The sequence below is a fragment of the Janthinobacterium paucivorans genome, from assembly GCF_051380805.1.
GTDB classification, from domain to species: domain Bacteria; phylum Pseudomonadota; class Gammaproteobacteria; order Burkholderiales; family Burkholderiaceae_D; genus Janthinobacterium; species Janthinobacterium lividum_D.
Map to the genome: position 1 here is coordinate 126368 of NZ_JBNYXR010000001.1, position 56568 is coordinate 182935.

At 61.6% G+C, this 56568-nt stretch carries 48 protein-coding genes and 2 tRNA genes (2 of these 50 only partly in view); 18 read left to right on the plus strand and 32 right to left on the minus strand.

Annotated features, from left to right (window positions below; translation table 11 throughout):
• Positions 1-281, plus strand: partial view of a S41 family peptidase gene (locus ACQ4V8_RS00540; RefSeq protein WP_436570730.1) — the 3' end only. The gene continues 3031 nt to the left of window position 1, outside the view; only the last 281 of its 3312 coding nucleotides appear in the window; the start codon falls outside the window, past its left edge; it ends in the stop codon at positions 279-281.
• A gap of 79 nt (positions 282-360) precedes the next feature.
• Here the strand turns inward: ACQ4V8_RS00540 and ACQ4V8_RS00545 are convergent, their stop codons facing one another.
• Genes ACQ4V8_RS00545 through ACQ4V8_RS00555 form a run of 3 tightly spaced genes read right to left on the minus strand, consistent with a single transcriptional unit; the run spans position 361 to position 2482 of the window.
• Positions 361-1083, minus strand: coding sequence for an arginyltransferase (locus ACQ4V8_RS00545; RefSeq protein ID WP_436570731.1), 723 nt, complete (start codon positions 1081-1083; stop codon positions 361-363).
• A 60-nt stretch (positions 1084-1143) separates the two neighbouring features.
• Positions 1144-1860: a leucyl/phenylalanyl-tRNA--protein transferase gene (gene aat / locus ACQ4V8_RS00550; RefSeq protein WP_070346396.1), complete on the minus strand. Its 717-nt coding sequence runs from the start codon at positions 1858-1860 to the stop codon at positions 1144-1146.
• Positions 1861-1891: 31 nt separating this feature from the next.
• A complete protein-coding gene (locus ACQ4V8_RS00555; protein ID WP_010400884.1) occupies positions 1892-2482 on the minus strand; it encodes an NUDIX hydrolase in 591 nt (196 codons plus the stop codon).
• A 220-nt stretch (positions 2483-2702) separates the two neighbouring features.
• Here ACQ4V8_RS00555 and ACQ4V8_RS00560 point away from each other — a divergent pair.
• A tRNA-Met gene (locus ACQ4V8_RS00560) sits at positions 2703-2779 on the plus strand.
• A 150-nt stretch (positions 2780-2929) separates the two neighbouring features.
• A tRNA-Met gene (locus ACQ4V8_RS00565) sits at positions 2930-3006 on the plus strand.
• A 168-nt stretch (positions 3007-3174) separates the two neighbouring features.
• Here the strand turns inward: ACQ4V8_RS00565 and ACQ4V8_RS00570 are convergent.
• The 7 genes from ACQ4V8_RS00570 to ACQ4V8_RS00600 form a co-directional block, all read right to left on the minus strand.
• Positions 3175-5484 carry a xanthine dehydrogenase family protein molybdopterin-binding subunit gene (locus ACQ4V8_RS00570; protein WP_436570732.1) on the minus strand — a complete coding sequence of 770 codons (2310 nt, stop codon included), beginning with the start codon at positions 5482-5484 and terminating at the stop codon, positions 3175-3177.
• Positions 5481-5957, minus strand: a complete 477-nt coding sequence (locus ACQ4V8_RS00575; RefSeq protein ID WP_010400882.1) for a (2Fe-2S)-binding protein — start codon at positions 5955-5957, stop codon at positions 5481-5483. The genes ACQ4V8_RS00570 and ACQ4V8_RS00575 overlap by 4 nt, the downstream gene beginning before the upstream one ends.
• Before the next feature lie 195 nt (positions 5958-6152).
• On the minus strand, positions 6153-6953 hold the full coding sequence (locus ACQ4V8_RS00580) for an anti-sigma factor family protein (RefSeq protein WP_010400881.1): 801 nt from the start codon (positions 6951-6953) through the stop codon (positions 6153-6155).
• A complete protein-coding gene (locus ACQ4V8_RS00585; protein ID WP_070346398.1) occupies positions 6950-7477 on the minus strand; it encodes an RNA polymerase sigma factor in 528 nt (175 codons plus the stop codon). The genes ACQ4V8_RS00580 and ACQ4V8_RS00585 overlap by 4 nt, the downstream gene beginning before the upstream one ends.
• A 21-nt stretch (positions 7478-7498) precedes the next feature.
• Entirely contained in the window at positions 7499-7876 is a 378-nt protein-coding gene (locus tag ACQ4V8_RS00590; protein ID WP_010400876.1) for a COG4315 family predicted lipoprotein, read from the minus strand.
• 57 nt (positions 7877-7933) lie between these two features.
• Positions 7934-8851, minus strand: coding sequence for a DNA-3-methyladenine glycosylase family protein (locus ACQ4V8_RS00595; RefSeq protein WP_070346400.1), 918 nt, complete (start codon positions 8849-8851; stop codon positions 7934-7936).
• Positions 8852-8919: 68 nt separating this feature from the next.
• The gene (locus ACQ4V8_RS00600) at positions 8920-9927 is read right to left on the minus strand and encodes an XdhC family protein (protein WP_010400872.1); all 1008 of its coding nucleotides are present in this window, start codon (positions 9925-9927) and stop codon (positions 8920-8922) included.
• A 100-nt stretch (positions 9928-10027) separates the two neighbouring features.
• Between ACQ4V8_RS00600 and ACQ4V8_RS00605 the strand changes: the two genes are divergently transcribed.
• Positions 10028-10168: a hypothetical protein gene (locus tag ACQ4V8_RS00605; RefSeq protein ID WP_193365541.1), complete on the plus strand. Its 141-nt coding sequence runs from the start codon at positions 10028-10030 to the stop codon at positions 10166-10168.
• Between the two features lie 128 nt (positions 10169-10296).
• Here the strand turns inward: ACQ4V8_RS00605 and ACQ4V8_RS00610 are convergent, their stop codons facing one another.
• From ACQ4V8_RS00610 to ACQ4V8_RS00675, 14 genes are all read right to left on the minus strand, one after another.
• Positions 10297-11394, minus strand: a complete 1098-nt coding sequence (locus ACQ4V8_RS00610) for a M48 family metallopeptidase (protein WP_070346402.1) — start codon at positions 11392-11394, stop codon at positions 10297-10299.
• Between the two features lie 10 nt (positions 11395-11404).
• On the minus strand, positions 11405-11854 hold the full coding sequence (dut, locus tag ACQ4V8_RS00615) for a dUTP diphosphatase (protein ID WP_436570733.1): 450 nt from the start codon (positions 11852-11854) through the stop codon (positions 11405-11407).
• Between the two features lie 37 nt (positions 11855-11891).
• On the minus strand, positions 11892-13112 hold the full coding sequence (gene coaBC / locus ACQ4V8_RS00620) for a bifunctional phosphopantothenoylcysteine decarboxylase/phosphopantothenate--cysteine ligase CoaBC (RefSeq protein WP_010400869.1): 1221 nt from the start codon (positions 13110-13112) through the stop codon (positions 11892-11894).
• A gap of 17 nt (positions 13113-13129) precedes the next feature.
• Complete coding sequence (gene lspA / locus ACQ4V8_RS00625) at positions 13130-13639, minus strand: signal peptidase II (protein ID WP_010400868.1); 510 nt, start codon at positions 13637-13639, stop codon at positions 13130-13132.
• A gap of 93 nt (positions 13640-13732) precedes the next feature.
• Complete coding sequence (gene ileS / locus ACQ4V8_RS00630; RefSeq protein ID WP_010400866.1) at positions 13733-16633, minus strand: isoleucine--tRNA ligase; 2901 nt, start codon at positions 16631-16633, stop codon at positions 13733-13735.
• Between the two features lie 81 nt (positions 16634-16714).
• Entirely contained in the window at positions 16715-17686 is a 972-nt protein-coding gene (locus tag ACQ4V8_RS00635; protein WP_010400863.1) for a bifunctional riboflavin kinase/FAD synthetase, read from the minus strand.
• A 242-nt stretch (positions 17687-17928) separates the two neighbouring features.
• On the minus strand, positions 17929-19140 hold the full coding sequence (locus ACQ4V8_RS00640; protein WP_010400862.1) for a tetratricopeptide repeat protein: 1212 nt from the start codon (positions 19138-19140) through the stop codon (positions 17929-17931).
• A gap of 78 nt (positions 19141-19218) precedes the next feature.
• A complete protein-coding gene (locus tag ACQ4V8_RS00645; protein ID WP_029496612.1) occupies positions 19219-19650 on the minus strand; it encodes an ExbD/TolR family protein in 432 nt (143 codons plus the stop codon).
• Positions 19651-19755: 105 nt separating this feature from the next.
• Positions 19756-20184, minus strand: coding sequence for an ExbD/TolR family protein (locus tag ACQ4V8_RS00650; RefSeq protein WP_010400857.1), 429 nt, complete (start codon positions 20182-20184; stop codon positions 19756-19758).
• 5 nt (positions 20185-20189) lie between these two features.
• A complete protein-coding gene (locus ACQ4V8_RS00655; RefSeq protein WP_082260986.1) occupies positions 20190-21104 on the minus strand; it encodes a MotA/TolQ/ExbB proton channel family protein in 915 nt (304 codons plus the stop codon).
• A gap of 86 nt (positions 21105-21190) precedes the next feature.
• Positions 21191-21847 carry an energy transducer TonB gene (locus ACQ4V8_RS00660; RefSeq protein ID WP_010400854.1) on the minus strand — a complete coding sequence of 219 codons (657 nt, stop codon included), beginning with the start codon at positions 21845-21847 and terminating at the stop codon, positions 21191-21193.
• A 537-nt stretch (positions 21848-22384) separates the two neighbouring features.
• Positions 22385-23986, minus strand: coding sequence for a SpoVR family protein (locus ACQ4V8_RS00665; RefSeq protein ID WP_436570862.1), 1602 nt, complete (start codon positions 23984-23986; stop codon positions 22385-22387).
• Positions 23986-25254 carry a YeaH/YhbH family protein gene (locus ACQ4V8_RS00670; protein WP_010400850.1) on the minus strand — a complete coding sequence of 423 codons (1269 nt, stop codon included), beginning with the start codon at positions 25252-25254 and terminating at the stop codon, positions 23986-23988. Before ACQ4V8_RS00670 ends, ACQ4V8_RS00665 begins: the two co-directional genes overlap by 1 nt.
• 72 nt (positions 25255-25326) lie before the next feature.
• Positions 25327-27249, minus strand: a complete 1923-nt coding sequence (locus tag ACQ4V8_RS00675; protein ID WP_070346404.1) for a PrkA family serine protein kinase — start codon at positions 27247-27249, stop codon at positions 25327-25329.
• A 577-nt stretch (positions 27250-27826) separates the two neighbouring features.
• Between ACQ4V8_RS00675 and ACQ4V8_RS00680 the strand changes: the two genes are divergently transcribed.
• Positions 27827-28858 (plus strand): adenosine deaminase, encoded by a 1032-nt coding sequence (locus tag ACQ4V8_RS00680; RefSeq protein ID WP_029496611.1) that lies wholly within the window; start codon positions 27827-27829, stop codon positions 28856-28858.
• Positions 28859-28887: 29 nt separating this feature from the next.
• The gene (locus ACQ4V8_RS00685) at positions 28888-31437 is read left to right on the plus strand and encodes an ABC transporter permease (protein ID WP_436570734.1); all 2550 of its coding nucleotides are present in this window, start codon (positions 28888-28890) and stop codon (positions 31435-31437) included.
• Here the strand turns inward: ACQ4V8_RS00685 and ACQ4V8_RS00690 are convergent.
• Both ACQ4V8_RS00690 and ACQ4V8_RS00695 read right to left on the minus strand, forming a co-directional pair.
• Complete coding sequence (locus ACQ4V8_RS00690) at positions 31434-32441, minus strand: response regulator (RefSeq protein ID WP_010400844.1); 1008 nt, start codon at positions 32439-32441, stop codon at positions 31434-31436. The two genes, ACQ4V8_RS00685 and ACQ4V8_RS00690, sit on opposite strands and share 4 nt — an antisense overlap.
• A gap of 3 nt (positions 32442-32444) precedes the next feature.
• On the minus strand, positions 32445-33758 hold the full coding sequence (locus ACQ4V8_RS00695; protein WP_010400841.1) for a sensor histidine kinase: 1314 nt from the start codon (positions 33756-33758) through the stop codon (positions 32445-32447).
• A gap of 152 nt (positions 33759-33910) precedes the next feature.
• Here ACQ4V8_RS00695 and cqsA point away from each other — a divergent pair, with 152 nt between their 5' ends.
• From cqsA to ACQ4V8_RS00710, 3 genes are read left to right on the plus strand one after another with little or no spacing between them, the layout of a single operon-like run.
• Positions 33911-35158 carry an alpha-hydroxyketone-type quorum-sensing autoinducer synthase gene (gene cqsA / locus ACQ4V8_RS00700; protein WP_436570735.1) on the plus strand — a complete coding sequence of 416 codons (1248 nt, stop codon included), beginning with the start codon at positions 33911-33913 and terminating at the stop codon, positions 35156-35158.
• Between the two features lie 53 nt (positions 35159-35211).
• Positions 35212-35607 (plus strand): group II truncated hemoglobin, encoded by a 396-nt coding sequence (locus tag ACQ4V8_RS00705; RefSeq protein ID WP_010400839.1) that lies wholly within the window; start codon positions 35212-35214, stop codon positions 35605-35607.
• Between the two features lie 5 nt (positions 35608-35612).
• The gene (locus tag ACQ4V8_RS00710; protein WP_010400837.1) at positions 35613-36980 is read left to right on the plus strand and encodes a DNA recombination protein RmuC; all 1368 of its coding nucleotides are present in this window, start codon (positions 35613-35615) and stop codon (positions 36978-36980) included.
• 27 nt (positions 36981-37007) lie between these two features.
• On the opposite strand, the gene ACQ4V8_RS00715 is transcribed toward ACQ4V8_RS00710, so the two are convergent.
• From ACQ4V8_RS00715 to ACQ4V8_RS00735, 5 genes are all read right to left on the minus strand, one after another.
• Positions 37008-37799 carry a hypothetical protein gene (locus ACQ4V8_RS00715; RefSeq protein WP_010400835.1) on the minus strand — a complete coding sequence of 264 codons (792 nt, stop codon included), beginning with the start codon at positions 37797-37799 and terminating at the stop codon, positions 37008-37010.
• Between the two features lie 145 nt (positions 37800-37944).
• Positions 37945-39792, minus strand: coding sequence for a molybdopterin molybdotransferase MoeA (gene moeA / locus ACQ4V8_RS00720; protein WP_029496610.1), 1848 nt, complete (start codon positions 39790-39792; stop codon positions 37945-37947).
• Between the two features lie 62 nt (positions 39793-39854).
• Positions 39855-40976, minus strand: coding sequence for a GTP 3',8-cyclase MoaA (moaA, locus tag ACQ4V8_RS00725; protein WP_010400833.1), 1122 nt, complete (start codon positions 40974-40976; stop codon positions 39855-39857).
• Between the two features lie 36 nt (positions 40977-41012).
• Positions 41013-42344, minus strand: coding sequence for a chromate efflux transporter (gene chrA, locus ACQ4V8_RS00730; protein ID WP_010400831.1), 1332 nt, complete (start codon positions 42342-42344; stop codon positions 41013-41015).
• A 93-nt stretch (positions 42345-42437) separates the two neighbouring features.
• Positions 42438-45617, minus strand: a complete 3180-nt coding sequence (locus tag ACQ4V8_RS00735) for an Rne/Rng family ribonuclease (protein WP_436570736.1) — start codon at positions 45615-45617, stop codon at positions 42438-42440.
• A gap of 697 nt (positions 45618-46314) precedes the next feature.
• Between ACQ4V8_RS00735 and ACQ4V8_RS00740 the strand changes: the two genes are divergently transcribed.
• From ACQ4V8_RS00740 to ACQ4V8_RS00755, 4 genes are all read left to right on the plus strand, one after another.
• Complete coding sequence (locus ACQ4V8_RS00740) at positions 46315-47310, plus strand: RluA family pseudouridine synthase (protein WP_043462609.1); 996 nt, start codon at positions 46315-46317, stop codon at positions 47308-47310.
• Positions 47311-47400: 90 nt separating this feature from the next.
• A complete protein-coding gene (locus ACQ4V8_RS00745; RefSeq protein ID WP_010400825.1) occupies positions 47401-48060 on the plus strand; it encodes an HAD-IIIA family hydrolase in 660 nt (219 codons plus the stop codon).
• Entirely contained in the window at positions 48057-48434 is a 378-nt protein-coding gene (locus ACQ4V8_RS00750) for a Rieske (2Fe-2S) protein (RefSeq protein ID WP_010400822.1), read from the plus strand. The genes ACQ4V8_RS00745 and ACQ4V8_RS00750 overlap by 4 nt, the downstream gene beginning before the upstream one ends.
• Positions 48435-48475: 41 nt before the next feature.
• Complete coding sequence (locus ACQ4V8_RS00755) at positions 48476-49477, plus strand: S49 family peptidase (protein WP_010400821.1); 1002 nt, start codon at positions 48476-48478, stop codon at positions 49475-49477.
• Between the two features lie 521 nt (positions 49478-49998).
• Here the strand turns inward: ACQ4V8_RS00755 and ACQ4V8_RS00760 are convergent.
• Positions 49999-50454, minus strand: a complete 456-nt coding sequence (locus ACQ4V8_RS00760; RefSeq protein WP_436570737.1) for a hypothetical protein — start codon at positions 50452-50454, stop codon at positions 49999-50001.
• 257 nt (positions 50455-50711) lie between these two features.
• Here ACQ4V8_RS00760 and ACQ4V8_RS00765 point away from each other — a divergent pair, with 257 nt between their 5' ends.
• The 5 genes from ACQ4V8_RS00765 to flhF all read left to right on the plus strand — a co-directional run.
• On the plus strand, positions 50712-51422 hold the full coding sequence (locus ACQ4V8_RS00765) for a pseudouridine synthase (RefSeq protein ID WP_010400819.1): 711 nt from the start codon (positions 50712-50714) through the stop codon (positions 51420-51422).
• Positions 51423-51635: 213 nt separating this feature from the next.
• The gene (locus tag ACQ4V8_RS00770; RefSeq protein ID WP_010400818.1) at positions 51636-52634 is read left to right on the plus strand and encodes a fumarylacetoacetate hydrolase family protein; all 999 of its coding nucleotides are present in this window, start codon (positions 51636-51638) and stop codon (positions 52632-52634) included.
• Positions 52635-52819: 185 nt separating this feature from the next.
• Positions 52820-54004 carry a flagellar biosynthesis protein FlhB gene (flhB, locus tag ACQ4V8_RS00775; protein ID WP_436570738.1) on the plus strand — a complete coding sequence of 395 codons (1185 nt, stop codon included), beginning with the start codon at positions 52820-52822 and terminating at the stop codon, positions 54002-54004.
• Positions 54001-56097 (plus strand): flagellar biosynthesis protein FlhA, encoded by a 2097-nt coding sequence (flhA, locus tag ACQ4V8_RS00780; RefSeq protein WP_070346409.1) that lies wholly within the window; start codon positions 54001-54003, stop codon positions 56095-56097. Before flhB ends, flhA begins: the two co-directional genes overlap by 4 nt.
• Positions 56098-56464: 367 nt before the next feature.
• Positions 56465-56568: the start of a flagellar biosynthesis GTPase FlhF gene (gene flhF, locus ACQ4V8_RS00785; RefSeq protein WP_010400809.1), read on the plus strand. 1225 nt of this gene lie beyond the right edge of the window; only the first 104 of its 1329 coding nucleotides appear in the window; the start codon lies at positions 56465-56467; its stop codon lies off the right edge, out of view.

Here is a 56568-nt window from a genome sequence, read left to right on the forward strand (position 1 = left end):
AGGCGACGTGGGGTGGCCTGGTGGGCGTGCTCGGCTTTCCCGTGTTGATGGACGGCGGCTTCATCACGGCGCCGAACCTGGCGTTCTGGACGCGCGAAAACGGCTGGGGCGTGGAAAACGAAGGCGTGCCGCCCGATATCGAAGTCGAGCAAACGCCGGCCGACGTCATCGCCGGGCGCGATCCGCAGTTGGAAAAGGCGATTCAAGTGATCCAGGCCGAACTGGCGAAGAACCCGCCTGTGCTGCCTGCACGTCCGGCGTTTCCGGACAAGAGCAAGTAGGGTGGCAATTCGACCCCAATAGCAAGGGCCGGGGTCGTACCCTCAGGGTACGACCCCAGTGTCTGCCGTTGGGTTTAATTTACAAGATCACCCACTGCCCCTTGATGCGTGCTTCCAGCGGCTTGAAGTTGATTTTATAGGCCATCTTCGGGCTTTGCGCGATCCAGTAGCCCAGGTAGACATACGGCAGGCCCAGTTCGCGCGCCTGGGCGATTTGCCACAGCACGTTATAGGTGCCGTAGGAGGCGCCCGCCACGTCGGGATCAAAAAAAGTATAGACGGACGACAGGCCATCGGCCAGCACGTCGATGATGCTGACCATGCGCAGCGTGCCGCTAGCATCACGAAATTCCACCAGGCGCGTGTTGACCCGGCTTTGCAGCAGGAATTGCGCGTACTGGTCGCGGCTGTCCTGGTCCATGCCGCCACCGGCGTGGCGCGTGCTCTGGTAGCGCAGATACAGCTCGTAGTGCTCGTCAAGAAAGGACAGGTTGGCCACGCCCGCCTGCAGGTCGGCGTGCCGGCTCCATGCGCGGCGCTGGTTGCGGTTGGGTGTGAAGGACTCCATGACCACGCGCACGGGAATGCAGGCCTGGCAGCCATCGCAATACGGGCGGTAGGTGAAGATGCCGCTGCGGCGAAAGCCGTTGCGCACCAGTTCCGAATACACGTCGCTGTTGATCAGGTGCGAAGGTGTGGCCACCTGTGAGCGCGCCTGGCGCTCGTCGAGGTAGCTGCACGGGTAGGGCGCTGTCGTGTAGAACTGCAGGGTGGCAAACGGTAGTTCGTTCAGGTGCGTCATGCTGATCCTGTCTGGTCTGGCCGCGGCAATGGAGCTCTGCGTGGCGTTATCATAGCTTTTTTACGCTGGCGTTGCAGTCTGCCAATCGGTGATTTGCGCCGCTTCAATGGCGATGCGTACATGCGCCAGGAAGCATGCGCGCGAAATGGGTAGTGCGCCTAGCGAGGCCAGGTGTTTTGTTTCTTGCTGGCAGTCGATCATGGTCACGCCACGCGCTCTCAAAAAACGTACCAGTTGCGCTAGCGCAATCTTCGAGCCATCCGAGACGCGCGCGAACATCGATTCGCCGTAGAACATGCGTCCTATCGACACGCCATATGCGCCGCCCACCAGTTCCCCGTCCAGCCACAGCTCCGACGAATGCGCATAGCCCAGCTTGTGCAAGCCCGTGTAGCCGGCGATGATTTCGTCGGAAATCCAGGTGCCAGGGCCATCCTTGCGTGGTGCGGCGCAGGCGCGCATTACGGCGTCGAAGTCGCTATCGAAGCGCAGTTGCCAGCGTCCGTCCGTGGCGGCGCTGCGCTCGACCTTGCGGATCGCCTTGGCCAGGCTGTCGGAGACCTTGAAGTCCTCCGTCATGAGCACCATGCGCGGGTCGGTGCTCCACCAGAGTATGGGCTGACCTTCGGAAAACCAGGGGAAGATGCCGCGCTTGTAGGCGTCGAGCAGGCGCGCGGGCGACAGGTCGGCGCCGGCCGCCAGCAGACCGGGCGCTTCCTCGGTCAGGGCGCGCGAGACGTCGGGGAACGGGGTGTGGATGTCTAGCCAGGTAATCATGCGGCGGTCAAAGGTGGCAGGTGGTGTAGGCTTACTCGGGAGCTTGCTCTGCATCCGGGCGCGGCATCGGGCGCGTGATGTCGCCCGTATGGAAACCGTAGCTGCCGCCCTCGCGAATGTTTACGCGGTCGGCAAAGAACAGTTCCAGCGTGGTGCGAATGGTGGGGAAGGCCAGGTCATCCCAGGGGATTTGCGCTTGCGTAAATAGCTGCACCTCCAGGCTTTCGATGCCCGGCGCGAAATCGAGGTCGCGCAAGCGCGCCAGGTAGAACAGGTGCACCTGATGCACGCGCTGTACGTTGAGCAGCGAAAACAGCGGGCCCAGCTCGATATTGGCGCCCGCTTCCTCCACCGTTTCGCGCTCGGCCGCGTCGGACGTGGTTTCGTCGTTTTCCATGAAGCCGGCCGGCAGGGTCCAGTAGCCCAGGCGCGGCTCGATGGCCCGCTTGCACAGCAAGATCTGCAACTGGCCATCCTCTTCCCAGACGGGGATGGAGCCGACCACCATTTTCGGGTTCTGGTAATGGATGGCGTCGCAGTTGGCGCAGACATAGCGCAGACGGTTGTCGCCCTCCGGAAGGGAGAGGCTGACAGGATGGGCGCATTCGGAGCAAAATTTCATGGGCGGGCTTGGGATAGGGGTGGCATCGGGGAAGGCTATAGTGTAACGCCTACTGTACACCTATTGCGTGCGCCGTGGCGTGACAGGCCGACACAATGGCAAGCGGCAACTGGCCGCGCCTTTTTACGTACTTTTTGACACACTTTTATTAAATAGCTCTATTGCAGTTTAAGTTGAGATAGCTATTGCCTAAGCTGCCCGTTTGCCCTTATAATTCGTCTGCGGGGTGGAGCAGTCTGGCAGCTCGTCGGGCTCATAACCCGAAGGTCACAGGTTCAAATCCTGTCCCCGCAACCAATACCTGAAAGCCGCTGATTCTTGCAAAAGATCAGCGGCTTTTTTCATTCCTGGCCAAGGGTAAGCTGCGGGACGCGGGGCAGGAGGGGGTAGAATCATTTGTCAAATCTTGCCCTTTACGCCGCGCAACAATCTGGTATATAATTCGAGTGCGGGGTGGAGCAGTCTGGCAGCTCGTCGGGCTCATAACCCGAAGGTCACAGGTTCAAATCCTGTCCCCGCAACCATTTCGAAGCCGCTGATTTCTCGCAAGAGGATCAGCGGTTTTTTCGTTGTGCGCTGCCACTCAGTGACTTGCCTGGCAATGATGTGCCTGGCGCAAATACAGCACCGGCGGCCACCAGCGCCGCCGTGGTAGCCGCCGCCGCGCTGCAGCTGCCTGCCGCGCGGCACTGTTAGGTTTTCTTCGCCAGTTGCATGCCCACGGGCAGGGCGCGGATGCGTTTGCCCGTGGCGGCGAAGATGGCGTTGCACAGGGCCGGCGCGATAGGCGGCGTGGCCGGTTCGCCCACGCCACCCAGTTCCATATCGAGGGTGCCGGGCACCAGGTGCGTATGGATCACGTGCGGCGCATCGGCGGCGCGCAGCACGCTGTAGTCGTGGAAATTGCTTTGCTCGACCCGGCCATTCTTGAAGCTGATTTCGCCGCTCATGGCCAGGGACAGGCCCATGATGCAAGCGCCTTCGATCTGCGAACGCACGCGGTCCGGGTTGATCTGCGGGCCGCAATCCATGGCGATATCGACCCTGGGCACGATGACTTCACCGGCCGCATTGATCTCCACCTCGATCACGGCCGCCACATAGGTGACAAAGCTGTAAGACACGGCCAGCCCCAGCCCCCGGCCCTTGGGCAATTTGCGGCCCCAGCCCGCCTTGGCTGTCGCCAGCTCGATCACGTGGCGCATGCGACCGATGTCGACCGGGTACTTGGCCGGATCTTCGCCATAGTTCCAGCCATCGGACAGGTCGGCCGGGTTGATTTTGCGCGCCGGGCCGAGCAGCGCCAGCAGGTAGTCGCGGTGGTCCTTCTTTGCCGCGTGCGCCAGTTCGGCCGTGAACGACTGTATGGCGAATGCGTGCGGAATATTCGAGACGGAACGGAACCAGCCGATGCGCGTGTGGGCCGGCACTTCGGGTACTTCGACGCGGATGTTTGCAATGGCGAATGGCACGTTGATGGCCGACATGCCCAGCTCGAACGGCGCCTGCTGGTTCGCACCGGCGGCAAAGGTCGAGGCGATGGTGGGTGCGGCCGTGCGGTGCAGCCAGGCCGTCGGCATGCCTTTTGCGTCGAGCGACGCTTCCAGCCGTTCGACCGACACCGTGTGCAGATAGTCATGCTGCAGGTCGTCGTCGCGCGTCCACGTCAGCTTGACGGGCGCGCCATCCATGGCCTTGCACAGCAGCGCCGCCTCGACGGCGAAATCGGGTTTTGATTTGCGCCCGAAACCGCCGCCCAGCAGGGTCACGTGGACGGTCACGTCGTCATACGCCAGACCCAGTGCCGTGGCCACGTTGCTGCGCGTCGCCTGCGGCGCTTGCACGCAGGCCCACACTTCGGCCTTGCCATCGACGATGCGCACGGTGGCGGCGGGCGGCTCCATGGTGGCGTGCGCCAGGTGGGGCAGATAATATTCGGCACTGAGTTTGCGCGTGGCGGCAGTGGCGGTCAGAGTGGCCACCGTCTGGCCCTGGTCGCGCGCCGGCTTGGCCGGCTGGCGCACGGCCGCTTCCAGCGTCTTGCGGAAAGCCTTTGAATCGTAGGTGCCGTTCGGGCCGTCTTCCCACTCCAGCAGCAGCGCTTCGCGGCCCTTGATGGCGGCCCAGGTATTGCTGGCGATGACGGCTACGCCACCGAGCGGATTGAACATGGCTGGTGGCGGACTGCCCGCCAGTTCGACGATGCGCAGCACGCCAGGCACCTTCAGGGCTGCCGTTTTGTCCACGCTTTTCAGCTTGCCGCCAAAGACGGGCGGACGGGCGATGACGGCATACGCCATGCCATCAAGGCGCGTGTCGATGCCGAAGTGGGTGTTGCCGGTGACGATATCGTGCAGGTCAATGCCGCGCGTGCTGGTTTGCCCGATATAGCGCAGTTCGCCGGCTGTTTTCAGGCTGATGCGCGCGCGCGGCGGCACCGGCAGTTTGGCCGCTTGTTCTGCCAGGGCGCCGAACGACAGTGAGCGCCCGCTGGCCGCATGCACGACGGCATGGTTGACGGCCTTGACTTGCGTCACTGGCACGTCCCAGCGCGCGGCGGCAGCTGTTTCCAGCATCAGGCGCGCCGTGGCGCCCACGTGGCGCATGGCACGGAACGAGTGGCGCATGCTGCGCGAACCGTCCGTGTCCTGGCTGCCGTAGCGCGCTTCGTCGGCGGGCGCCTGCTGCACGCGTACCTGTGCCCAGTCGGCGCCCAGTTCGTCGGCCGCCACCATGGGCAAGCTGGTGCGGATGCCCTGGCCCATTTCGGAGCGGTGCGCCACGATGGTGACGATGCCGTCGGCACTGATCGACAGAAATACCAGGGTATCGTCGACCACGCCGCCGGCCATCTTGTCGCCGCCATATTTGACGGCGTCGGCCGCCATCACCAGGCCGGAGGGGCCGGCCACCAGGCTCAAACCGGCCAGCGCGCCGGCCGCCTTGAGCCAGTTGCGCCGTGCAGGCGAGGCGGGGGCACGGTTGTTTTCAGGGATGCTCATTTGGCCGCTCCTTTTGCGTTGATGGCCGCTGCGGCATGCTTGATGGCCGCGTGAATGCGCGTGTAGGTGCCGCAGCGGCAGATATTGCCGCTCATCGCTTCGCGGATCTGCCGGTCGTTCGGCGCTGGCGTCTTGTGCAGCAGGGCCGTGGCCGACATGATCTGGCCGGCTTGGCAATAGCCGCATTGTGGCACGCCGTGTTCTTGCCAGGCATGCTGTAGTGCAAGGCCAACCTTGTCTTCGCCCACCGCTTCGATGGTGGTGATGTTCTTGCCGGCGGCGGCCGATATCGGCGTCACGCAGGAGCGGATAGCCTCGCCATCGAGGTGCACGGTGCAGGCGCCGCACAGGGCCATGCCGCAGCCGAATTTGGTACCGGTCATGCCCAGTTCGTCGCGCAGGGCCCACAGCAGGGGCGTATCTTCAGGCAGGGCAAGCGCGTGCTGCTTGCCATTGATGCTCAGGGTCGTCATGTGTATTCCTCGGGGTGGGGATGGTTTGGGCAAGCGTGACGGTCGTCCGGCAGACGGATCAGCGCATCAGTGCATCAGTGCATCAGCGTGCGATGGTAGCACCAGCTGCCATGTGCTGCAGCGCAAGGCTTGCCGTGCCTATCGGCCCCTGGCTTGCTGCTGTTTTTAGCGGCTGCAATAGCGCTTAGGCGTAGTTCAGCGCTGCGTTTCGAGCTGCGCATATACGGCGCCGGCGATCTTGCCCAACTCGGTTTTTGGCAGCCTGGCCGAGAGAGCGTAGCCCATCTGGCCATCGATCCAGTAAAACACGCCCAGTTCCTGCTCCTGCGTATAGCGGAAGGCCGTTTCGCGCCTGCCGGCCCGTTCCTTGGCCACGTACAGGGTCAGGCGCTTGCCAGTGCTTTCTTCGTACATGAATTGTGCCACGGGACCATCGCCGTCGCCGGGCAGCAGGCGCCCGCCGATCAGGTGATAGCCGAGCGTCGACAGCACGGGTGGCTGCAAGGTGCTACCCAGGCGTTTCGATAGCCATTGCACCAGGTGCGCCTCTTGTTCCACGCCCACTTCCACCGGGTGGCGCACTTCGGGCGTGTAGACGGCATGGGCGATGGCGGCGCTACGCGCCAGGGCCAGGGGGCTGGCGCTGGCGGCCTGCATGTCAGCGGCGGCGCCGGCATCGCCGCGCAGCAGCCAGCCGCTCATGGCGCCGGCGAACACCAGCACGACAGCCGCTGCCGCCTGCATGGCGCGGTGGTGCCGGACGTAATTGGCTGCCGGCGGGGCAGCAGCCTGCAGTAGCGCCCGTGGCAGCGCTTCCTGCTGCAGCGGATCGAACAGGGCACGCAATTGCCGGTTCTGCTCGCGCCAGGCAGCCACCCTGGCGGCGTCTTGCGGGTGCGCGCGCAGGTGGGCGTCGATGGCCGCGTGCTGCTCCTCGGGCAGGATGCCGTCGGCCGCGGCATGCAATTGCGCTTCGCTGATGGCTGGCGTTGTCATTTCACGACTTTCAGGGTGGGTGGGCCGCTGCCCTGGCTGCCAGCAGGGCGGCCATCGAGCAGGGTGCGCAGTTTGTCGCGTCCGCGTGACAGGCGCGACATGACAGTGCCGACGGGGATGTCCAGAGTGGCCGCCACCTGTTCGTAGGCCATCTGCTCGAGCGCGACGAGCAGGATGACTTCGCGCTGTCCCAGCGGCAAGCTGGCCAGCGCCGCATCCATTTCACCGATGGCGATCGCTTGCCCCGGCGCGCGTTCCGGTGCGGGCAGCACGCTGTCGTCGTCGAGCTCCTCCAGGGACAGGCCGGGGCGGCGTAATTGATCGACGTGCAGGTTGTGCATGATAGAAAACAGCCAGGGCCGCATCTCACCGCCGCGCTGCCATTGATCCAGCCTGCGCCAGGCACGCTCCACGGTGTCCTGCACCAGGTCGTCCCCGTGCAGGGCGCCCACCAGCGCGCGCGCATAGCGGCGCAGGCTGGGCAGGCACGCTTGCAGCTGTCGACTGTCCTCTGGCGTGGTCATCGCGGCGGCGGGAATGGCTGCTTACGGCTTGACGACGTGCCACACATTCTTGAAGTTGTCGCCGGCCATGTCGCCCGCCTTCTTGTCTTCCTTGTACAGGTACAGGGGCTTGCCATTGTAGGTCAGCTGCATGGCGCCATTGTCTTCGCGCTTGATGCTGCCATACGGCGCGGCGGGCGCCGCTTCGGTGGCGATGACGGCGGGCCAGGCGACCAGGCAGCCACCACTGCAGGCGCTCTTGCCGCTGTCAGCGACATCCTTGTCGAATACATACACTGTCATGCCTGTGGCGTTGACCAGCATGCCGTTGGCGGGCATGACGTCGGCGGCGAAGGCCAGCGGGGCGGACAACAGGGTGGCGAGGGCGAAGCTGGTAGCGGTAAGCTGAGTAAAGCGCATGATGGTCTCCTTGAGTTTTTTGGGGCTTGCAAGGGATAGACGCAAGGTGCTCCCTGTTTATTCCGCCGCTGGTGGAATATTTTTTGCATGCAGGCTGGCCCACAGGTGGGCGGCGGCCATGCTGCGGTGCGGCGCATACTGGCGCAGCCAGTGCTGCGTGCGCGCCATGTCCGGTTTCGTCACCTCGCCGAGCAGTTTTTGCAGGGCGGCGCGTATCGCCACGTCGCCATGCAACGAGCAATCGGCGTAGCCGTAGCCGCGCAGCAGCGCATAATTGACGCTCCACGGGCCGATGCCCTTCACGGCCAGCAGCGCCTGCGAGATGGCCGTCACGTCGCCGCAAGGCGGCAGCGCCAGCGACAATTCTCCCTCGTTGACCAGGCGCGCCAGGCGCAGCACGGTTTCCGCCTTGGCGCGCGAGAATTTGCGGCTGGTCAGTTCTTCCACCGACAGCCGCGCCACGTCGCGCGCCTCCGGGTAGCACCACACACCGCTGCTGTGCGCGCGCCCTGCCTGCAAGATGAAGCTGCGGCGCAGCGCAATGGCGAACGGCAAATTGATCTGCTGGCCGATGATGGCCCAGGTCAGCGCCTCGAAGGGGCTGGCCGACTGCACGATGCGTAAGCCCGGATTGCTGCGAATTAAAGGCGCCAGTAGCGGATCGCTGGCAGCGAGCAGGGCGAACGGCTGCGGATCGATGCGCAGGCCGACGATGTTTAGCAGCGCGTCGTGCAGGTGCGTTTGAAGTGCGGTGACGGTATTGTCATTGCCGTCGATGTCGGCCTGGCAGACGGCGCCGTCGTGCGTGAACGCCACATCGAGCACGACAGGCAGGCCTTGCAGCACGATGCCCTTGCGCAGCCCGTTTGCTGTGACCTGTTCGGCCACGCCTTGCGCATCGCGGCTGTGGAAGGCGATGACATCATCGCGGCGGTAGCCGGCAGGCAGGGGCAGGGTCCAGTGCAGCAGGGTCATGGTGGGCCAAAGTGAAGGAAGGTAGCAGGCAGGCGAGGCGGGCGCAGCGCGTTTCTTGCTTTTTGCCTTTAGCGCGCGCAGATCTCGGTGCCAGCTGGGCTGAGGGCTGCCGCGTGCTGGATTTGCAGGGCGTCGGGCACGCCGTTCTTCACGGCCGTCAGCTCGGCCAGGATGGAAATGGCGATTTCGGCCGGCGTCTTGCTGCCGATGTACAGGCCGATCGGCGCATGCAGGCGGGCCAGTTGTTGCGCGCTGACGTCGAACTGCAGCAGCCGCTCGCGGCGCTTGGCATTGTTGGCGCGCGAGCCGATGGCGCCCACGTAAAAAGCCGGTGATTTGAGTGCTTCCATCAGGGCCAGGTCGTCGAGCTTGGGATCGTGGGTGAGGGCGACGACGGCGCTGCGGCTGTCGAGCTTCAATTCGAGCACGAGATCGTCCGGCATGGCGTGCAGCAGGGGCACGCCGGGCACGTTCCAGCCATCCCGGTATTGCTCGCGCGGGTCGCAGACGATGACGTGGTAATCCATGGCCGTGGCGATCTGCGCCACGAAGCGCGACAACTGGCTGGCGCCGATGATCAGCAGGCGCCAGCGTGGGCCATGCTGCGTGGTGAGCACGGCGTCTTCCAGGGTCAGGGCGGCACCCGGCACGGCGCTTTGCAGGGTGACGCTGCCAGTGCGCAGGTCGAGGCGGCGTTCGACCAGTTCATGCGCTTCCAGGCGCGCCAGCAGTTCGGCCACGCGGCTGTGCGCATGCAGCGGCTCGATGGCCAGTTCGATGGTGCCGCCGCAGGGCAGGCCGAAACGGTGCGCCTCGTCTGCGCTGATGCCGTAGCTGACGATTTCTGGCAGCGCGCGCACGATGCCGTGCACGCGGACGGTGTCGATCAAGTCATCCTCGATGCAGCCGCCGGAGACGGAGCCGACCACCGTGCCGTCGTCGCAGATGGCCAGGGTGGCGCCCACCGGACGGGGGCTGGAGCCCCAGGTCTTGATGACGGTGACGAGTTCGCAACGGTGGCCGGCGGCCAGCCAGGCGGCGCTGGTTTTCAGAACTTCAAGATCGATGCTGTCCATGGAGTGCCAGAGTTGCATGCCGCATGTCTGCGACAAAGTATGGAATAGGTTTCAAGATTGTGGATATACTACCTGTTCCACCACCGTGCGGAGAATTTTCATGTCAAATGAAGTCAAGACGCAAGAAGAGGGTATTCCCAAGTTCGGCAAGCTGCTCATTGCCCTGTTTTTTGCCGTGGTGTTCTGCGGTGCCCTGACCTGGATCATGGGCACCTATTTCCCGAATTTCCCCGGCGGCTGAACAATGCTGCTGCTCCTTGCGCTTTGCGGCCTGCGATGCTCACCGTGCCAGAGCACGCTTGCGCTGCTTAGCCACAAATCACTGCCGCTCGCGACGGTTTTGTCAGGCGCCTCCTTTGCTCATCAGGCTTAAGGCTTGAGCGGCTTCTTTGCCGCCTGCTTGGCGCGCACCTCCGTCACGGCGCGGTTGATGGCCGCCATGCGCGCGTTGGTGCCAGGATGCAGCGCCGTGTAGCCGTTGGCCAGCGTGGCCGGTACTTGCGTGGCCAGGCGCTGCCAGAAGAGGGCGGCGTTGTCGATATTGTAGCCGGCGCGCGCCAGCAGGTAGATGGCGAGGGTGTCGGCTTGCGCATCGAGTTCCTGCGGCATGGCCTTGATGCCGGCGCCGCCCGTCAGCATCGACACGTCGGGCTGTACGGCGCCGAGGCTGTCGATGATGCTGCTGGCCGTACCGGCCGTGCGCTGGCTGCGCGCATGATCGAGGATGTTATGCGCCATTTCGCGCGCGATCACGAAGGCGATACCTTCGTCGTTTTGTGCTGCATTGACCATGCCGCGCGTGAGCATGATGCTCGCGCCATCCGAATAGGCGTTGATATTGTCTGCATTGCCCAGGGTAACGCGGAAGGCGCAGGCACGCGTGACGGGAATCTTCAGATCCTGCTGCTGGCCGTCGCGGGCGATGGTCATGTTCAGGCTGGCGCTTTTCGAGACCAATGGGCCAACGATGGCGCCGAACGGAGCTTCCGCCTTGGGGCCGGCGGGTAGCGGCTTGCCTTCGGCAGCGAGCAAGGCGTCGCCCTTGCGCAAGCCGGCGCGCGCGGCGCCGCTGCCTGGCAGCACGCCCGACACTTGCATCTGCTCGCCGTAGCCGAGGGCTGCCTGGGCCGCGTCGGCATAGACGCCCGGGTACGAGTATTTGTTCTGGGCCGTGAAGCCCAGCAGCTTGCGTGCATGCGTCTTGCACAGGTCCGCATTGTTGATCAGCAGGGGCGCCGACACTTTCGACAGGCGATCCTGCTGCGCCACCATCTTCACCAGTTCTTCCTGCTCCGCCTTTTTCTCCGCCGTCAGGGCCGGTGCGTCGGGCGCCGCGACGACATTGAACGGGCCGCTGACATTCGTCGCCGGCGCGGTGCAGCCGGCCAGAATGGCTGCGCCGGCCAACAGGAGAGGAGTGGCCAGGCGGCGCAGCGAAGTCGAAATCAGATGGCGGAAACCTGGCATAAATTAGTCCTTAATGTTTGCCGGTGCTGCCGAAACCGCCAACACCGCGTTCGCTGTCGCCGAATTCCTCGACGACGTTAAAGCCCACTTGCAGCACCGGTACGATAATCAGTTGCGCCAGGCGTTCCATGGGATTGAGCGTGAAAGCACTCTGGCCCCGGTTCCAGGTCGATACCATCAGCTGGCCCTGGTAATCGGAGTCGATCAAGCCTACCAGATTGCCCAATACGATGCCGTTCTTGTGGCCCATGCCGCTGCGCGGCAAGATCATGGCTGCATACGACGGGTCGCTGATATGGATGGCCAGGCCGGTCGCAATGAGTACCGTCTGGCCAGCTTCGATGGTGATGGCCTCGTCTATGCAGGCGCGCAAGTCCAGGCCTGCGCTGCCGGGCGTGGCGTAGGCTGGCAGCAGTTCTTTCATGCGGGCGTCGAGGATCTTGATGTCGATATTTTTCATTAATCTGATTAACTAAGCTAAGTCGTATAAAAAAGGTTTATTTGAGCAGCGAATTGTTGGCGAGTCGCTTTGAGATTTCCGAAATCAGCTGGCGCGCCAGGTTCAGTTTCGAGGCGCGCGGCAGCACGGTATGGCCTTCTTCATCGAACAGGATGATGGTGTTGTCATCCTGACCGAAGGTGTTCTGGCCGATATTGCCGACCAGCAAAGGAATGCCCTTTTTTTCGCGCTTGATCGAACCAAATTCCACCAGGTTTTCCGATTCGGCGGCAAAGCCCACGCAATACGGATAGCCGGCCAGGTTGGTGCGTGCCGCCACGCTGGCCAGGATGTCGGGATTTTGCGTGAACTGCAGTTCGGGCACGGAGCCGTCGGCCTGCTTTTTCATCTTCTGCTCGCTGGCGTTGGTCACGCGCCAGTCGGCCACGGCGGCCACGGCGACAAAGACATGCTGGCCGTCGACGTGGGCCAGTACCGCATCATGCATTTGCTGTGCGCTTTGCACATCGATGCGGCGCACGCCGAAGGGCGCGTCGAGGGCAGTCGGACCTGAAATGAGCAGCACTTCGGCGCCCGCTTCGCGCGCCGCGCGCGCCACCGCATAGCCCATCTTGCCCGAGGACAGATTGGTAATGCCGCGCACGGGGTCGATGGCTTCGAAGGTGGGGCCGGCCGTGACCAGCACGCGCTTGCCTGCCAAGACTTTCGGCTGGAAGGCGGCGATCAGCTCCGTCAGCAGCTGTTCCGGTTCCAGCATGCGGCCCAGGCCCACTTCACCGCATGCCTGTTCCCCGGCGGCGGGGCCGAACAGCTTGATGCCATCATCGCGCAGCTGTTGCACATTGCGCTGCGTGGCGGGGTTCTGCCACATTTCCACGTTCATGGCCGGCGCTACCAGCAAAGGCAGGTGCGCCGGGCGGGCCAGGCACAGCGTCGACAGCAGGTCGTCGCACACGCCGTGCGCCAGTTTGCGCAGAAAATCGGCCGAACACGGTGCGATCAGGATGGCGTCCGCATGGCGCGTCAAATCGATATGCGCCATGTTGTTGGCGATGCGCGCATCCCACTGGCTGGTGTGTACGGGATGGCCCGAGAGCGCCTGCATCGTCACGGCCGTGATGAAATGGCTGGCCGCATCGGTCATCACCACTTGCACCGAGGCGCCAGCCTTGCTCAGGGCGCGGCACAGTTCTGCCGCCTTGTAGCAGGCGACGCCGCCGGTAAGTCCCAGGACAATTTTTTTGCCGGACAATTCCATGCCGTTCTCCTGCTGGTTTATTTGTTTACCCGGCGCAGTTCATCGATGATGAACAGGGCCGCGCCGATGCAGATGGCGCTGTCGGCAATATTGAAGGCGGGGAAGTGGCCCCAGCTTTTCCAGTGGAAGTCGAGGAAGTCGACTACATGGCCGTAAATCAGGCGGTCGATGGCGTTGCCCAGCGCGCCGCCAAGGATCAGCGCCAGAGCCCAGCAAAACATGCGCTGGCCGGCGTGCTTTTTCAGTAAGTAAATGATGTAGATGGCCGCCGCGAGGGCGATGCCGGTGAAGAAATAGCGTTGCCAGCCGCCCTGGTCGGACAGGAAACTGAACGCCGCACCTTTGTTAAACGCGAGCACCAGGTTGAAATACGAAGTGATGACCATTTCCTGCGCATAGTGGAACGTCTTCAGGATCGTGATCTTGGTGATCTGGTCGAACAGAATGACAACGGCGGCAATGCCCAGCCAGGGCACGAGCGAGGATGAGGAGGACGATTTCGATGAAAAACGGTTTTTAGTGGCCATATTTTTCCAGGGAAGATAAAGCCGCCGCTACTCTTGCGGGCAGCGGCGGTGGGAAGCGGCGCACTGGGTCTGTATTCCAGTCGCGCGCCGTTGTTAGGCGAAGCGGCGAACTTCGCCCTTGCCAAACAGGTTGCTGACGCAGCGGCCGCACAGGGTGGCATGCGCGGCGTCCGTGCCCACGTCGCTGCGGTAGTGCCAGCAGCGCTCGCACTTCGGCGCCGTGGACGCGGCCACGACCACCTCTTCGGCCGCCTCCTCAGGCACTTCGACAACGCTAGCCTGGGAGGTGATGAAGACGAATTTCAAGTCGTCGCCCAGGGTTGTCAACAGCTTGTACTTCATCGGCGCAGCCTTGATCGTCAGTTCCGCCTGCAGCGAGGAGCCGATGGCGCCCGAGGTGCGCAAGTCTTCCAGCTGTTTTGTGACGTCCGTGCGCACGGCGCGCAGGGCCGTGTATTTCTCCAGCAGGTCGGCCGCATCCGATACTTCCGGCAACTGCCACCAGGTTTGCGTGAAGATGGTTTCATCGCTGGCGGCGTAGGCTTCGCTGCCGGCAAAGACGACCCATGCTTCTTCGGCCGTGAACGACAGGGCCGGCGCCATCAGGCGCAGCAGGCTTTGCGTGATATGCCACAGTGCCGTTTGCGCGGAACGGCGCGCTTGCGAGCTCAAGCCGGAGGTGTACAGACGGTCCTTCAGGATGTCCAGGTAGAAGCCACCGAGGTCTTCCGAGCAGTACGTCTGCAGCTTCGACACCACCGGCTGGAACTCGTAGCGCGCGTAATTGTTCTCGATCTGCGTTTGCAGCGAGGCCATGTTGGCCAGCGCATAGCGGTCGATCTCGAACATCTGCGCCACCGGCACGGCATCCGTGGCCGGATTGAAGTCCGAGGTGTTGGCCAGCAGGAAGCGCAGGGTGTTGCGGATACGGCGGTACGCTTCTGTCACGCGCTTGAGGATTTCGTCGGAGATCGACAGCTCGCCCGTGTAGTCGGTCGAGGCGATCCACAGGCGCAGGATGTCGGCGCCCAGGGTGTCCGAGATTTTTTGCGGTGCCAGGGTATTTCCCAGCGACTTGGACATCTTCTTGCCTTCGCCATCGACCGTGAAACCGTGCGTCAGCAGGGCTTTATACGGCGGACGGCCGTTCAGCATGGACGACACCAGCAGGGACGAGTGGAACCAGCCGCGATGCTGGTCCGAGCCTTCCAGGTATAGATCGGCCGGGAATTGCAGCTGCGTTGAATGCGAGCCGTGCGCTTGCGGGCCGCCCAGCACCGTCTGGTGCGTGGCGCCGGAATCGAACCATACGTCCAGGGTATCTTTGTTCTTGGCGTAGATGGCCGCTTCGTCGCCGATCAGGTCTTGCAAGTCCAGCGCCTGCCATGCTTCGATGCCGTTCTTTTCGATCAGCTTGGCCACTTGTTCCAGCAAGTCCGGCGTGCGCGGATGCAGGTCGCCCGTTTCCTTGTGCACGATAAAGGCCATCGGCACGCCCCACTGGCGCTGGCGCGAGAGGGTCCAGTCAGGACGGTTGGCGATCATGCCGTGCAGACGCGCCTGGCCCCAGTCCGGGAAGAACTCGGTGTCGGCGATGCCTTTCAAGGCCGTCTCGCGCAGGGTTGCGCCGCCGTCTTTCGGCGTCACGTCCATGCCGGCGAACCACTGCGAGGTGGCGCGGTAGATGATCGGCGTCTTATGGCGCCAGCAATGCATATAGCTGTGGTCGAACATCTTCACTTCGAACAGCGCGCCCGCTTCGCGCAGGGCGTTGCAGATCGGCTTCGACGCTTCCCAGATGCTCATGCCGCCGAACAGGGGCAGGGTCGAGGCGAACTTGCCATCACCCATGACGGGCTTGATGATGTCGTCGTCCTTCATGCCGTGCGCCTTGCACGAGATGAAGTCGTCCAGGCCGTACGCTGGCGCCGAGTGCACCACGCCCGTGCCGCTTTCCGTGGTCACGTATTCGGCCAGGTAGAGCGGCGACAAACGGTCATAGAAAGCGTCGGTCGCATGCAGCGGATGGCGGAAGCTGATGCCGGCCAGGGCCGCGCCGTCGCAGGTGGCGATCGTCGTGCCATCGAGCTTGAAGCGCGCCAGGCTGGACTCGACCAAGTCTTGTGCCAGGATCAGCAGCAATGGCTGGCCATCGCGCTCGGCCATTACCAGCGCGTAGGTGACTTCCGGGTGCACGTTCAGCGCCTGGTTCGACGGGATGGTCCACGGCGTGGTGGTCCAGATGACGATGAAACCGTTATTCGTCGGCAAGGAAGGCAAGCCGAAGGCGCTCGCCAGTTTTTCCGGTTCGGCGAACTTGAAGCCGACATCGATGGCGGGATCGCGTTTTTCCGCGTATTCCACTTCCGCCTCGGCCAGCGCCGACTGGCAGTCGAAGCACCAGTTGACAGGCTTCAGGCCGCGGTAAACGTAGCCTTTTTCCAGCAGCTTGCCCAGCGCGCGCAGTTCGTCCGCCTCATTGCCATGCGCCATGGTCAGGTAAGGATTGTCCCACTCGCCCAGCACGCCCAGGCGGATGAAGTCCTTTTTCTGACGCTCCACCTGCACATTCGCGTAGGCGCGGGCCTTTTCCAGCACGTCGGCTGTCGGCAGGTTCTTGCCATGCAGTTTCTCGATCTGGATCTCGATCGGCATGCCGTGGCAATCCCAGCCCGGCACATAGGGTGCGTCGAAGCCGGCCAGCGAACGCGACTTGATGACCATGTCCTTCAGGATCTTGTTGACAGCGTGGCCCAGGTGGATATCGCCATTCGCATACGGCGGGCCGTCATGCAGGATGAATTTCGGACGGCCGGCGGCAGCCTTGCGCACGCGTTCGTAAATTTTCTTGTCTTGCCATTGCTGTACCCATTGCGGCTCGCGCTTGGCCATGTCGCCGCGCATCGGGAATGGCGTTTCCGTCATGTTAACCGGGTATTTGCTTTCAGGCTTCTTGTTCTGCTTGGGCGTGGCTGGCTTGTTTTGATCGGACATAATCTTCTTTAATGGTGTGGAGTCTATTTTTGCAGCGGGTTTGCGGTGGCAAATGCCGCCAGGCGGCGGAGTTGGCCGGCGTCAAATTCGGTCGGTAGCGGTAATGGCGCTGCGGTGCCGCGCAAAATAAGCGCGCGCCTGGTTTGAATCGCGCTCGATGGCGGCGGTCAGGGTGGGCAGGTCGTTATACTTTTCTTCGTCGCGCAGCTTTTGCAAAAACTCCACGCGTACCAGCTTGCCGTAGCAGGACTGGGCGAAATCAAATAGATGTACTTCCAGCAAGACGCGGCCGCTGTCGTCAACGGTAGGGCGCACGCCCAGGCTGGCCACGGCGGGCAGTGGCTGTGGCGCCAGGCCATGGACTTGCACGATGAAGATGCCGGACAGGGCGGGGCGGTGCGCCACGCGCAGGTTCAAGGTGGGGAAGCCCAGGGTGCGGCCCAGTTTCTGGCCGTGGATCACATGGCCGGAAATGGCGTACGGGTGACCGAGCAACTGCGTGGCGAGAGGGAAATCGCCGGCGGCCAGGGCCAGGCGCACGGCAGACGATGAGATGCGTGTGCTGCCATTCATGACCGTTGGCAAAGTTTCCACATGAAAACCATATTCGCGGCCCGCTTGCTGCAGCATGGCGACATTGCCCGCACGCCGGGCGCCATAGCAGAAATCGTCGCCAACCATCAGCCATTTCACGTGCAAGCCGTCGACCAGGACTTGTTCCGTGAATTGCTGCGGCGTCAAGGCGGCAAATTGCGCGCTGAAGTGCTCGACGACGACTCGGTCGATGTTGGCGTCGTCCAGCGATTGCAGCTTGTCGCGCAGGTTGGCGATGCGCTGCGGCGCCTTCGACAGGTCGCCTGCGCGCTGCGCAAAGAATTCGCGCGGGTGCGGTTCGAACGTCATCACGGCCGCTTCAATGCCGAGTTCGGTCGCCGCGCCGCGCACGCGGGCCAGCAAGGCTTGATGGCCGATGTGGACACCGTCAAAATTGCCGATGGTCAGAGCGCAAGGCGCTCGCGCCTCGGCATTGGGAAGTCCGCGGAATACCTTCATAGGAATCTGATGAAAACTGTGCCAAAAGAGCGATTATACGGACTGTTTCAGGGATGCACACCCGGCAGTGGCGGCACAGCGGTAATTTCCCTGCTGAAATGCTAAAAAGCGTTGCCAGCAAGTGTACTGGCAACGCTTTGGTATTGATTCAATGCACTCTCAACGTCGAAGCCAAGCGCAGCGAGCCGGTGAGCATCACAGACTGCAAAGTGCGACGCGCATTGGCTTGGGTTCGATGTCAATTACTTGTTCATCAAGGTCCAGTAACGGGCCAGGTCAGCTGCGCCATCCGTGCCCTTGACGGCTTTGAGTGCCGTCGTTGCATTGGACTTCTTGCCGGCGTGGATGTAGGCGATGCCCAGATGCAGCTTGGCTTCTTCGGCGTACTTGGCGCTGCCCATTTTTACGGCGTCATTCATCAGGCCCAAGCCCTTTTCTGCTTGGCCATCGTAGACCAGGGCAAAGCCCAGCTTGCTCAAGCTGTCGGCGTCCTTGTTCTTGACGTATTCCGCTTCCGACTTGGCGGCGCTGGCTTTCAGGTCAGCCTGGGTTTTCAGGGCCAGGTCTTTCAGGCGCTGGTGACGGGCGGCATCGGTGCCGGTGCCCAGCACGCCTTTTTTGTAGCCCTGCTCGATGATGCTCAACGCTTCGCCAGGATTGCCTGCCTGCAAGGCCAACTGGCTGATTTCCATGTATTCGGACGGCTTGGAGAACAGGCCGTTGGCCAGGCGCAGACGCTGGACATCGAGGCCCAGGCGCTGCGAGAAGCCAGGCTTGCCCGAGACGCGGTTCAGCAGGTCAGCCCAGTAGCTGGTCTTTGGATAGCTGCCGGCCAGTTTTTCCAGGGTGGCAACATAGCCAGCCTTGTCGTTTTGCTTCAACTGGATGTTGGCCAGCATTTGCAGGTTCGCTTCCGAGTTGCCGCCGCGTGCTTGCAGTTCCTTGGCCGCTTCGGCGTAGTTGCCGCTCACGTAGTAGGTCTGGATCAGCAGTTCGCGCATCTGCGCATCGTCGCGGTCTTTCAGCGAGCGCTTGATCCAGGTGATGGTGTTGGGCCAGTCCTTGGCGCGGTAGTACATGCCGGCCAGTGCTTGCGTGAATTTGGGCGCTTCGGCGGCGCTCAGGCGGCCGGAATTGATGACGGCTTCGAAAGCCTTGATGGCGGTGCCATTATCGCCGGCAGCAGCAGCGGCCGAGGCGCGCACGCGCTCGATCTGGTAGCTTTCAAAGGCGGTCTTGCCGCCGACGCTGTCAGCTTCGCGCAGCTTGGCCAGCGCTTCCTTGTTTTTGCCGCTGCTAGCGAGTTTTTGCGCTTCTTGCAATGGCTTGCCCACTTCGGCACGCACGGTGTCCGCGGCGTATGCCAGCGAGCCCAAGCCGATTACGGGAGTTGCTGCGGTAAAACCGATAGCGGCCATGACGAGGCCGAGATGAGCGAGACGAAACTTGGACATGAGAAAGTCTTTCAGTAAAAAGCGAATAGGCAGGAAGGCCTGCCTATTCGGATGTAAAGAGAACCTGATTGCTGCAGCTTACTGGAATTGCTCGTTGCCGACCAGACCGATTTTGGTCACGCCCAGACGCTGCGCCGACGCCATCACACCGGCGACGACTTTGTATTCCACCAGCTTGTTCGGACGCAGATGCACTTCCGGCTGGTCTGCTTGCGCAGCAACGTTGCTCAGCTTGGCTTCCAGCGTAGCGCGGTCAGGAACGACCTGGTTATCCCACAAGACCGTACCGTCAAAATCGACATCGATCGTGACGACCACTGGTTCGGTTGTCGGTGGCGGCGGGGTGCCGACCGGCATGTTCAAGTTCACCGAGTGGTTTTGCTTAGGAATCGTGATGATCAACATGATAATCAGCACCAGCATCACGTCGATGAGGGGCGTCATGTTCAGTTCCATCATTGGTTCCGGATCCGCGCCTGCTGCGCTTCCAGAACCGACATTCATACTCATAGTGTTTCCTTTAAGAAGTCCAACGAAGCACCGGGCGAAACTGCCGCCCGGTCAGCTTCCGGCAGCGGCACCCCGATGTTGCCGGGACGCCGCTGCCGGCCGCTATCAGCCCTTGTCAGGTGGTTCGGTGATGAAGCCGACCTTCTGGATCCCGGCACGTTGGGTCGTGTAAATAACCCGGCCGATCGATTCGTAGCGTGTTTCTTGGTCGCCACGAACGTGTACTTCCGGCTGCGGTACTTTCACTGCTTCAACTTTAAGATAGTCGAACAATTCGTTCGTGTCTTTCAGTCTGGTCTGGCCCAGGTAGATCTCGCCATCCTTGTTAACAACGATGTTAACGTTCTCTGGCTTGGTTTGCAGGGCTTGATTGGTCTCAATCGGCAGATCGATTTTCTGCAGCTTGAGGACAACCGGACTCGTAATCAAGAAAATGATCAGCAAAACCAACATGATGTCGACGAGCGGCGTCGTGTTGATTTCTGACATTACTTGATCTTCATCTCCGTTGTCGGAGCCGACGGACATCGACATGATTCTTATCCGATCTTTTTAGCGCCGGCGGCACGGCCGGCTTCGCTGGTCGACATGACGCCGGAAACCAGAACCGAGTGAACGTCGGCGCTGAACGAGCGGATGTCTTCCATTGCGGATTTGTTACGACGAACCAGCCAGTTGTAACCCAGAACGGCAGGAACAGCGACCAGCAGACCGAAAGCGGTCATGATCAGTGCTTCACCAACTGGACCTGCCACTTTGTCGATCGATGCGTTACCGGTCATGCCGATAGCGGTCAGCGCGCCGTAAATACCCCAAACGGTACCGAACAGACCGATAAACGGTGCGGTCGAACCAACGGTTGCCAGGAACGACAGGCCATCTTGCAGACGCGATTGGACTTTGTCCGAAGCGCGCTGGATCGACATCGTCACCCAGGTCGACAGATCGATTTGTTCCAGCAGGGCGCCGTCATGGTGTGCGGTTGCCTTGGTGCCCGATTCAGCGATGAAGCGGAATGGCGAGCCTTCGGTCAACGTAGCCGAACCAGCAGCGATCGAAGGTGCTTTCCAGAATTTGGAAGCGGCTTCTTTAGCTTGCTTGAAGATCTTCATTTGATCGAGCAGCTTGGTGATGATGATGTACCAGCTGCCGATCGACATGATGGACAGGATGATCAAGGTGGCGCGTGGCACGAAGCCGCCGTCCCAGACTGCGGACAGGCCGAACGGGTTGTGCACTTCTTCGGTTTTCGCTGGAGCGGCTGCATCAGCTGCTGGAGCGGCTGCATCTGCGGCAACTGGTGCTGGTGCTGCTGCAGCGTCTGCCGCAGGTGCCGAAGCGGCAGCCGATGCCGGCGCGTCAGCGAATGCCGGAGCTGCTACCAGTGCGGTAGTAGCGGTAACGGACAACAGAACCGCGGCAAAAAATGCGGACAAACGGGTATTCTTAAACATGCTTCCTCCAAAATTAAAAATAACAGATCGCTGAACGTAATGACAACGAAATCATAGTGTGAAACAGGGGATAACTGTCTCGGGTTTTAATCCAGCGACCAAACGTATTGCATTTGCTGCCAGCCTTGTTCCGGCTTGCCGTCAACTGTTGCCGGCTTGAATGTACAGCGGCTGATACCTTGCACTGCGGCTTTGTCCAAGTCTCTGAAGCCGCTGGACTTCACGATCTTCGAATCAGCGACCTTGCCGTCTACACCGATCAGGAACGACAGTGTCACGACACCGGTTTCCTCATTGCGCTGCGACGACTTTGGATAAGCCGGTTTTTCGCAGACGCTGAAGTCAACCACGGCCGGCGTACGCACCGATTTGGCTGGTCCAGGAGTTGGCGCAGGCTGTGCAGGCGGTGATGGCGGCGTCAATACATTCGTGGCCGGCTTCACGGCAGTCGCGTTTGCAATCACGTTCTGCTGTGGTGGCGGCTGCTGCACGTTCACCTCGACCGGCGGAATGAATGGCGGCGGTGGCGCTTTCATTTCGGGCGGCGGTGGTGGCGGTGGAAGATCCTTCGGTGGAGGCGGTTTGACTTCCTCGATAATCTTGGTTTCAACCGGTTCCATCATTTTGGTCACCAAGCGCTTGCCCAAGCCCGTCGCTATCCCGTAAGCCGCGAGAACGTGCAGCAGGACAACGACAGTGATGCCTGTGTAGTTCTTGGGACTTTTCTCGTTCGAAAAATTCATGCCTGCTTTCTCCAAATACCATCTCTTGTCTTGCAACTGAACCCCAAAATGACGACACAAAGCTCCAGCCGTATCCGGGACGTCGCCGAATTATACATACGAATTCTTTATTTTACACAGATTTTTAACGCCTAAAACCGGTTAAATTTTTGCCGCTTTTGCGCCCCGGAAACGTACTTGCTTATGTCATCTTTGCACGCTTTCGGACATAAAAAAAGGCGGTCCTATTTGTTTTCCAGGGGTGTTTTGGGTGACCATTGCTAAGTTCTTCGATGTGGCAATATCGCGAAATTATATTTCGCGTTATTCAATATCGAAACCGCTAAATTTGGAGGGGAATATTTCTTTTAGGAATTATTTTTCTATGGAACCAGACCACTTCCTCTTGCCTGCGCACCAATCGGGTGCGAAAGTAACTTTACCGAGGTCAAAAAAGACGCTCTGGCGACCGTTTCGACGTCGCCAGGCCATACGCAATTCCTATGCAGGCATAGGATAATCTTATGTGCTTGCTAAAATGCTTGTCAATAGGATCATTTATGGCCGAGCCGGTCCATCGTCGCGTCGGTTGCGCTTCTCGCGCCGGCAATTCAGGGTGCCCATGACGGCGCCCTGTGGATCGACCGTATCGAGGTGGACATCGAAGCCCCACAGCCGCGCCACGTGCTTGAGTACTTCAGCGGCCTGCTGGTTCAGCGGGCGGCGCTGGAATTGCGTGTGGCGCAAGGTCAAGGCGCGGTCGTCGCGTGTATTGACGCTCCAGACCTGGATATTGGGCTCGCGGTTGCCAAGGTTGTATTGCTCGGCCAGCTGCTGGCGCACGTAGCGGTAGCCGGCATCGTTATGGATGGCGGAAACGGCCAGTTTTTCATTCTTGTCATCGTCGAGGACGGCAAAGAAATGGAATTCGCGGATCAGCCGCGGCGACAAATACTGGGCGATGAAACTTTCATCCTTGAAATTACGCATGGCAAAGTCCAGGCTCTTGCGCCAGTCGCTGCCGGCAATGTCGGGGAACCAGGCGCGGTCTTCGTCGGTCGGATGCTCGCAGATCCGGCGAATGTCGCTCATCATGGCAAAACCCAGCGCATACGGGTTGATGCCGCTGTAATACGGGCTGTCGATGGGCGGCTGGTAGACCACGTTGGTATGGCTTTTCAAAAACTCCATCATGAAGCCGTCGCCCACCACGCCTTCGTCATATAACTGATTCAATATCGTGTAGTGCCAGAAGGTGGCCCAGCCCTCGTTCATCACCTGGGTTTGCCGCTGCGGATAGAAATACTGGGAAATCTTGCGCACGATGCGCACCATCTCGCGCTGCCATGGCTCCAGCAGCGGCGCGTACTTCTCTATAAAGTACAGCAGGTTTTCCTCGGGTTCGGGTGGAAAGCGGGCGGCAGCCTTGCGCTGGTCTTCGTCGTCCTCGTCCTCCTCGCGCCGGGGCAGGGTGCGCCACAGCTGGTTGATCTGCGACTGCACATAGGCTTCACGCTCTTTCTGGCGCGCATATTCCTTTGCCATCGACAGTTTCGCCGGGCGCTTGTAGCGGTCCACGCCATAGTTTTGGATAGCGTGGCACGAGTCGAGCAGCAATTCCACCGCATCGACGCCATGGCGCTGCTCGCATTCGGCGATGTAATTCTTGGCAAACACCATATAGTCGATGATGGCGTCCGCATCGGTCCAGGCACGGAACAGATAGTTGCCTTTAAAGAAGGAGTTGTGGCCATACGCCGCATGCGCGATCACCAGCGATTGCATGGTCAGGCTGTTTTCCTCCATTAAATAGGCGATGCACGGGTTCGAATTGATGACGATCTCGTAGGCCAGGCCCATCTGGCCGCGCTTGTAGCTTTTCTCTGTGGAAAGAAAATGCTTGCCGAACGACCAGTGGTTGTAGGAGACGGGCATGCCGACCGAGGTATAGGCATCCATCATTTGCTCGGCCGTGATGATTTCCAGCTGGTTCGGATAGGTGTCCAGGCCAAACTGCTTGGCCACGCGGCGGATTTCCTCGTGGATTTGCTCGATCAGTTCGAACGTCCATTCCGATTGTTCAGGCAGGGCGTTCGGGTGGCGCAGGCGCATCTGCGGTTCGCCCGGGGTGTTGCTGGCGCGATCAAAGGCTGCACTCATCATTTCACCTGTTTCTTGAACAGTTCGCGGAAGACCGGGTAGATATCGGCCGGCGTGACGATCTTTTGCATGGCGAAATGGGCGTGATGCTCGAGCACGCCCGCATATTGCTCCCACAGGTTTTGCTGCGGACCGTCGGTAATTTCGACATAAGTGTAGTACTGCACCTTGGGCATGATGGTATTGATCAGCAACTGGCGGCACAGCACGGAATCGTTGTCCCAGTTGTCGCCGTCGGACGCCTGTGCCACGTAGCTATTCCATTGGCCCGCGCCATAGCGCTCGTCGATGATGGTATTGAGCAAATGCAGGGCGGAAGACACCACGGTGCCACCCGACTCGCGCGAATTGAAGAATTCATGCTCGTCCACTTCCGCCGCCGCCGTATGGTGGCGGATGAAGACGACCTCGATCTTGTCGTAGGCGCGCTTGAGAAATAGATATAAGAGGATGAAGAAGCGCTTGGCCGTGTCCTTGCGCGACTCGTCCATGGAGCCCGAGACATCCATGATGCAAAACATGACGGCTTGCGTCATCGGTTTGGGCACCTTGACGCGGTTGCTGTAGCGCAAGTCGAACGGGTCGATGAAGGGGATCGCCAGCAAGCGCGTATGCAGGTGCTGGATCAGGCGGCGCAGCTCGACTAGCAGCGGGTCGCTGTCGGGCAAGCCTTCGTGCAGCAGCCCGGCCAGGTCTTCTTCGGCCTGCGCCAGCTGTTTGCGGGCGCCACCGCCGACGGCGATGCGCCGCCCCAGCGCACCGCGCAGGGAACGCAGCACATGGATATTCGATGGCGTACCCGACATATTGTAGCCGGCGCGCTGGTTTTTGAATTCCGTGGTGGCCGTCAGCTGGGTTTTCACCATATGCGGCAATTCCAAGTCTTCGAAGAAGTAATTCATGAATTCTTCGCGCGACAATTCAAAGATGAAGTCGTCTTCCGTCTTCTCTTCGCTATTGCCCGCCTTGCCGCGACCACCGCCACCGCCGCCTTTGGGCCGGGTGATCTGGTCGCCCTTCAGGTATTCCTTGTTGCCAGGATTGACCACTTCCCATACGCCGCCATGCGCGTGGCCAAACGATGGTTCGCCCACGTCCTTGACGGGGATGCTGACCTTCTCGCCATTCTCGACGTCCGTGATCGAGCGCCCCTTGATGGCGCGTCCCACGGCATCCTTGATCTGGCCCTTGTAACGCCGCAGGAAACGCTCGCGGTTGACGGCGGATTTATTCTTGCTTTGCAAGCGCCTGTCGATGAGGTATGTCAAAGCGTGCCTCCTTGCCTCTCGTCTTGCGCGTCCCGCCAGTCACCGGGCGGGAGCGCGCCTCCGCTGTCCGCGCTACGATGACTTGCGTACGCGCAAGTACCATTCGCATAACAGGCGTACCTGTTTGGCCGTGTAGCCTTTTTCCACCATGCGGGCCACGAAGTCGGCGTGCTTGTTGGCATCGTCGGCGCTGGCCTTGGCATTGAAGGAAATCACCGGCAGCAATTCCTCCGTATTCGAGAACATTTTCTTTTCGATCACGGTGCGGAATTTTTCATAACTGGTCCAGGCCGGATTCTTGCCGCCGTTCGAGGCCCGCGCGCGCAGGCCGAAATTGACGATTTCATTGCGGAAGTCCTTCGGATTGGAAATGCCGGCCGGCTTTTCGATCTTCTCGAGTTCATTGTTCAGCGATTCGCGGTCGAAGCTCTCGCCGGTGTCCGGATCGCGGTATTCCTGATCCTGTATCCAGAAGTCGGCAAACGTCACGTAACGGTCGAAAATGTTTTGGCCGTATTCCGAATAGCTTTCCAGGTAAGCCGTCTGGATCTCCTTGCCGATGAATTCCACGTAGCGTTGCGCCAGGTGCTCTTTAATATACGAGAAGTAGCGCTGTTCGAGTTCCGGCGCGAACTGCTCGCGCTCGACTTGCTGTTCCAGTACATATAATAAGTGCACGGGATTGGCGGCCACTTCGGAATTGTCAAAGTTGAACACTTTCGACAGGATCTTGAAGGCAAAGCGCGTCGACAGGCCGTTCATGCCTTCGTCTACGCCCGCATAGTCGACGTATTCATGCATGGACTTGGCCTTCGGATCCGTATCCTTGAGGTTTTCGCCATCGTAGACGAGCATCTTCGAAAAAATGCTGGAGTTTTCCGGATCTTTCAGGCGCGACAGGATGGCGAACTGCGCCATCATGCGCAAGGTGCCGGGTGCACACGGTGCCTTGACGAGCGAGGAATTGGCCACCAGCTTGTCGTAGATCTTGATTTCATCGGTCACGCGCAGGCAGTACGGCACCTTGACTATATAGATACGGTCAAGAAACGCCTCGTTGTTGCGGTTGTTTTTAAACGCTTTCCATTCCGACTCGTTCGAGTGGGCCAGGATGATGCCGTCAAATGGAATCGCGCCGAAACCCTCGGTGCCCTTGTAATTGCCTTCCTGCGTGGCCGTCAGCAGCGGATGCAGTACCTTGATGGGAGCCTTGAACATTTCCACAAATTCCATCAGGCCCTGGTTGGCCAGGCACAGGCCGCCCGAGTAACTGTAGGCGTCCGGGTCGTCCTGGGCGTAGTCTTCCAGTTTGCGGATATCGACCTTGCCCACCAGCGAGGAAATATCCTGGTTGTTTTCGTCGCCCGGCTCCGTTTTCGAGATGGCGATCTGTTTCAGTACGGAAGGGTAGCGCTTGACGACGCGAAACTGGTTGATATCACCATTGTATTCATGCAGGCGCTTGACGGCCCACGGACTGGGGATGTTGCGCAGGTAGCGGCGCGCGATGCCGTAATCCTCTTCCAGGATGGTGCCGTCCTCTTCCTCGTTGAACAGGCCCAGCGGTGATTCGTTGACGGGCGAACCTTTCAGGCAATAGAAGGGCACGTGCTCCATCAGCGACTTGAGTTTTTCCGCGATGGACGACTTGCCGCCGCCGACCGGCCCCAGCAGATACAGGATCTGTTTGCGTTCTTCCAGGCCTTGCGCCGCATGGCGGAAATACGCGACGACTTGCTCGATGACTTCCTCGGTGCCGTAGAACTCGCGGAAGGCGGGATAGATCTTGATGACCTTGTTGGCGAAGATGCGCGACAAGCGCGTGTCGTTGCGCGTGTCGACCAGTTGCGGCTCGCCGATGGCGGCCAGCATGCGTTCGGGCGCGCTGGCATACGTCAGCTTGTCCTTCTTGCACAGGGCCAGGTATTCGGTGAGCGACATTTCCTCTTCGCGGGTGCGCTCGTAGCGTGCTGCATAGTTATCAAAAATGGTCATGTCAATGTCCTTTAATGTAAACCTGAACTGCCAGTCACCATGGCCACCCGCCTGGCATTCGCCTGGGCTTGCCGCCTGAACTTTTGCTATACCGCGTGCCGATTTTTATTCTTGTTTCAAGCCCGGCTGTCTTTGCGAGTCCGGATTGCCCGGACCAAAAAACTGGCGCTTGCTGCCTTGCGCTGACGTGGCCAGCCGGCTTTTTTTTACTCTTGATAGCGCTGCTTGCACCTAGCTGTAAGCGATGAAATTAATTATTGCTCTAAAGGATCAGGAAGTCAAAAGATATGTCAGTAATTTCGTAATACTTGTTTGTAAATTATTGATTTAATTGAGAAAATTGCTAGACTTCGCATCGTTTTGAATGCGATTTTTTATTCCTCCAAGATCATCATACGACAATTTTCCAGTGCGTGCCGGTGCCGGCCATGACGCTGCTGTCAGCGCCGTCATGTTGGCCGGGCGTCGGTGCGGCCGGCCATCTTGCGCTAAGATGCTCGCATGTCTGATGGCTCCGCCTAACGCGTGTGCGCGTGCGCGAGCCAGCACTTTTATCGCCACCTTACAAGGAACACCCATGATGAACCCCCAATTGCGTGCGCTCGTGCGCGGCATGCCGAAGGCCGAACTGCATATCCATATCGAAGGCTCGCTGGAGCCAGAACTGATTTTCGCACTGGCCGAGCGCAATGGCGTGCCACTCGGCTATGAATCGGTAGAGCACTTGCGCAGCGCCTATGCTTTTACGGATTTGCAGTCATTTCTCGACATTTATTACGCTGGCGCAAGCGTGCTCTTGAAAGAGCAGGATTTCTATGACATGACGCAAGCCTACCTGCGCCGCGCAGAAGCCGATAACGTGTTGCACACGGAAATTTTCTTCGACCCGCAAACGCACACGGCGCGCGGCGTGCCGATGGCCGATGTGGTCAATGGTATTTACCGTGCCTGCCAGGACAGCCCCGTCAGCGCGGCCCTGATCCTGTGCTTCCTGCGCCACCTGAGCGAGGAAGAAGCATTCGTCACCCTGGCAGACGCCTTGCCGCACCGCGACAAATTCATCGGCATCGGCCTCGACTCCTCGGAAGTGGGCAACCCGCCCGAGAAATTCTCGCGCGTGTTTGCCCGTTGCCGCGAACTGGGCTTGCACTTGGTTGCCCACGCGGGGGAGGAAGGTCCGCCAGCCTACATCCGCACGGCACTCGACGACTTGAAAGTCGAGCGCATCGACCATGGCGTGCGCTGCCTGGAAGACGCGGAACTGACGGCCCGCCTGGCGCGCGAACAAATCGCGCTCACCGTCTGCCCATTGTCGAACACCAAGCTGCGCGTGTTTGACCAGATGCATGAGCATAACCTGGTGCAATTGCTCGACGCTGGCTTGCTGGTGACGGTGAACTCGGACGATCCTGCGTATTTCGGCGGCTATATGAATGACAATTTCGACGCCATTTTCGACGCCTTGCCACTCGGCCTGTCGCACGCGCAGCGCCTGGCGCGCAACGGTTTCATCGCCGCCTTCCTGCCGCAGGCGCAAAAAGACGCTTTCCTCGCGACAGTCGATGCGTATTTTGCACGGCATGCCGCCGCCCACGGCGCAGCGCAATAACCGATACTTTGCATAAAGACCCGCCGCCCATGCTCCGCCTCTCCCTGAAAATGACCGGCCGTGACTGGCGCGCCGGGCAACTGCGTTTCTTGCTCGTCGCCCTGATCGTGGCCGTGGCTGCTCTCTCGGCCGTGGGCTTCTTTGTCGACCGTTTGCGCGCCGGCCTGAACCGCGACGCGCATCAGTTGCTGGGGGCCGATCTGGTCATCAGCGCCGACCAGCCCGTCAATGCGGCCTGGCGCGCCGAAGCGCTCAAGCGCGGTTTTACTTTGGCCGATACGGTGACCTTCCCCAGCATGGCGCAGGCAGGCGAGGGCGAACAGTCGACCTCGCAGCTGGCCTCCATCAAGGCCGTCTCGCCCGGCTACCCGCAGCGCGGCAAGCTGAAAATCACCACCAGCAGCAGTGAAGCGCACGATGCCGTGGGCCAGCCGACCAGCCTGGTGCCGGCGCCCGGCACCCTGTGGGTCGACGCGGCGATGCTGTCCGGCCTGAACGCCAAGTTGGGCGACACCTTGACCTTGGGCGACAAGGCATTTACCGTCACGCAACTGATCGCCAGCGAGCCGGACCGGGGCGCTTCGTTCTTGAACTTTGCCCCGCGCGTGATGTTGTCCTTGAGCGATCTTGCCGCTACGGCACTGGTGCAGAACGGCTCGCGCGTGTCGTACCGCCTGCTGCTGTCGGCGCCGCCAGCCAAGGCGGCCGAGCTGGCGCAATATCAGGTGTGGCTGGAAGGCCAGATCAAGACGCAGGCCATCAAGGGCGTGCGCATCGAGTCGCTCGAATCGGGCAGCCCGCAGATGCAATCGACCCTCGACCGCGCCGACCGCTTCCTGTCCCTGGTCGGCCTGTTATCGGCCATGCTGGCGGCTGTCGCCGTGGCGATGGCGGCGCGCCGCTTCATGCTGCGCCACCTCGATGCCTGCGCCATGCTGCGCTGCCTGGGCTTGACGCAGAACCAGGTTACAGCCATGTATGTGATCGAATTTTTGCTCGTCGGCCTGGCCGGCAGCGCGGTGGGCGTGGCCGTCGGCTTCGGCGGCCATTTGGTGCTGCTGGAGTTGCTGGGCAAACTGGTACAGAGCGATTTGCCGCCCGTCTCCCTGCTGCCGGCCCTGCAGGGCGTGGCCACCGGCATGTTATTGCTGCTGGGCTTTGCGCTGCCGCCGATTTTACAGTTGCGCAATGTGCCGCATAACAGGGTGATCCGCCGCGAGCAAGAGCCGCCTCAGGCGCTGGCCCTGGCCACCTACGGCCTCGGTATTGCCGCCTTCGTCTTGCTACTCTTGTGGCAGGCGGGCGACGTGAAACTGGCACTGTTGACGGCGGCCGGCTTCCTGGGCGGCTTTGCCCTGTTCGGCCTGGCTGGCTGGCTGGGCCTCAAAGCGCTGAAATCGCTGCGCGGCGCTTTCAACCATCAGGGCTGGCGCTTCGCCGTCACGTCCTTGCAGCGCCGTCCCGGTGCCACCGTCATCCAGGTGGTGTCGCTGGCGCTGGGCCTGATGGCCTTGCTGCTGCTGACGGTGGTGCGCGGCGACTTGATGCTGGCCTGGCGCAACGCCACGCCACCCGATGCGCCGAACCGTTTCATGATCAATATCTTGCCCGAACAAAAAGACCCGATCGCCGCGCGGCTGGTCCAGGCCGGGGTGAGCAATGCACCGTTATATCCGATGATACGCGGGCGCCTGGTGGCCGTGAATGGCAACGCCATCACGCAAGAAACTTACCAGGATGACCGTGCCAAGGGCTTGGCCGAGCGCGAATTTAATCTCTCGACGATGGCCACCATGCAGGAAGAAAACAAGCTCGTGGCCGGCAAGTGGTTCAGCAATGCGCCTGGCGCGCCGGCTGAGGCGTCGGTGGAAGAGGGCATCGCCAAGACGCTCAAGCTCAAGCTTGGCGACAAGCTGCGCTTCGATATCGCCGGCCAGCCGGTGGAGGCGACGATCACCAGCTTGCGCAAGCTGGAATGGGGCTCGATGCGCGTCAATTTCTTTGTCATCATCAACCCGGCCGCCATGGCGGACACGCCGCAGACGTGGATCACGGCCTTCCACTTGCCTACCGCGCCCGCGTCCGCGTCCGCGCAGCCGGACCTCGGCAATGCCTTGCTGCGCGCCTACCCGAACCTGACGCTGGTCGACGTGGGCGGCGTGCTGAAACAGATCCAGGGCGTGCTCGACCAAGTGGTGACGGCGGTCGAATTCCTGTTCGCCTTCACCCTGGCCTCGGGCTTGCTGGTGCTGTATGCAGCGCTGATGGGTTCGCAAGACGAGCGCACGCGTGAAGCGGGGCTGCTGCGCGCGCTGGGGGCCACGCGGCGTCAACTGGCGCAGGCGCAGCTGATCGAGTTTTCGCTGGTGGGCGCGCTGGCCGGCTTGCTGGCGGCCACAGGCGCAGCGACCATGGGCTGGGCCCTGGCCACCTACCAGTTCAAGTTCGCCTGGAGCTTTGCCCCGGGCGTGTGGGTTTTCGGCTTGCTGGCCGGCGCCCTGTGCGCCATCGCCGGCGGCTGGCTGGGCTTGCGCAATGTCTTGAAACATCCGCCGCTGCAAACGCTGCGGGAAAGCTAGGCGCTCACGCTGTCGCCCGCCTGTGCGCGTAAAAATTGCGCGAAAGACACGACCGGCTGCCGCAACTGGTGCGGCGGCACGTCGAACAGGGCCCAGAAATACCTCACGCGGCCCAGGCAGATGGTGGGCGCGGCGCAGTAGCGGAACCAGTTTTCACCGATGTGCGCCGCATACATGCCGTCGCTGTCGGCGTCCGAAAAGTAAGGGATCACGCGCATTTCCAGCAGGGCCAGCAGCAAGGACGCCGGTGCGTCGCTGTCGCGCGCCATTTCGTACTGCGTGTGCAGGCTGCGCTCGGTCTCGATGATCATCAGCCTGGCGTGGCCATCGCGCGTAAAGAACAGGATGCCGCTGGGATTGGGGAAGATGTAAAACTCGACGAAGCCATGGCGCTGGCATAGCGCGTCCACGACGGCGGCGATGGCTTCGTCTTGCAGGAAAGCATAGTCGTGTAGCAATAGCAAGTCGCGCACGGTGTCCGATTGCTGCAGGAAAAACGCGCGCTGCAGCGCATGCACTTCCTGTTCCAGGATATCGAGCGCATCGTCGTCGCTCTTCTTGATGTAGCGGTCGATCAAGCCCCGGTTGAAGGCTGTCACGGCCACTTTTTCATCGGCCGCCCCCGTAAATAAGATCTTCTTGCAAGGCAGGTCGTGCACGGCCTGGCAAAATTCCAGGCCATTCATCTGCGGCATCGAGTAATCGATCACCAGCACCGAGGGCACGGCGAAGCGCTGCGCCTGGCCGCTGATGCGCCAGATGCTATCGAGATCGAGCGCCACGTTGCACTGGTCGGGCGGCAGGTTTTGCGTGTCGAAATTGACGTGCAGTGGCGTCTCGCCCAATTGCGTGCTGTGGCGCAGCCAGTCCAGCGCGCTGCTGGTGTCGTGGAAAGTCTTGCGCGCCAGGCCAGGATCGAGCTGGAATGCCAGGCTTTTCAGGAAGGAATCGCTGTCGTCGATCAAGACGGTCAGGGTCGGATGGGTGTAGACGGGCAGTAGCATGCGTCACCTTGCGGGAGAAGAGGGTGCGACAGAAGAGGGGTGGAAGCGGGCAGGCACGGGCTGGGGAAATTCCAGGATGAAAATTGCATACGCATGCTCGCGCGAGACGCAGCCGATGCGCGCCTGCCAGGCGCTGACGATCTGCCGGCACAGGGCGAGGCCGATGCCGATGCCGTTATGCACGGGATAGGAATAAAATCGCTCGAAGATCAGCGGCAGGCGGTTCTTCGCGATGCCGCAGCCGGTGTCGATGAACAGCAGCCTGGGCACAGGGCGGGCGCCGTCGATGATGATGCGCACGCGGCCCTTGCCGGCCCGCTGGATGGCCTTCAGCGCATTTCTCAGCAGGTTCAGCAAGATCACCACGCACAGCTCGTCCTGTCCCGCAAACTGGAAGTCGGCGCGCACGTCCAGCGTGACGCTGGCACGCTGTAGCTTGCCGGTAAATGGGTAGCGCTTGAGCACGGTGTCCACCATCGCCAGCATCGAGAGCGACTGGCGAGGTTGCAAGTTGCGGTTCACGGCACTGGCGCTCATCAGGAACAAATCGATCATGTGCTGCATGTGGCGCACTTCGAACTGGATACGCGACATGGCATCTTGCAGCGGCGCCATGTCGTCCGCCTGGCCAGCGAGCTGCGGTAGCAGCCGGCGCATGCCCCGCACATTCGCTTCCACGCTGGTCAGCGGCGTGCGCAACTCGTGCGCCACGGAACCGAGCCCGGCCGCCATGCCCGCCAGCCGTTCCCGTTCCAGCACCTTGCGGCCCACTTTCACCACACACAAGGCGGTGATGGTGAACCAGTGCAAGGGCAATTGCTGCAGCACTTCACGCTGCAGCAGGTAGGCGCCTTCCCCTTGCAAGATAACGGCCAGGCAGGCGGCGCCCGTGCCGATCAGGTAGGCGCGGCAGGCCAGTCCCGTTTCGAAATGAAACAGCACCACCAGGCCGATCAGCAGCGATTGGCTCCAGATGTACGAGGCATGGTTCATCAAAAACATAAAGGTGAAGAAGAAGGGCAGGATGTAGCTGAGCGCGAACAGCAGGTAGCGCGACAGCCAGCGCACCGAGAAGCGGCGCGCAAACAGGCCTGCCACGCAGATGGCCACGCCCGTCAGGCGCAAGGTCAGGTTTTCATAGGATTGCGGGAAAAAAAATTGCCATAGCAGGTAGTACAGCGGCATCGCCAGCGTGCCCACGGCGGCCAGCATGGCGACGCGGCAAGCCAGGTTTTCGTGCGGCAGGCGTTCATGGAGCAGCGCATGGAGCAGGCGCCTGCGCCAGTGTGTCCATCCTGTTTGCCATTGTTGCGTCATGACGCTGCCTTGATCATTGTCAGAACATTATCATCGCGCAATTCTTTTGGCTTGTACGCTTATTTTGCCCGACATTGATATACGTCAATGGGGGGGATGGCGACACGGTGAAGGCTTGAGTTTTGCAGCAAACCGTCCCTAGGAGAAAGCCCATGACCCTCGCCACTAGCTTGCACGCCCCATCCTTCGCCCGCGCCGAACACTGCCTGCCCGACTACATCGGGCGGCGCATGGATGCGCATCACATCGGGCGCATTGAAAAACTACTGGGCGGCCAGCATCCGCATGCATGGCAAGCGATACCAGCGCATGCCATTTTTCTGGCCGGTAATGACTATCTTTCCATCGCCGCCGAGCCGGCGCTGGTGGCGGCCCAGGTGGCTTGCCTGCGGGCGCACGCGGGCGGCATGCTGATGTCGGCCGTGTACTTGCAGGAAGGCAGTAAGCAGCACCGGCTGGAAAGCCGTCTGGCCCGCTTCATGGGCTGCGAAGACGGCATCCTGGCGCAGTCCGGCATGGCGGCCAATATTGGCTTGCTGCAGTGTATCGCTGGCCCCGGCATCCCCGTCTACCTGGACATGCAGGCCCACGCTTCTCTGTGGGAAGGCGTGCTGTCGGCGCAGGCCCGCGCCGTCGCCTTCTTGCACAACGACATGGCGCACCTGCGGCGGCAAGTGGAAAAACATGGCCGCGGCGTGATCGTCGTCGATGCCTTGTACAGTACTAACGGCAGCCTGGCGCCGCTGCTGGAACTGCTCGACATCGCCGAGCGCAGCGATTGCGTGGTGGTGGTTGACGAGTCTCACTCGCTGGGCACGCATGGCCCGCAAGGCGCAGGCCTGGTGCAAGCCTGGGACCTGGGTCATCGCGTGCATTTCCGCACGGCGTCACTGGCCAAGGCCTTTGCGGGGCGCGCCGGTTTCATCAGTTGTTCGAGCCGCTTCAAGGGATATTTTTTGTCCGAATCGCGTCCCGCCATCTTCAGCTCCTGCCTGCTGGCCCACGAGTTGGCATGGCTGGACGCGGCGCTCGATTTCATCATGGCCGCCGATGCGCGCCGCGCCATTTTGCGGCGTCACACGGTGCAGGTGCGCGAGGGCTTGAGCGCACTCGGCTACAACGTCGGCGACGGCAGCGAGCAGATCGTGGCGCTGGAAGCGGGCGGCGAACCGGCCACCCTGGCGCTGCGCCAGGCGCTCGAGCGGCATGGCATTTACGGCGCCATGTTTTGTGCCCCGGCAACGGCAAAGAATCGTGCCCTCGTGCGGCTGACCCTCAATGCAGGACTCGACGAGGCGGGCATCGCCCGGCTGCTGGCGGCCTGCGCGGCGGTGCGCGCCGAAGTGGGCGTGGACCACTGGCCGTCGACGCGGCGCCTGCGCAAGCTGGCACTCGTGTAGCATTGTCAGCGCACTGCGCGTGGGGAAGCGGCGCTTGCGCTATCATGGCGGGCATGACTGATACCACTGCCCCCACCCTGTACGAGACCATCGGCGGCGCCCCCGTGCTGCGCGACATGGTCGACCGTTTTTATGATCTGATGGAACTTGAACCCGAGTTCGCCGGCATCCGCGTGATGCATCCGCCTTCCACGGACGGCTCGCGTGACAAGTTGTATTTCTTCCTCACGGGCTGGATGGGCGGCCCGGATTTGTATATCGAGAAATTCGGCCACCCGCGCCTGCGTGCGCGTCACTTGCCCTACGCCATCGGCACCAGCGAGCGCGACCAGTGGCTGCGCGCCATGGCCTGGGCCATGGAAGACACGGGCATCGAAGAGTCCTTGCGCGTGCGCCTGATGGAATCGTTCTATCAGACAGCCGACTGGATGCGCAACAAGCCGGACTGACACCCATGAGCCCTATCGAGTTTTACAGCCTGCTGGGCAGCGCCGCCGTCGTCATCGTGTTGCTGATCTTGCTGCTGCTGCGTCCGCGCGGCGCTGGCGGCGATGGCGCCACTACGCTGGCGCTGGTGCAGCAACACCAGCAGCAAAGCCTGGAGCGCATCGACCGCGTTGAGCGCGAAGTGCGGCTGCAACTGCAGGCGTCGGCGCAGGCGACGCGGCAAGACCTGGCCGCTGGCCTGGCGCAATTCCAGGCGGCAACCCTGCAACAGCTCGACAGCCTGCGCATGCAGATGCAGGCGCAGGGGAAAGTCGGGCGCGAAGAGCAGGCGCAGAGCCTGGCGCGCTTCGCCGACAGCACGAATCAAACCCTGGCCCAGCTCACGGAGTCGAATGCGCAGCGCATGCTGGAAGTGCGCGCCACGCTGGAAAGCAAGATCCGTGACTTGCAGGCTGACAATGGTGCGCGCCTGGAAGAGATGCGCAAGACGGTCGATGAAAAACTCCATGCGACGCTCGAGACGCGCCTTTCGGCCTCGTTCCAGCAAGTGTCGGAGCGGCTGGAAAAAGTCCACCAGGGCCTCGGTGAAATGCAGCAGCTGGCGCTGGGCGTGGGCGACTTGAAGCGGGTACTCACCAACGTCAAGACGCGCGGAACGTGGGGCGAAGTGCAGCTGGAAATGCTGCTTGAGCAGGTACTTACTGTCGACCAGTACGCCAAGAACGTGGAAACGCTGCCCGGTAGCGGCGCGCGTGTGGAATTTGCCCTGAAGTTGCCGGGCATGGTAGATGGCGGTCCGCCCGTGTGGATGCCTATCGACGCGAAATTTCCCAAGGAACAGTACGAGCGCTTGGTCGACGCGGCCGAGCGGGCCGATGCCGACGGCGTGGCCCTGGCCGGACGCGAGCTCGAACGTGCCGTGCGCGGCGAAGCGAAAACCATCGCCGAGAAATACCTGGCGCCGCCACAGACCACCGACTTTGCCATCCTCTTCCTGCCCACGGAAGGCTTGTATGCGGAAGTGCTGCGCCGGCCAGGATTGGCCGACGAATTGCAGCGCGTGCACCGCGTCAGCATCGCCGGGCCATCGACCCTGACGGCTTTGCTCAATAGCCTGCAGATGGGTTTTCGCACCCTGGCGCTGGAAAAGCGTTCGTCCGAAGTGTGGCAAGTGCTGGGCGCCGTCAAGACCGAGTTCGGCAAGTTCGGCGACGTGCTGTCGCAAACCCGGCTGACGCTGGAAAAGGCGGCGAAGAATATCGAAAGCGCGGAAGTGCGCAGCCGGCAGATGGCGCGCAAATTAAAATCCGTGGAAGCCTTGCCGGGCGAAGCGGCCGCCTTGCTGCTGGGGAGCGCCGAGGCGGACGGTGAATAGCGCTAGCTGGCTTGCCGCAGCGAGCGGCTAGGTGGACTGTTCCTGCTGGTCCTGGTCCATCCGGTGTTTGACGATGGCAGTGATGATGCTGCCTGGCGCATCGAGTTCGCGCTGCGCCAGCGCGCGCATGGCGTCATTCGCCAGGCCAGCGAGCAAGTCGGCGCACAGCGCGTCGGCCTTGGCGGCTTGGTCCTGGCCGCGCAGTACGGCAGCGGCGATCCGCACGTCTTTCACAAGATTCGTCAACTCCGCTGCCAGGCGCGGTGCAGCGCCCGCGGCAGGAAACAGGGGCTCGCTGGCAGCGAGGGTATTGAGCATGCCGAGATGGGCGAGCGGCGCCGTCAGATAACGCTCCGCCAGCGCGAAATTGCCCGCCTCGACGACGGCTGGCAAGGCTAGCCCAGCGTTCTGGCGCGCCAGTTCGGGGGCGCTGGCGTCCAGCTGGGCGAACAGGGCGGCGGTGGAACGGGCATCATCGAGTGTCTCATTCATCTCGACGATCAGCGAAAAGCGCGATGTGCGCCAGAACCTGTCGGCTGTCTGCGGCGCGCCGCCGTCATCGCGTCGCTGAAAAGGTGCATCTGCGCGTAGTCGCCGTATTTGCTCGTCACGCTCGACCCTCAGAGCAAGTTGCGCGGGTGCATGCAGCTCGGCCAAGAATTTCCATTCCAGCATGAGCATGAAGTAGCCTGTGCGGGCCGCAGTAATGGTCTGTTCCGCTTCCGCAAATAGCTGTTGTAAAAGCACGAGCGCATCCGCATGCTGGCCTTCTTCGCGCAGTGCAATCAGACGTGTCAAACGGATGTCGATGTCGGGCATGGCGGTCCTTGTCTGGAATGCAGCATAGTAACAAGTGCGCACCTGGCTCGCTACGCCTCAGGCGCCATGCTTGTCGGCAGCGATTTTTCGCGCGCGGCAGACCCGCAACGCCAGTCCTGCCAGCAGCCTGGCCGGTGCTGCCGCATCAGGTCAGGCCATGGAACAGCACGATATCGACCAGGTCGCCGGCCGCCACCTGGCCTTGCGCTTCATCTAGCACGATCATGCAATTGGCTTGCGTCATCGAACGCAGGATGCCGGAGCCTTGCGCCCCCGTCACGCGCACGTGCTGGCGCCCGTCCGCGCCCCGCTCGACGATGCCGCGCTGGTATTCCGTGCGGCCCGGCTTCTTGCGTATCGGTGCTTGCGCCGCCACTTGCAGCAGCGGCAGGGTGGCAGTGTCCGCATCGGCGCCCATCAGGCGCAGCAAGGTCGGGCGGGCGAGGAAATAAAACGCCGCCATCACGGCCACCGGGTTGCCGGGCAACCCCAGCAGCAAGGCCGTCTCGCCCTGGCTGGAAATCTGCCCAAAGGCCATCGGGCGGCCCGGGCGCATGTTGATCTGCCAAAAGGCCACGTCGCCGAGGCGCGCCAGGATCTCGCGCGTAAAATCGGCCGCACCGCTGGAGACGCCACCCGAGGTGATGATGACGTCAGCTTTGGCGCAGGCGCTGCGCAGGGCCGCTTCCAGCGCTTGTGGCTGGTCCTTGACGATGCCCATGTCGAGCACCTCGCAGCCCAGACGCGTCAGCATGCCCAACAAGGTGTAGCGGTTGCTGTCGTAAATGCAAGCGGCATCGAGTTGCTCGCCGATCGCGCGCAATTCGTCGCCCGTGGAAAAGACGGCCACGCGCACGCGGCGCCGCACGGGCACCGTGGCGATGCCCAGCGAGGCCAGCAGCCCCAGTTCGGCCGGCCCCAATCGCTTGCCTTGCAGCAGGGCCGGTTGGCCTTGCATCAAGTCTTCACCCTTAAAACGGCGGTTGTCGCCGGGGCGGATGCAGTCAGGTGCCAGCGTAATGCTGCTTGCACTGGCCTGCCGCACCAGTTCCTGCGGCACCACGCTGTCGCAGCCGTCCGGCATGACAGCGCCCGTCATGATGCGCGCGCATTGGCCGCGCCCGACGTTGACCGTGCCGGGGCGCCCGGCCAGGATGGTATCGACCACGGTCAGGGTCAGTGGCACGCTGCCGCCCAGGTCGGCCCCGTGCAGCGCATAGCCATCCATGGCGGAATTGTCATGCGCGGGCACGCTGATGGGCGAGATGATGTCGGCCGCCAAAATACGCGCTAACGCTTGCTGCAGCGCCAATGTTTCGATCTCTGCCACGGGGCCGACGGCGTCCCCCAGGATAGCTTGCGCCATCGGCACGGACAGGCCCTGCGCCTGCAGGGCGGCCAGCTGGTCCGGGGTGTTGATGTTGCCGAACGCACCACTATTTTCGAACAGTACCTCGGCCAGTTTCAAGTCGCCGTGCCAGCTGCGCATGCGCCGTTCGCCGGCGGCCAGGTAGGCGTCCAGTTGGGACAGGGCGGATGTTTTCACCAGGCAAAAGACGGGATGCGCACGGCGCACAGGCGATCCCGTCGCCGCGTCGACTTCCTCGGTGACAGCGATGGCCAGGTCGGCATTGTTCTGCGTCAAGCCAGCGGCCAGGCGCGCTGCCAGGTCGGGCGGCAGCAGCGGCGAGTCGCACGGTACGCACAGCAGGTAAGGCGTGCTGGCGTGCCGCATGCCGCTGTGCAAGCCCGCTAGCGGACCCAATTGGCCCGGCAGCACGTCCGGCCAGACCGGCAGGCCGAAGCGCGCATAGTCGCCGCCATGCGCGTGGACACTGATGGCCAGCTGGCCCACTTGCGCAGACAGGCGCTGCAGCACATGGCGCACCAGTGGCTGGCCGTGCAAAGGCAGCATGCCCTTGTCGCGCTGGCCCATGCGCGTGCCGAGGCCGCCGGCCAGGATCAGGCCGGTAATGTCTTGTTTGTTGATCATGTCAGGTAGAAAAATGGGTGCATGCGCCATGGTAGCAGCGGCGGGCCTGCGCCGCGCCTGATTCAGCCGCCGATATACGACATTTCTACTTTCTTTTTGCCATCCTCAAGCGTACCGCCCGTCAAATCCGTCTGGCTGGTGCGCAATTGCGAATAGCGGTCAGCGCGACCGCGCCACAACTGCGCTACTGCCGACGAGATTTCTGCGTCACTGCGGCCGCCGCGCAGCAGGCTGCGCAAATCGTGGCCGCTGCTGGCGAACAAGCAGGTGTACAGCTTGCCCTCGGTCGAGAGGCGGGCGCGGCTGCAGTCGGCGCAGAACGCTTGCGTGACGCTGGAAATGAGGCCGATTTCGCCGCTGCCATCGGCATAGCGCCAGCGCGCCGCCGTCTCGCCCGTGTAGTTGGGGTTGATGGGCAGCAAGGGCAGGTGCGCGGCGATGCGCCGCACGACGTCCGCCGATGGGATGACTTCCTGCAAGTTCCAGCCATTTGAGGCGCCCACGTCCATGTATTCGATGAAGCGCAAGATGTAGGGCGTGCCCTTGAAATGGCGTGCCATCGGCACGATTTCTTGCTCGTTCATGCCGGCCTTGACGACCATGTTGATCTTGATCGGCCCCAGGCCCGCCGCATGTGCTGCATCGATGCCTTGCAGCACATCGGCCACGGCGAAATCGACGTCGTTCATGCGCTTGAAGGTGGCGTCGTCGAGCGAATCGAGCGACACGGTGACGCGGTTCAGGCCTGCATCTTTGAGCGCCTGCGCCTTTCTTGCCAGCAAGGAGCCGTTGGTCGTCAGGGTCAGGTCCAGCGGCTGGCCCGATGGCGTGCGCAGTTCGGCCAGCATGGCGATGAGCCTTTCGATATTCTTGCGCAGCAGCGGTTCTCCGCCCGTCAGGCGGATTTTTTCCACGCCGTGCGCCACAAACAGGCGCGCGATGCGCGTGATTTCCTCGAACGACAGCAAATCGGTGTGCGGCAAATAGACGTGGTCCTTGTCGAATACGTCCTTCGGCATGCAATACACGCAACGGAAATTGCAGCGGTCGGTAATCGAGATGCGCAGGTCGTGCAGGGGCCTGCCCAGGCTATCGGCCACGTTGCCGCTGGGACTTTCCAGCACTGCGGGGATCACCAAAGCCGCATTGCGGGCCTCGGCAAGGTAGATAATCTTGTCAGCCATGAAAGGTAATGCCAAACGTAAAGTCGGTTAAGGCAGCTACGATAGCACGAGGCCGAAGATGGCACAGGCGAGCAGCAATTTGATGCTGCCAATTTGATACTTGAGCAGCGCCACGCCGGCCGCCAGCGCGATGGCGATGGCCAGCATGTCCCAGTGTGGCAGCGTATTTGCTTGCCAAAAGACATGGCGGCCAAAAAACAGGCCCAGGCTGGCAATGACGCCCACCACGGCCGCCGAAATGGCCGTCAGGGGCGCACTCAGGCGCAGGTTGCCGCGTGACGCTTCGAGCAGCGGCGCGCCACCCAGGATGAAGATGAACGAGGGCAGGAAGGTGAACCAGCTGGCGACAAGCGCACCGCATACGCCCGCCAGCCACAGATGTTCCCCTGCCACGGCGTGGCTCCAGCCGCCCACAAAGCCGATGAAAGCGACGATCATGATCAGCGGACCGGGCGTGGTTTCGCCCAGCGCCAGGCCATCCATCATCTGCGCGTTGCTGATCCAGTGGTAATGCTCGACGGCGCCCTGCACCAGGTAGGGCAGCACGGCATACGCGCCGCCGAAGGTCAGCAGGGCGGCCTTGCTGAAAAACACGCCCATCTGCGCCAGCGGCTGCTCGCGTCCGCCCAGCAGGGCCAGACCCAGCCAGCTGGTGAAAGCCAGCGCCAGACCCAGCGCGCACGTGACCAGCAGGCGCGGCCAGCTGAAACGCGCATGCAGCGGCGTGGGCGTGTCGTCATCGATCAGGGCCGCGCCAAAGCGGGCTGCGCTGTCATGCGGCGTAGCGCCGGCATGGAAGTGGGCCGGTAAGTAGCGCCCGCCCGCCATGCCCAGCAGGGCTGCGGCGAACACAATCAGCGGAAATGGCAGCCGTAGCAGGGCGATGGCGATGAATGCACTGGCCGCAATGGCTAGCAGGGCGGGGCTGCGCAAGGTGCGCCGGCCCAGGCGCCAAGCGGCCGCCAGCACGATGGCGACGACGGCCGGCTTGATGCCGTACAGGATGCCGGCGATGGCGGCCACGTGGCCATATGCCATGTAGAGCCAGGACAGGACGATCAGCACCCCCAGCGAGGGCAGCAGGAATAGCAGGCCCGCCACCAAGGCGCCGCGCGTGCGGTGCATCAGCCAGCCGATGTAGATGGCCAGCTGGGTCGCTTCCGGTCCTGGCAGCAGCATGCAGTAATTGAGGGCGTGCAGGAAACGCTGCTCGGAAATCCAGCGCCGCTTTTCCACCAGCTCGGCATGCATCATGGCGATTTGCCCGGCCGGACCGCCAAAGCTGACGCAGCCCAGCTTGAGCCAGTACCAGAACGCGCTGCGCAGGCTGACGGGGGCGGGGCGGGGAAGCTTGCTATCGTTGTGCATGGCGGCTCGCTGGCAAAGCGCGTGGACTTGACAAAAAAAGGGGGAGCCTGAGCTCCCCCTTTCATCATTGGCGGCTGGGCGAACCCGGCGCGCTTACGGACGTTGCGTGTTGACCTGGACCAACGGCTCATCCGATTGCGGCGGCAGTGGCTTGCGTTCGCGTGGCTTGCGCACCGGGGCGACTGCCTTGGCGGCCGCTTCCTGCGCCAGGCGCAGTTTTTCCGGATCGGTGGCAGCCAGGGTCAGGCCGGCCGAACCGAGCACCGCGCTCAAGTCCAGCGGCGCGGTGACTGGTGCGGCAACTGGTGCAGCAGCGACAGGAGCGGCCACAGGCGCTGGCGCTGGCGTTGGAGCAGGAGCAGGAGCAGGAGCAGGAGCAGCTTCGGCGACCACCGGGGCCGCTTCCACCACAAGCGGCGCCACTTCGGCTACTGGCGCTGCTTGCGCCACGGCGACGGTTTCCGCGACAGCAGGCGTTTCCACCACTGGCGCGGCTTCGACGATGACTTCCGCTGGTGCTGGCTCAGCTTGCACTTTCTCGGCAAAGCTGTACTCGGCCGCTGGTGCTGGTTCGGCGGCGGCTGGCTCAGCTTGCGCTACAGCGACGACGGCTACGGCTACGGCAGGTGCTGCCGGCACGATCACTTCAGCCATAGCCACGGGTGCAGCGTCAGCGGCAGGAGCGGCTTCTTCCACCTTGGCAATGTCCACGACCTTGCTCACTTCAGTCACCTCGGCCACGTCCGCGACAGCAGCTTCGACTGGCGCTGCAGCGACGGCGACGACAGTGGCGCTAGGCACCACGGCAACCGGGGCTGCATCAGCGACGACAGCGGCACCAGCTTCCGGCGCCGGAGCGACCGTGAAGCTGATCACGGGCGCGTCCTGGCCATCATTGTCGCCATTTGCCGACTCAATCAGCTCGCCCGTTTCGCGGTCGCGGCGGTTGCGGTTGCGGCCACCACGACGACGACGGCGGCGCGGTTCTTCGCCTTCCACGTCGCTTTCCATCTCTTCGCCTTCAGGACCGGCATTCGCCGGGGCTTTCAGCAAGTTCGCCGGTGCGGCGTCGGATTCCGGGCCAGCGGACGCTACGACGACGTTGATGGCGCTGGCGCTAGCGCCTGCCAGGGCCAGTTCGTCAGCTTTCACTTCAGCAACAACAGCCTTGTCGGCGCGTGGCTCGCGGCCTTCGCGTGGCTGGCGTGGCGGACGTTCGGCACGTTCCGGGCGTTCGGCGCGCTCTTGACGTTCGGCGCGCTCTGGACGTTCACCGCGCTCGCGTGGTGCCGCCGTTGCATCGCCAGCCTCGCGCACTTCACGCGGTTCGCGTGGCGGACGCGGTGGACGTGGCGGACGGGCCGCCTTTTCCAGTGCTTCGGCTTCCTTGGCCGCATCGTCTTGGACCGGACGGCCCTGGCCCGGTTCGCGTTCTTCGCGGCCAGGCTTGCCATTGCGGCCACGGCCACGCGGGCCACGGCTGTTGCGGTCGCCACGCTCGGCGCCGGCCGGCTTGGCTGGGGTGACCGCGGCAGGTGCCGCTACCACCGGTGCCGGTGCGCCTGTGAAGAAGCTGATGATCTTGGCGAGCAGGCCTTGCGGCGCGGCTGGTGCCGCCACCGGAGCTGGTTTCGCTTCGACGGGCTTGCGCTCGACCAGCGGTGCCGGCTGGTCAGGCGTGATCGTCTTGACGACGGCTTCCTGGCGCGGCTTGGCTTCTTCCTTCTGGCGCTTGCTGTAAGCCATGTCGGTTTCCGCGTTTTCGGCCAGGTTGTAGCTGGCCTGGCTGTCTTCCAGACGCGGATCGTCGTGCTTGATGCGTTCGAGCTTGTAGTGCGGCGTTTCCAGGTGCTTGTTCGGGATCAGGATCACGGCGATGCGGTGGCGGTTCTCGATTTTCAGTACTTCGCCGCGCTTTTCGTTGAGCAGGAAAGCGCCCACGTCGACGGGCACTTGCACGTGGATGGTGGCCGAGTTTTCCTTCATCGCTTCTTCCTGGATGATGCGCAGCACCTGCAGGGCGGACGATTCGGTATCGCGGATGTGGCCGGTGCCGGAGCAGCGCGGGCAAGTCACGTGCGAGCCTTCGGACAGCGAAGGGCGCAGGCGCTGGCGCGACAATTCCATCAGGCCAAAACGGGAAATTTTGCCCATTTGTACACGTGCACGGTCATGGTGCAGCGCATCTTTCAGGCGCTGTTCTACTTCGCGCTGATTTTTTGCCACTTCCATGTCGATGAAGTCGATGACGATCAAGCCACCCAAGTCGCGCAGGCGCAGCTGGCGGGCTACTTCTTCGGCCGCTTCGCAGTTGGTGTTGAAGGCGGTCGTCTCGATGTCCGAGCCGCGCGTGGCGCGGGCCGAGTTGACGTCGACGGACACCAGCGCTTCGGTATGGTCGATCACGATGGCGCCGCCTGATGGCAGCGGCACGGTGCGGCTGTACGCCGTTTCAATCTGGTGTTCGATCTGGAAGCGCGAGAACAGCGGCACGTCGTCGCTGTAGCGTTTTACACGGTGCACCATGTCGGGCATCACGTGGCTCATGAACTGGTGCGCCTGGTCGTAGATCTCGTCGGTGTCGATCAGGATCTCGCCGATGTCGGGCTGGAAGTAGTCGCGGATGGCGCGGATGACGAGCGAGGATTCCTGGTAAATCAGGAAAGCGCCATTGGCCGACTTGCCAGCGCCTTCGATGGCGCGCCACAGTTGCATCAGGTAATTCAAGTCCCACTGCAGTTCATCGACGTTGCGGCCGATGCCGGCGGTGCGGGCAATGACGGACATGCCAGCAGGCAAGTCCAGTTTATCCATGGTTTCGCGCAATTCCTGGCGCTCTTCACCTTCCACGCGGCGCGATACACCACCGCCACGCGGGTTGTTCGGCATCAAGACCAGGTAACGGCCGGCCAGCGAAACGAAGGAGGTCAGCGCAGCGCCCTTGTTGCCACGCTCTTCCTTTTCCACCTGGACCATGATTTCCTGGCCTTCGCGCAGCGCTTCCTTGACGGAAGCGTTACGCACATCGACGCCTTCGCGGAAATACGTGCGCGCAACTTCCTTGAAAGGCAGGAAGCCGTGGCGGTCTTCACCATAGCTGACGAAGCACGCTTCGAGCGAAGGCTCGATGCGCGTGATCACGCCCTTGTAGATGTTCGATTTGCGCTGTTCGCGCCCGGCTGTCTCGATATCGATGTCGATCAGTTTCTGTCCGTCGACAATCGCTACGCGCAGTTCTTCTTGCTGCGTGGCATTAAACAACATGCGTTTCATTTTTATAACTCCGCGACCCGTAGGCCATCTCAAGGCCGCTTCCTGGGAAGCGGCGAAAGTACAGGGATATATGCGAGAACGGGAGTGTTGGCGGGGGAAATGCCTAGGCGTGCGGAGCAACAACGCGTACGAGGTATACGTTACGGCCGCAACAGGCGCGGTGAGGTCAATCGTCATGCCGAGTGCACAGGACACCTGCAACTCATCTGAAACAGCCCGGATGAGAATGAACTGCATCGGGGGCAGAGAATGCAAGTGGTCAGCAAATTCAGAGCCAAAATCGTTAGCCGGCTCATTACAGGGATCGCGATGGCGAGGCTTGGCCTCAGCCTATCATCGACAACCCTCAGTATTTGGCCACATACGGGGTTTGGCGAAAACGGCAAGCGTTATCAACTTCATCAACCCGCGAGCCCGACTCGATAAGTCGCGCTAACGGGTACTTATCCTTATAATCCCACACTCACTTCTGCATCTCCACGCCTTATCCGATTACAACTACGGTGCAACCTTGATTCGCGCGGCGATGGTGCATATACATTTTTTTCCACCGAATTTGCAATTTGGCGAGGCCGGTGGAGACGCCCCTGTGTAAAATGTGCTTTTATTCTTACACTCGCAGCAGCCAGGGCCGCAGCAAAAACAATTATATATTCAAAATGAAGGACTTAGAGAGATTTCTGGGAAGACATAGTAAATGAAGAGTCAAAATGATGTTGTTCCCCCTTCAACACCCCCGGTTCAGCCGCAAGCCCAATTCGTAACGATCGCCGAGGAAGAAGCAGGCCAGCGCATCGACAACTACTTATTAAGAGTGTGCAAGGGAGTGCCTAAAAGCCACATCTACCGGATCTTGCGATCGGGAGAAGTGCGGGTTAATAAAGGCCGTATCGATCAGTTGTACCGCCTCGCCGCTGGCGACGTGGTGCGCATTCCACCGGTGCGCGTGGCCGAAAAGGCGCCCACGGGCGCGCCGGCCGCCGAATTCAAGATCATCTTCGAAGATGCGCAACTGCTGGTCATCGACAAGCCGGCCGGCGTGGCCGTGCATGGCGGCTCGGGCGTCTCGTTTGGCGTGATCGAGCAGTTGCGCGCTTCGCGTCCGGACGCCAAGTTCCTGGAATTGGTGCACCGTCTGGATCGCGACACGTCCGGCTTGTTGTTGCTGGCAAAGAAACGCACTGCGCTGACGAATTTGCATGAACAGATGCGTGACGGCGTCACGGACAAGCGCTATCTGGTGCTGGTCGCTGGCGACTGGAAGAATGCGCGTCAGCATATCAAGCTGCCGCTGCATAAATATACGACGGCCGAAGGCGAGCGCCGGGTGGCCGTGCAGGCCGATGGCCTGGCTTCCCACACGGTGTTCTCATTGTTGCATAAATATCACAACTTCGCCTTGCTGGAAGCGGAACTGAAGACCGGACGCACGCACCAGATCCGCGTGCACCTGTCTTCGTCCGGCTTCCCCATCGCCGGCGACGATAAATATGGCGACTTTGCCCTCAACCGTGCCTTGTTGAAAGCCGATAGCACGCGCGGCGCCCTGAAGCGCATGTTCTTGCACGCGCACCAGATCACGTTTACGCATCCGGAGACGGGCAAGGCGATGACCCTGAACGCGCCGCTGGCTGCCGAATGTGAGCGTTTCTTGGTAAGCTTGGGCAAACCATTGGCCGTTGCCGCACGCTAAATAGTTATCGCGTGCGCGCGACACGACTCAACAGGCAGTCAGTCGCCATCATTCATTCTCAAGGAGCCGGCGGCTTTGCCGCCGGGAAATATGGCAAGAAAGCAATTTGATCTGATCGTCTTCGATTGGGACGGTACGCTGATAGACAGTACCTCGACCATCGTCAAGTGCATCCAGGCGTCGGCCAAAGACCTGGGCTTGCCAATTCCCACCGATTTGCTGGCCTCGCATGTGATCGGCCTGGGCTTGCAGGAAGCCATGCGGCTGGTGATGCCCGACGTCGAGCCGAAATACCATGCGCGCATGGCGGAGCGTTACCGCTATCACTATCTGTCGCGCGACCATGAGCTGACCCTGTTTCCCGGTGTGCAAGAAATGCTGCAGGAACTCTCGCAGCAAGCGTACTTTCTGGCCGTCGCCACGGGCAAGAGCCGTGTCGGCCTGAACCGTTCGCTCAATGCCGTCAAGCTGCTGTCTCTGTTCGATGCGACGCGCTGCGCCGATGAAACGTTCTCCAAGCCCCACCCGGCCATGCTGCAGGAGTTGACGCGCGAACTGGGGCAGGATATGCGTCGCACAGTGATGATCGGCGACACCAGTCATGATTTGTTGATGGCAAGTAATGCCGGCGCGGCCGGTATTGCCGTAGAGTATGGTGCGCATCCAGTGGAGCAGTTGCAGGTTTGCAATCCTCTGTATTCGGCCGCGACGGTGGCCGATCTGCACCAATGGCTGAGCGAGCACGCATGATGACCGATGTTGCGCAAGTATTCATCTGTGCCGCCGACGCGCTGGCCGAGGGGGGCAAGGGCGTGCGCTTTGCCGTTTCGGCCGGTGGCGAAGCGGGCACCGGCTTTGTCGTGCGCCACGGCGGCAAGGCGTATGGCTACCTGAACCGCTGCGCCCACGTGCCGATCGAACTGGACTGGGCCGAAGGCGAGTTTTTCGAATCGAGCGGCTTGTACCTGATGTGTTCGACGCATGGCGCCATCTATGTGCCGGAGAGCGGCTACTGCGCGGGCGGTCCCTGCAAGGGCGGCCGCTTGCGTCCGATTGCCGTGACCGAGCGCGACGGGCAACTGTACTGGCAGCCCGATGAGTATGTTCAGCCGCTGTCGGTCTGAAGCCGGATCCAGGAATGATTGCAATTTAAACAAAGTGAACCATGAGCGATAACACGAATGACACGGCGGGCAGCAGCGCGCCCGCAGCCGGCCAGCTTGCCCCTGCCGGTAACTGGGAGCGCGATGTGCTGGAAAAGCTGGTATTTGCCACCTTGCAAGAGCAACGTGCACACCGCCGCTGGAGCATCTTTTTCAAGGTCTTCAGCCTGCTGATCGTGCTGTTCGCCCTATGGGTGTTTTATGACTACAACACGGCCGACGACAGCCAGACCCTGGGGCGCCACACGGCTCTGATCGACATCAGCGGCGCCATCGAGTCCGAAGGCAGTGGCTCGGCCGCCGTCGTCATCCCCGCGCTGGACAAGGCGTTTTCCGACGCCGGCTCCGTGGCCGTCGTGCTGCATATGAATAGTCCGGGCGGCAGTCCCGTGCAGGCCGGCATGATCGTCGACGAGATGCAGCGCCTGCGCAAGGGCTATCCGGACAAGCCCTTGTATGTGGTGGTCGATGAAATGTGTGCCTCGGGCGGCTATTACATCGCTGCCGCCGCCGACCGCATCTATGTCAACAAGGCCAGCGTGGTCGGTTCCATCGGCGTGCTGATGGATGGCTTCGGCTTTACGGGCGTGATGGAAAAAGTGGGCGTCGAGCGGCGCCTGCTGACGGCGGGAGAGAACAAGGCTTTCATGGACCCGTACAGTCCCTTGAGCGACAAACACAAGGCGTATGCGCAAGGCATGCTCAATGAAATCCACCAGCAATTCATCGACGTGGTGCGCACGGGGCGGGGCAAGCGCCTGAAGGAAACGGCCGATACCTTCTCCGGCCTGTACTGGACGGGTGCGAAAGCCGTGGAAATGGGCCTGGCCGACGATTTTGGCACGGTCGACAGCGTGGCGCGCGATATCATCAAGGCGGAAGACATCGTCGACTACACGCAACATGAAGGTTTACCGGAACGGGTGCTGAAGAAATTTGGCGCTGCCATGGGCGCCGGCGCCATGAAGGCGGCCGTGCAGCAGTCGCAACCGTCGTTACGCTGATGACGGCAGTACTGCATGACACGCGAGTCAGCCGAGAATAATTTTTAGTAAAGTGGTAGTTTGGCTTGAAAAACGCGCTGCTTGGGCTATATTGAAAGTGTAGTTCTTTTCAAGGAGGGGCGATATATCAACTATGTTGTCAGTACTAACTTGATTGGCAGGTCTTGGAACTACTCGCCGCATCGCAGATGTGGTTTTGAGTGAATTCACATTCCTCACTAAAGTCCCGTTGGGGCTTGGAACGGCGGCGCAATGCCGTCGTTTCCTTTTGTGCGTGTTGTGCGCGATGGCGATGGCGGGGGCTGGCGTCGCGGCCGGTGGCTGCGCGGTCCGGGCTGGCTGGCAAGGCAGGCAAGGCAAGGCAAGGTAAGGTGAGGCAAGGCAACGTAAGGTGAGGCAAGGCAAGGCAACGTAAGGTGAGGCAAGACAAGGCAAAGCAACGTAAGGCAAGGTGAGGCAAGGCAAGGTGAGGCAAGGCAGGCATGCGGGGGCTGGGCATGGCCGGTCTTGTGGCGGCGCGCTCAGGCGGCGCAGTTGTTGCAGTGCTCGGGCACGGGGGCTTCGGTCGCTGGCCGCATTGTCACTGTGCCAGTGCCAGAGTTATTGCTGGTGCCGCTGGTGCCGCTACTATTGCTCGTGCCGGTGTCGGGCGGCGTGTGCGCCATGGCGGGTGTGTTCAGCTTGCCGGCTGCGGCATGCATATCGGTATCCCTATCCGCATCCGCATCCGCACGCATCCCCACAACCGCGTACGCAAAACCGCCCAGTTCGAGCCAGCGCATGAAATGGCATTGCGCCTCGGCATGCCAGTGCGTCTGGCTCGCTGGCAACGGCGGCGCGTCCGTATCGGCCGCAGGGGCGTTGCGCCAGCGCGCCACGCCAAGCTGAACCCTGTGCATGGCCGCCTGTCTCGCAGCGATGTGCTGGCGCATGTCGGTGATGCTGCCTCGTAAGGCGATGGTATCGGTCTGCTTCATACGATGTCCTTATGCTGTGTGGCCACTGCCACAATTCCTAAACGACATTAGGCGGATTCCTAATGGAATTTCAGTGTATCAATGCGATATTCCGAGCGCTTGACATATCTCAAAGGAATGGGCCGTCCATATCGAAATCTCACCTTGTGCTTTGTCGTATCTGTGCGTGTCCAAGTCGGGCGCGCGCTGCGCTGTCAGGCGCAGACGTCGCGCGTCGCTGCTTCACGCTGCCAGCCGCTTCTGGTAAAGTCACGCCCATGAGTAAATTATCCCTAGACCGCATCCTGCAATCGCAGGGTTTTGGCACCCGTAAATATTGTCGTTCCCTTATCGAGGATGGCGATGTCGTCATCGATGGCGTCACCCAGACCAATTACCGCACCACCGTCGAGACCGAAGGCCTGGTGTTGCATGTTTTTGAAGAAGAGTGGGTCTACCGCGCGCAACTGTACCTGGCGCTGAACAAGCCCGCCAACTTCGAATGCTCGCGCAAGCCCAGCCATCACCCTGGCGTGCTGACCTTGCTGCCGGAACAGTTTACCTGGCGCGAAGTCCAGCCCGTCGGCCGGCTCGACCACGATACGACCGGTATGCTGCTGATGTCTGATGATGGCGCATTTATCCATGCACAATCGTCGCCGAAGCGTCACGTTCCCAAGATTTACCAGGCGACCACGCAAGAACCCGTGAGCGATGAACTGGTGGCGCAGCTCTTGGCTGGCGTCCAACTGCACGACGAGCCATCCCCGCTGGCCGCCCTGGTCTGCGTCCAGCGCGGACCATTCCAGCTCGAAATCGTGCTTGAGCAAGGCAAATACCACCAGGTCAAGCGCATGCTGGTCGCCGCCGGCAACCATTGCAACGCGCTGCACCGTTCCGCCATCGGTAGCCTGACGCTGGAGTCGCTGGGCATCGCCGAAGGCGAGTGGTGCTATCTGACGCCAGAGCAGATCGCGCTGCTGGCGTAATAACACCAGGCCAAACCTACTGCGCGTCGTGCTTTGCAGCCTGTGATGCTCACCGTGCTTTAGCACGGCTGCGCTTCTCGGCCGCAAATCACTGCCGCTCGCTACGGTTTTGTCTGGTGTTGCACCTCTCTTCTTGATCGCCAAATATCGGTATTTCCCGGCTTTTTGGCGTCTTTAGCCTCTATTGCCTGCATTTGACGAAGTTTTCCCTACATGAAATTAGCTACCCTGAAGGATGGCACGCGCGATGGCCAACTCGCTGTCGTCTCGCGCGACCTGAAAACGGCCCATCTGGCCGATGGTATTGCCTCTACCTTGCAAAAGGCGCTCGACGACTGGAGTTTCATCGCGCCACAGCTCGATTTGCTGTACCAAACCATCAATAGCGGTCGCGGCCATCGCGCCTTCGAGTTTGATCCCGCCAATTGCATGGCGCCCTTGCCGCGCAGCAGCCTGCGCGTCGCTGGTGCATCCTACCTGCAGCAGATCGAGCGCGCCTGCAAGGCTGCGGGCGTTGACGTGCCCGCCAACTTGCGCGAGGCGCCGCGCCTGTACCAGGGCGCCAGCGACGATTTCCGCGGCGCCCACGACGATATCAGCGTGGCGCACGAGCAGTGGGGCATCGATTACGAGGCCGGCATCGCCGCCATCACGGACGATGTCTTCATGGGCTCCACGCCGGACCAGGCACACCTGAACATTAAGCTGTTGATGCTGGTCAACGACATTACCCTGCGCAAGTTGGTGCCTGACGAACAGGCCAGTGGCTATGGCTTGCTGCAGGCGAAGCCGGCCATGGCGTGCTCTCCTGTCGCCATCACGCCGGACGAACTGGGCGATGCCTGGCGCGGCGGCAAGGTGCATTACGCGCTACGCTGCAGCCTGAATGGAAAATTGACGGGCCAGCCGCAGGCGGGCGCCGACATGACCTTCAATTACCCGCAATTGCTCGCGCACTTGTGTCAGACGCGCAATGCGCGCGCCGGTAGCGTGGTCAGCGCGGGCGGTGTTGCCAACAAGGAAGTCAAGAAGGGATTTTCGAGTATTTTTGAGCGACGTAACCAGGAGATGATTGCCGATGGTGTTGCCAGTACGCCCTATTTGCTGTTCGGCGATGTGCTTCGATTGGATATGCAGGGGGATGACGGGAAATCGCTGTTTGGTGCCATCGAACAGACTGTCAAACAGGCGCAAGCAAGCAAAAGCCGTTAGGCCACCTCTGGTTAGGCTACCTCTGGAATGGGCGCCTGCGGCGCCTTGTTTTCTATAGGCAAAGGAAAAGCAGGGGATTAGCCCTCCTTTTCCCTCGATGAGATTGACGCACTTGAATCGATAATGTGCCATGCCCAGTCCGTATTGTGCCTAACCAGGCTGCAGGACTTCACCGGAGTTGATTGATGTCGGATGACAGCGACGCAGAAAAGACCGAAGCCGCGTCACCGAAGCGCCTCGAGCAGGCGCGTGAGGAAGGCGACGTTCCGCGATCGCGTGAAGTGGCAACGTTTACGGTGCTGATGGCGTCCGGCTGCTGCCTGTGGTTTGCCGGCGACGCCATCGTGCGCCGTCTGACGGCCGTCATGGTGTCTGGCTTGACCCTGGAGCGCGAGCAAATCCTCAATCCCGATGCGATGATGCTGCGCATCGGCTACGACGTGGGCTCGGTCTTGCTGACTTGCCTGCCGTACGCGCTGGCCATCATGCTCGTCGCCCTGGCCTCGCCCGTGCTGGTGGGCGGTTGGCTGTTCAGTTCCAAGGCATTCGCCCCCAATTTTGGCAAGCTCAACCCGATTCGCGGCCTGGGCAATATGTTTTCGAAGAATGCGCTGGTGGAATTGCTCAAGGCCGTTGCCAAGACCATCGTCGTCGGTGTCGTTGCCTGGATGGTGATGCAGCACCAGAAAGATGCCGTGCTGGGCCTGTCGGTCGAATCCTTGCGCTCCGGTTCGGCCCATCTGATCAGCCTGCTGATCACGGCTTTTTTGCTGATCGTCGGCGCGCTGGGCCTGATCGCCGCCATCGACGGTCCGTACCAGATGTGGCACTACGCCAACAAGATGAAAATGTCCTTGCAGGAAGTCAAGCAAGAGGCCAAGGAGTCGGACGGCAATCCGCAGATCAAGGCCAAGATTCGCCAGATGCAGCATGAAATGTCACGCCGCCGCATGATGGCCGACGTACCCACCGCCGATGTGGTGGTGACCAATCCTACTCACTACGCGGTAGCCTTGAAGTATGGCGAGAATTCGCGCGGCGCGCCGCAGGTGGTGGCCAAGGGTATCGACGAGGTGGCCGCGAAGATACGTGAGCTGGCCGGCGAACACAAGGTCGCCATCCTGGAAGCGCCGGCCCTGGCGCGTGCGCTGTATCAGCACACGGACATCGGCGACGAGATTCCCGAGGCGCTGTATGGCGCCGTGGCCGAAGTGCTGGCATATGTGTTCCAGCTGCGCAGCTACGGCAGTGGCCATGGCCAGCGCCCGGACAAGCCGAAAAAACTCGACGTGCCGCCCGAGCTCGATCCGCTCGATCCCGCATCGCAGGTCAAAACCGCAGCAGACAAGAATAAAGGAAGTACACCATGAACGGCCTGAGATTGCCAGCCTGGCTCAGCGGAATGGGGGGCAACGCCAGCAAGGGCATCGCCGCGCCTATCATCATCATCATGCTGTTGTCGATGATGGTGCTGCCATTGCCGGCCTTCATTCTCGACATTTTCTTCAGTTTCAATATCGCGCTGTCCATCATCGTGCTGCTGACGGCGCTGTACACGGTCAAGCCGCTCGACTTCATGGCGTTTCCGACCATCTTGCTGGTGTCGACCATGCTGCGCCTGTCGCTCAACGTGGCCTCCACGCGCGTGGTGCTGACGGAAGGCCATACGGGCGCCGATGCGGCCGGTAAGGTGATTGAAGCGTTCGGTCACTTCCTGATCGGTGGCAACTACACGGTCGGTATCGTGGTGTTCATCATTTTGACGATCATCAACTTTACCGTGGTGACCAAGGGTGCCGGGCGTATCGCCGAGGTGGGTGCCCGTTTCGCGCTGGACGCCATGCCCGGTAAGCAGATGGCCATCGATGCCGACTTGAACGCCGGCCTGATCGGCGAAGATGAAGCGCGCCGCCGCCGCACGGAAGTGGCGCAGGAAGCGGAATTCTATGGCGCCATGGACGGTGCCAGCAAATACGTGCGCGGCGACGCCATCGCCGGCATCATGGTCACCGTCATCAATATCGTCGGCGGCCTGCTGGTGGGCTTGCTGCAGCACGACATGGGCTTTGCTGATGCGCTCAAGAACTACACCCTGCTGGCCATCGGCGACGGCCTGGTGGCGCAGATTCCATCGCTGATCATTTCCACGGCAGCCGGTATTGTCGTCTCGCGCGTGGCCAGTGATCAGGATATCGGCACCCAGTTGGTGGGGCAATTGTTTGCGAAACCGCAAGTGCTGTATATTACCGCGGCCATTATCGGCGGCATGGGCTTGATTCCCGGCATGCCGAACATGGTCTTCCTCCTGCTGGCGTCATTGCTGGGCGGTTCCGCGTATTTGATCAGCAAGAAGCGCCTGCAGGAAAAAGCGGCGGCCGAGAGGCCGGCCGAAGTGCCGCAAGCGACCGTGGCACCCGAGCAGGAAGAAGCGAGCTGGCAAGACATCATGCCCGTCGATACCCTGGGCCTGGAAGTGGGCTACCGCCTGATTCCCCTGGTCGACAAGACGCAGGGTGGCGAATTGCTCAAGCGCATCAAAGGCATCCGCAAGAAATTTGCCCAGGAAGTAGGCTTTCTGGCGCCGCCCGTGCATATTCGCGACAACCTGGAGTTGAAACCGTCCGCCTACCGCATCACCCTCAAGGGCGTGGAAGTGGGGGTGGGTGAGGCTTACAACGGCCAGTTCCTGGCGATCAATCCCGGCATGGCCAGCGGCACTTTACCCGGCCTGGTCACCAGCGACCCTGCGTTTGGCTTGCCCGCTACCTGGATCGACGCGAGCTTGCGCGACCAGGCGCAATCGATGGGCTACACGGTAGTCGATGCGGGCACCGTGGTGGCCACGCATTTGAATCACCTGATCACCTCGCACGCTTCCGAACTGCTGGGGCGCGCGGAAGTGCAATCGCTGCTCGATCACCTGGGCAAAGATGCGCCGCGCCTGGTGGAAGACCTGGTGCCGAAGATGCTGTCGCTGTCGGCTTTGCAAAAAGTGCTGCAAAATCTGCTGGCCGAGGGTGTGCATATCCGCGATATGCGCAGCATCATCGAAACCCTGGCCGAGCATACGGTCAATACGCAAGACCCGAACGAGCTGACGGCGCTGGTGCGCGTGGCCCTGGGCCGCGCCATCGTGCAACAACTGTTCCCTGGCGCTGCCGAACTGTCCGTGATGACCCTGGACAGCCGCCTGGAGCGCCTGCTGCTGCAAGCGATGGGCAATGGCGGCGATGGCGCCGGCATCGAGCCGGGCTTGGCCGACACCATCGCGCACCAGGCGGGCCTGGCTGCGCAGCAACAGGAAGCCTTGGGCCTGACGCCGGTGCTGCTGGTGCCGGCACCATTGCGCGCTCTGCTGTCGCGCTTTCTGCGCCGCGCCTTGCCTCAGCTGAAAGTGTTGTCGCATGCCGAAGTGCCGGAAACCAAGACTATCCGCGTCACCAGCCTGGTCGGTGCGCAATAGTTGACAGCATCGGCATCGGGGTCAGCCCCCCTCCAGCGTGAGCGCCGAGCTTTGCGTTAGCCGAATACCGGGGTCAGACCCCCTGCAGCGTTAGCGCTGAGCTTTGCGTTAGCGTCAGTGGGGGTCTGACCCCAGCCTTTGCTGAGCCCTTGCCTTTGGTCAAATAAACATCAATTTCCTGCTGGCAAACTGAATAACGGGTACTTTCCCGTCCTGTTCCTTCGATCATTTCTTCCAAGCATCGCTAATAATAGAAACTGTCCGGGTGATCTGTGTCCATGTGGAAGACAGCACCCAAGCAACAGGAGTCGATGATGGTCACACAGTTCAGCCAGTATTGCGCTACCCCCGCCCAGGGAGGCCGATCATGAATGTGAAAAAATTTACCGGTGCCTCGTCGCGCGATGCCTTGCGCAAGGTGCGTGAAGCGCTGGGCCCCGATGCCGTGATCTTGTCGAACCGCCAGGCCGA

What these genes read in the sequence shown, in the direction of transcription:
- ACQ4V8_RS00575 (WP_010400882.1), bottom strand. Translation starts at nt 5,957, where the DNA reads ATGACGACCCTGAGCATCAATGGCAAGCAGCACGCGCTTGCCCTGCCT.
- ACQ4V8_RS00690 (WP_010400844.1), bottom strand. Translation starts at nt 32,441, where the DNA reads ATGCTACTGCCCGTCTACACCCATCCGACCCTGACCGTCTTGATCGAC.
- dut (WP_436570733.1), bottom strand. Translation starts at nt 11,854, where the DNA reads ATGAAAAATATCGACATCAAGATCCTCGACGCCCGCATGAAAGAACTG.
- ACQ4V8_RS00610 (WP_070346402.1), bottom strand. Translation starts at nt 11,394, where the DNA reads ATGCCAGGTTTCCGCCATCTGATTTCGACTTCGCTGCGCCGCCTGGCC.
- moeA (WP_029496610.1), bottom strand. Translation starts at nt 39,792, where the DNA reads ATGATCAACAAACAAGACATTACCGGCCTGATCCTGGCCGGCGGCCTC.
- ACQ4V8_RS00585 (WP_070346398.1), bottom strand. Translation starts at nt 7,477, where the DNA reads ATGACCACGCCAGAGGACAGTCGACAGCTGCAAGCGTGCCTGCCCAGC.
- moaA (WP_010400833.1), bottom strand. Translation starts at nt 40,976, where the DNA reads ATGGCTGACAAGATTATCTACCTTGCCGAGGCCCGCAATGCGGCTTTG.
- ACQ4V8_RS00605 (WP_193365541.1), top strand. Translation starts at nt 10,028, where the DNA reads ATGTCAAATGAAGTCAAGACGCAAGAAGAGGGTATTCCCAAGTTCGGC.
- ACQ4V8_RS00555 (WP_010400884.1), bottom strand. Translation starts at nt 2,482, where the DNA reads ATGAAATTTTGCTCCGAATGCGCCCATCCTGTCAGCCTCTCCCTTCCG.
- ACQ4V8_RS00545 (WP_436570731.1), bottom strand. Translation starts at nt 1,083, where the DNA reads ATGACGCACCTGAACGAACTACCGTTTGCCACCCTGCAGTTCTACACG.
- ACQ4V8_RS00770 (WP_010400818.1), top strand. Translation starts at nt 51,636, where the DNA reads ATGAAATTAGCTACCCTGAAGGATGGCACGCGCGATGGCCAACTCGCT.
- ACQ4V8_RS00750 (WP_010400822.1), top strand. Translation starts at nt 48,057, where the DNA reads ATGATGACCGATGTTGCGCAAGTATTCATCTGTGCCGCCGACGCGCTG.
- ACQ4V8_RS00660 (WP_010400854.1), bottom strand. Translation starts at nt 21,847, where the DNA reads ATGAATTTTTCGAACGAGAAAAGTCCCAAGAACTACACAGGCATCACT.
- ACQ4V8_RS00580 (WP_010400881.1), bottom strand. Translation starts at nt 6,953, where the DNA reads ATGACAACGCCAGCCATCAGCGAAGCGCAATTGCATGCCGCGGCCGAC.
- ACQ4V8_RS00735 (WP_436570736.1), bottom strand. Translation starts at nt 45,617, where the DNA reads ATGAAACGCATGTTGTTTAATGCCACGCAGCAAGAAGAACTGCGCGTA.
- ACQ4V8_RS00640 (WP_010400862.1), bottom strand. Translation starts at nt 19,140, where the DNA reads ATGTCCAAGTTTCGTCTCGCTCATCTCGGCCTCGTCATGGCCGCTATC.
- ACQ4V8_RS00645 (WP_029496612.1), bottom strand. Translation starts at nt 19,650, where the DNA reads ATGAGTATGAATGTCGGTTCTGGAAGCGCAGCAGGCGCGGATCCGGAA.
- ACQ4V8_RS00760 (WP_436570737.1), bottom strand. Translation starts at nt 50,454, where the DNA reads ATGAAGCAGACCGATACCATCGCCTTACGAGGCAGCATCACCGACATG.
- aat (WP_070346396.1), bottom strand. Translation starts at nt 1,860, where the DNA reads ATGATTACCTGGCTAGACATCCACACCCCGTTCCCCGACGTCTCGCGC.
- ACQ4V8_RS00655 (WP_082260986.1), bottom strand. Translation starts at nt 21,104, where the DNA reads ATGTTTAAGAATACCCGTTTGTCCGCATTTTTTGCCGCGGTTCTGTTG.
- ACQ4V8_RS00680 (WP_029496611.1), top strand. Translation starts at nt 27,827, where the DNA reads ATGATGAACCCCCAATTGCGTGCGCTCGTGCGCGGCATGCCGAAGGCC.
- cqsA (WP_436570735.1), top strand. Translation starts at nt 33,911, where the DNA reads ATGACCCTCGCCACTAGCTTGCACGCCCCATCCTTCGCCCGCGCCGAA.
- flhB (WP_436570738.1), top strand. Translation starts at nt 52,820, where the DNA reads ATGTCGGATGACAGCGACGCAGAAAAGACCGAAGCCGCGTCACCGAAG.
- ACQ4V8_RS00765 (WP_010400819.1), top strand. Translation starts at nt 50,712, where the DNA reads ATGAGTAAATTATCCCTAGACCGCATCCTGCAATCGCAGGGTTTTGGC.
- ACQ4V8_RS00745 (WP_010400825.1), top strand. Translation starts at nt 47,401, where the DNA reads ATGGCAAGAAAGCAATTTGATCTGATCGTCTTCGATTGGGACGGTACG.
- flhA (WP_070346409.1), top strand. Translation starts at nt 54,001, where the DNA reads ATGAACGGCCTGAGATTGCCAGCCTGGCTCAGCGGAATGGGGGGCAAC.
- ACQ4V8_RS00595 (WP_070346400.1), bottom strand. Translation starts at nt 8,851, where the DNA reads ATGACCCTGCTGCACTGGACCCTGCCCCTGCCTGCCGGCTACCGCCGC.
- ACQ4V8_RS00600 (WP_010400872.1), bottom strand. Translation starts at nt 9,927, where the DNA reads ATGGACAGCATCGATCTTGAAGTTCTGAAAACCAGCGCCGCCTGGCTG.
- ACQ4V8_RS00635 (WP_010400863.1), bottom strand. Translation starts at nt 17,686, where the DNA reads ATGAAGGTATTCCGCGGACTTCCCAATGCCGAGGCGCGAGCGCCTTGC.
- coaBC (WP_010400869.1), bottom strand. Translation starts at nt 13,112, where the DNA reads ATGGAATTGTCCGGCAAAAAAATTGTCCTGGGACTTACCGGCGGCGTC.
- ACQ4V8_RS00755 (WP_010400821.1), top strand. Translation starts at nt 48,476, where the DNA reads ATGAGCGATAACACGAATGACACGGCGGGCAGCAGCGCGCCCGCAGCC.
- ACQ4V8_RS00715 (WP_010400835.1), bottom strand. Translation starts at nt 37,799, where the DNA reads ATGCCCGACATCGACATCCGTTTGACACGTCTGATTGCACTGCGCGAA.
- lspA (WP_010400868.1), bottom strand. Translation starts at nt 13,639, where the DNA reads ATGGCCACTAAAAACCGTTTTTCATCGAAATCGTCCTCCTCATCCTCG.
- ACQ4V8_RS00590 (WP_010400876.1), bottom strand. Translation starts at nt 7,876, where the DNA reads ATGCGCTTTACTCAGCTTACCGCTACCAGCTTCGCCCTCGCCACCCTG.
- ACQ4V8_RS00740 (WP_043462609.1), top strand. Translation starts at nt 46,315, where the DNA reads ATGAAGAGTCAAAATGATGTTGTTCCCCCTTCAACACCCCCGGTTCAG.
- ACQ4V8_RS00695 (WP_010400841.1), bottom strand. Translation starts at nt 33,758, where the DNA reads ATGACGCAACAATGGCAAACAGGATGGACACACTGGCGCAGGCGCCTG.
- ACQ4V8_RS00675 (WP_070346404.1), bottom strand. Translation starts at nt 27,249, where the DNA reads ATGACCATTTTTGATAACTATGCAGCACGCTACGAGCGCACCCGCGAA.
- ACQ4V8_RS00705 (WP_010400839.1), top strand. Translation starts at nt 35,212, where the DNA reads ATGACTGATACCACTGCCCCCACCCTGTACGAGACCATCGGCGGCGCC.
- ACQ4V8_RS00685 (WP_436570734.1), top strand. Translation starts at nt 28,888, where the DNA reads ATGCTCCGCCTCTCCCTGAAAATGACCGGCCGTGACTGGCGCGCCGGG.
- ACQ4V8_RS00650 (WP_010400857.1), bottom strand. Translation starts at nt 20,184, where the DNA reads ATGTCGATGTCCGTCGGCTCCGACAACGGAGATGAAGATCAAGTAATG.
- ileS (WP_010400866.1), bottom strand. Translation starts at nt 16,633, where the DNA reads ATGTCCGATCAAAACAAGCCAGCCACGCCCAAGCAGAACAAGAAGCCT.
- ACQ4V8_RS00710 (WP_010400837.1), top strand. Translation starts at nt 35,613, where the DNA reads ATGAGCCCTATCGAGTTTTACAGCCTGCTGGGCAGCGCCGCCGTCGTC.
- ACQ4V8_RS00570 (WP_436570732.1), bottom strand. Translation starts at nt 5,484, where the DNA reads ATGAGCATCCCTGAAAACAACCGTGCCCCCGCCTCGCCTGCACGGCGC.
- chrA (WP_010400831.1), bottom strand. Translation starts at nt 42,344, where the DNA reads ATGCACAACGATAGCAAGCTTCCCCGCCCCGCCCCCGTCAGCCTGCGC.
- ACQ4V8_RS00665 (WP_436570862.1), bottom strand. Translation starts at nt 23,986, where the DNA reads ATGAGTGCAGCCTTTGATCGCGCCAGCAACACCCCGGGCGAACCGCAG.